Origin of the sequence: Providencia sp. wls1922 (genome assembly GCF_009706505.1) — a bacterium.
In the GTDB taxonomy this organism is placed as follows: Bacteria; Pseudomonadota; Gammaproteobacteria; order Enterobacterales; family Enterobacteriaceae; genus Providencia; species Providencia lanzhouensis.
On the sequence record NZ_WLUG01000049.1, the window covers coordinates 1 to 42993 of the forward strand.

Consider the following 42993-nt stretch of genomic DNA (forward strand, 5'->3'; position numbering starts at 1 on the left):
TCGTGACAACGGATGCGCATTATAGGGAGCTCGAAAAATCTCGCAAGTGTTTTTTTTAAAATAATTTCCAATTGCTGATTTATCACCCAAAATGGTTACTTTGTGATGCTTTTTAAGGCTTTTGGCAGGTCTGCAAGACTATTAATCACCAAATCTGCACTCGCAATAGCGTCATCTGTAACAGGTTCGCCACTTTTTACTAACACATTTGTACCCACAAGAGCCGCTTTACCCGCTTGCATATCTGCAAGTTTGTCGCCAACCATAATAGAAGAAGTCATATCAATGTTTAAAAATTGCTGGGCATCTAAAAGCATTCCCGGTTTTGGTTTGCGGCAATTACATTCTTGCTTATATTCTTCTACTGTTGCATCTGGGTGATGAGGACAGAAGTAGATACCATCTAAATCAACACCGCGGTCAGCTAGAGACCAATCCATCCACTCAGTCAGTGTCATAAACTGGTCTTCGGTATAAATACCACGACCGATACCAGATTGATTAGTCACGACAACTAATGCATATCCCATCTTTTTGAGTTCAATCATGGCTTCAATTGAGCCTTCGATAAATTCGAAGTCATCAATTTGATGTACATAACCATGGTCGATATTAATTGTGCCATCTCTATCTAGAAAGATTGCTGGAATGCCTTTGCTCACTGCTTTACTCCTCAAACTGAAATGGTTTTTAGTATCTCATGAAAAGAAATGAAATGAGAATAGAATAAATCCATCAAACTTTATTGACTTAGACGTCTAGACGCCTTAACATCCAATACAAGTTAGATACAGTATCTTGAATATAATTCGTCAGAGAATAGAAGATAGAATGATAAAGCTCTCAAATATTAATAAAGTGTTCCAGCAAGGAAACCGCAATATACAGGCGCTGACTGATATCAGCCTGCATGTTCCTGCTGGTCAAATATATGGTGTCATTGGTGCATCCGGCGCAGGTAAAAGTACCTTAATTCGTTGTGTGAATATGCTGGAGCGTCCAACATCAGGGCAAGTCATTGTTGATGGACAAGATTTAACGTCTCTGCCTGAGAAAGAAGTCACAAAAGCACGCCGTAGAATTGGCATGATCTTTCAGCACTTCAACTTATTATCTTCACGCACTGTGTTTGATAACGTGTCGTTGCCATTAGAATTAGACAATACACCGAAAGAGACCATTAAACAGCGCGTTGATGAATTATTAGAGTTAGTCGGTTTATCTGAAAAGAAAGATGCTTATCCAGCAAACCTTTCTGGTGGTCAAAAACAGCGTGTGGCTATTGCCCGTGCCTTAGCAAACTCACCAAAAGTATTACTGTGTGATGAAGCAACAAGTGCATTAGATCCAGCAACGACGCGCTCTATTTTAGAATTATTGAAAGATATCAACCGTCGCTTAGGTTTAACCATCTTATTGATCACCCATGAGATGGATGTCGTGAAACGTATTTGTGACCAAGTGGCAGTGATCAGTGGCGGTCAGCTTATTGAGCAAGATAAAGTGAGTGAAGTTTTCTCTCACCCTAAAACGCCAGTTGCTCAAGCATTTATTAAGTCAACGTTAGTTATTGATATTCCTGATGACTATAAAGAACGTTTGCAGCCAGAGTCGGGTAAAGATCTCTCTCCGTTATTGAAACTGGAATTCACAGGGCAATCGGTGGATGCGCCATTAATCTCAATGGCCGTACGTAAATTTGATATCGATATTAATATCTTAAGCTCTCAGATTGATTATGCCGGTGGCGTTAAATTCGGTGTAATGCTGGCTGAATTACACGGCTTAGAAAATGGCATTGAGTCCACTATTACATTTTTGAAAGAGCACCATGTGAAAGTTGAGGTTTTAGGTTATGTCTGAGGGAATGATTTCACTGCTTATTTCAGGAACGATTGATACCATTATCATGACTTTCGTTTCTGCAATTTTAGGTTTTATTTTAGGTATCCCGACAGGCGTCCTACTTTATGTCACTCGTCGTGGGCAAGTCATGGAAAATACCGTTCTGTATAGCGTTATTTCTGCTGTCGTGAACATATTCCGTTCAATACCGTTTATTATTTTATTAGTCTGGATCAGCCCTTTTACCAAATTCATTGTAGGTTCTGCGATTGGTATTGAAGGTGCGATTGTTCCATTAACTGTTGGCGCAATTCCGTTTATTGCTCGCATGGTTGAAAACGCATTATTAGAAGTGCCGAATGGTTTAATTGAAGCATCACGCGCTATGGGTGCAACTCCGTTACAGATTATTCGCAAAGTATTACTGCCAGAATCTTTACCGGGGTTAATTAACGCAGCAACCATTACATTAATTATGTTAGTCGGTTATTCCGCAATGGGCGGTGCAGTGGGTTCCGGTGGATTAGGACAAATTGCAATGCAATATGGGTACTATACTTATAATCCATTAGTTATGAATACCGTTCTGGTTCTATTGATTGTCTTAGTATTCATCATTCAGTTCACGGGTGAATATCTAATGAAAAAAGTGTCGCATAAATAGTCCGTAATCTAGATAGTCAGAAACAATAGCAGCGCCAAAAAACGCTACACAGTAGTTAAGGTGCTATAAATAGTGTCTAAAGGGGTAAATTATGTCTATTAAGTTAAAATCAATTGCAGTAGTTGGCGCGCTGTTAGGAACATTAGCTCTCGCTGGCTGTGGTGAAAAACAAAAAGATCCAAATAGCATCAAAGTCGGTGTGATCATGGGCAAAGAGTTTGAAGTTGCTGAAGTTGCACAAAAAGTTGCTAAAGAAAAATATGGTCTGAATGTTGAATTAGTTTCTTTCAATGACTTCGTACTACCAAACGAAGCATTAAGCAAAGGTGATATTGATGCTAACGCATTCCAGCATAAACCTTATTTGGATCAGCAAATTAAAGACCGTAACTACAAATTAGTTCCTGTTGGAAATACCTTCATTTATCCAATTGCAGGATATTCTAAACAAATTAAATCCATTGATGAATTGGCTGACGGTTCACAAGTAGCGCTGCCAAATGACCCAACTAACTTAGGTCGTTCATTACTGTTACTGCAAAAACAAGGTTTGATTAAGTTAAAAGATGGCACAGGTTTAATGCCTACCGTGTTGGATGTTGTTGAAAATCCAAAAGGCTTAAAATTTGTTGAATTAGAAGCGCCACAGTTACCACGTGCTCTGGATGATCAAAAAATTGCATTGGCTATCATCAACACAACTTGGGCTAGCAGTGCAACACCAAAACTGACTCCAGCAAAAGATGGTCTGTTTGTTGAAGATAAAGATTCTCCATATGTGAACATTATTGTGGCTCGTGAAGATAATAAAGATAGCGAGAATGTGAAGAAGTTTATTCAAGCATATCAATCTAATGAAGTGGCAGAAAAGGCCAACGAAGTTTTCGATGGTGGAGCAGTTAAAGGCTGGTAAGCTTTTCTCTTAAAAAAAATGTGTATAAAATGCTAGGTGACTTTATGTCACCTAGTTTTTTTGTATCATACCGACAAGCATTAAACCGATTTGTTTCAAATAAATTAGCTTTAAACCGATTACATAATTAATGCGCTAGCGCAGATAATAAAAAGGTAATATTTATGAGATTGTTTTTGCTCGCCCTCGCTACATTTGTTTTAGCTGGGTGCGGAATTAATCAATACACCAGTCCAAGCATGAATAAAGGGTTTTCGAGCATGAAATTATCGAAACCTTTACCTGTCGAAACTGAAGAAGATGTCAGCGCAGAAAACATTAAATTAATGAACAGCCCTGAAGAATTATTAGGAATGCCATTTCGTGACTTAGGTATTGTATCTGGTGAGTCATGCAGAAAAAATGCAAAGAGTCCCCCGATTAACCTTGATTCAGCTAAAAACAGTATGTTGACGCAAGCCGCTTATATCGCTGCAGATGCAGTGTTATTACATCAGTGCCAAACCAAATCAGCACCGGGTTGTTACCAAGCAACGGTATGTGAAGGTAGCGCACTTAAAATTGTTGAATAATCAACTTATGCAATCTTTTCAATTTAATGTTATCGGGCATATCGAATCCCCTTATAAAGAAAAGTTTGCTATTCCTCGCCAGCCTGGGCTGGTTCAAAACGGCTTTGGGCGTTTGCATTTACATCCGCCATACAATGACCCCAATGCCGTTAGAGGATTAACTCAATTTAGTCATATTTGGGTGTTGTTTGTTTTTCACCAAACGATAGAAGGTGGCTGGAAATCGCTAGTACGCCCTCCCCGCTTAGGTGGTAACGATAAAATGGGTGTGTTTGCCACTCGTTCAACATTTCGACCAAACCCGATTGGGATGTCGTTAGTTGAATTAAAAGATGTGACTATCGAAAACAACCAAGTCATCCTTGAACTCGGTAGCCTAGATTTAGTTGATGGCACACCAGTGATAGATATCAAACCGTATCTACCTTTTGCTGAAGCTATCACAACCGCCAAAGCAGGTTATGCTCAAGAAGCACCCTCAGAAGATATGCAGGTTATATTTAGCACACAAGCTCAGCTTGAATGTGATAAATACCAATCTCACTATCCTGGATTAGCGTCTTTTATTGAGCAAGTATTAAAGCAGGACCCACGTCCTGCCTATAAGAAACAATCCAATGAAGCCCGTGATTATGCGGTTCATTTATTAGATTTCAATGTACGCTGGCGAGTGACTAATAATATCACTGAAGTGTTTGCCATCGAACGTAATGAAAAATCGCGTTAACCTCTTTTGACAAAGCATCGTCACTGGTAGACTAGCTGTTTATTCCGCTGCTTAGCAGCTTTAAATTATTGGGTAGGCATAAGCCCTACCATAATTTGTTGTTCTAATGGAACCTATACAATGCGTACTAGCAAATATCTGCTCTCAACTCTAAAAGAGACCCCTGCGGATGCAGAAGTTATCAGCCACAAGCTGATGCTGCGTGCAGGGATGATCCGTAAACTTGCTTCTGGTCTGTATGACTGGTTACCCACAGGCGTGCGTGTTCTGCGTAAAGTAGAAAACATCGTTCGTGAAGAAATGGAAAATGCAGGCGCTATCGAGGTATCTTTACCCGTCGTTCAACCTGCTGACTTATGGCAAGAAAGTGGACGTTGGGAACAATATGGCCCTGAGTTACTGCGCTTTGTAGATCGTGGTGAACGTCCTTTTGTTTTAGGTCCAACCCACGAAGAAGTTATCACTGATTTAGTGCGTAACGAGATCACTTCATACAAACAATTACCATTGAATTTATTCCAAATTCAAACCAAATTCCGTGATGAAGTTCGTCCTCGCTTCGGTGTAATGCGTTCTCGTGAATTTATCATGAAAGATGCATACTCGTTCCACACAAGCCAAGAGTCATTGCAAGAAACTTACGATGCAATGTACCAAGCTTATAGCAAAATTTTCACCCGTATTGGCTTTGATTTCCGTGCAGTACAGGCAGACACCGGTTCTATCGGTGGTAACGCTTCTCACGAATTCCAAGTCTTAGCACAAAGCGGCGAAGATGATGTTGTCTTCTCCACTGAATCTGATTTTGCAGCCAATATCGAATTTGCTGAAGCGGTTGCGCCAAGTGTTCAACGTGCAGCGCCAAGCCAAGAGATGCATTTAGTTGATACACCAAATGCAAAAACGATTGCTGAATTAGTTGAACAGTTCAATCTGCCAATCGAGAAAACAGTTAAGACTCTGATTGTCCATGCCGAGAAAGACTCTGGTCATACTTTAGTTGCTCTGTTAATTCGTGGCGACCATGAACTTAATGAAATTAAAGCAGAAAAACACCCATTAGTGGCAAGCCCACTGCAATTTGCATCAGAAGAAGAGATCCGTAAAGCTGTTAACGCAGGTCCTGGCTCTTTAGGTCCTGTGAAAATGCCAATGCCAATCGTCATTGACCGCAGCGTTGCGGTGATGAGTGACTTTGGTGCAGGTGCTAATATTGATGGTAAACACTACTTTGGCATCAACTGGGAACGTGATCTCCCACTGCCGGAAGTTTACGACCTGCGTAATGTGGTAGCGGGTGACCCAAGTCCAGATGGTAAAGGTACCCTGTTAATCAAACGCGGTATCGAAGTGGGCCATATCTTCCAGTTAGGCACAAAATATTCTGAAGCAATGAAAGCCTCTGTGCAGAATGAAGAAGGTCATAACCAAATCGTGACAATGGGTTGCTATGGTATTGGTGTAACACGTATTGTTGCAGCTGCGATTGAGCAAAGCCACGATGAGCGCGGTATTGTATGGCCTGACGCTATCGCACCGTTCCACGTTGCTATCCTGCCAATGAACATGCATAAGTCTTATCGCGTTAAAGAAGTTGCTGAAAAACTGTATGCAGACCTGAAAGCACAAGGCATCGATGTTATTTTTGATGACCGTAAAGAGCGTCCGGGTGTGATGTTTGCCGATATGGAACTGATTGGTGTTCCGTACACTATCGTCATTGGTGATCGTAATTTAGATACTAACCAAGTTGAATATAAATCACGCCGCAGTGATGACAAACAACTAGTTGGTTTAGATAACGTCGTTAGCTTCCTAAAAGAAAAATTAGCTAAATAACCGTTACGTTAGCCTAAATAAAAAGCTCAGAGTTCAGTTTTACTGTCTCTGAGCTTTTTTATTACCACTAAGCCTTTTTACAATATAACCAAAACGAATTCAGGTTATTTGCAGGAGCGGGTTTTATCAAACTGAATATTCCCTGTAGGAATAAATGCAGAATCAAATTGACCGTCTTCCATTGATGGGCGAATTGAATAGAAACCATCCACTTCTAAATACACTGGCGTACCGCCATCCACATCGGTATCACTATAGGCTTTCTCTAGCTCAATACCTGACGTTGCATATTTACGCCCAGAACCACATTCAGTAAATACAGCAGCATCCGCCATATAACGATATTCGCCACGCTTTTTACTTGGAGTGACCTGTTTTAAGGTATGGTTCATTGAGCTCTCAATCGCCTTGCCTTCTAAATCTAGCAGTGTGATTGACTGGTTATCAGGAGATTGTGCAAAGTATGTACGTTCTGCTTTTGAGTTAGTTAATGTTAATACATTTTCCGTGCTAGACCAGTTCCCTGTTTCATGGAACATTTGGTTTCCTTCACGGGTTTCTAAATAAAGCAGTTGCTCAACATAGCTACCATCTGGATTAACTAATAGTGTTGCTTCAATTCCCGAACAATCCGCACAAGGAAGTACACCACTATAAACATGGTCTACAGGCGCAAAATTTGCTTCATTGACACTACTTTGACAGCCGGATAATGCCACAGCACCCGCTGAAATAAGAGCTAATAAAAGTACTTTCTTCATTATAATTCCCTTCAGATCATTCAATTATCACTGTTTCGCTTATTAAGACATCATAACATCTCAACCAATAAAAAAATAAGGTATGCAAAAGTTTACAATCGGATAAATAACCAGCTAAAGATATCAGTTTAGTGAATAAGAATTTTCCTTTTCCCACGTCACTGATTATAGTTATTAAATTACTATGCTATTATCGAGCCAAGCACTTTTGATTTAGCTTTTTATTTCATCGGTAAATGCTTAGCCGATAATGCTTAGTCGATAAATGCTAGAGTTTTTAGATAATACAAACATGTTCAAGGCGGCAATAACCGCCACTAACACAGTGGTGAGGGAATATGTCTACAGATAATGAATATCAACCAATCAATTGTGATGATTACGAATATCTAGAAATCGCATGCCAGCGTCAATTAAAGCTGCAAATTAAGCTTAATGACGGCGAGAATATTGAAGGGCAAGCCAGTGATTTGCTCCTACGAAAAAAAATTGAGTACCTCGTCCTGATCACACAGGAAGGCACTAAGGAGCTAAGACTGGATATTATCTCATCCTTCAGTCATCCTGAAATCGGCACTATCGTTGTCGACCACTCCCACTAATACTCGTTTTTCTGAGTTTCTTCTATGCCCCTTATGATAGTCACAGTCATAAGGGGTTTCTACTTTTTGGGTAGTCTATGCAGCTTATTCGCAGGAAAACTCATTGGTATTTATCCAATGTTCGGAATTTTGCCAATCAATAGCAATCCCAACAGTGTCTTCTCCCACAAATCCATCAGGAGTAATAAAACATCCCACGGCACAAATTAGTGTTTCGTTATAGTAAATCAGCGGGGTTCTTTCTCGCATCCATGGAGCAACACCCAATTCTTGCCAAATCTTTTTACTACTGCGTGAATGATGGCGACCAACAATATTTAGTGAGCCTTGCAATCCAAAGCGAATTGTCACTTTTTCCGTTTCTTGTGGTGGGCGGATCTGCCCTTCTCCATCCATCACAACCAGTGTTCCCAGTGATTCAGGTAAGAGATAAGCCTCTGGATAATTCCACTGATACTGTTTTCCCATCAGGCTATTAATGCGCTTAACCACCCACAGAGCCCCTTGATAACGGCGAATTTCCACATCACCCAAGCGACAGATAGGTTCTGCATCCTGCCGGGCAAGTGCCACTTCCTGCCAAATTCGTTCTAATTGATTAAATGGCGGCATAGCAAGTTGGTGAAGACCAATCCATCTGCGGATCAAGGCGTTACGCTTGGCTACTGAACAATGGATAAGCCCATCGATGTATAATCCACCGCGATAATCAATAATGTCATCAAGGGAATCTTGTAGCAGTTCATCCAGTAATGCTTCTTGTTCTGCGCATAATAATGCGCTTCGGGAAACTGCATTCGCAAAATGAGGCCAGCGTTCAGATAATCTTGGCATAATATTCAAACGCAAGAAGTTACGATCATATCGGTCATCTTGATTACTATCATCTTCAACCCAAGGAAGTTGATGTTCCGTTCGATAGTTTTCTAATTCATGGCGAGAAATAGAAAGCAAAGGACGTAATAGAACTGTTTTTCCACTTTTTGCTTGAAAAGAAAGTGATTCCGGCATCGCGGAAAGCCCTGCGGGGCCGCTTCCGCGTTTAAGTGCCAGCATAAAGGTTTCTGCTTGGTCATCAAGATGCTGAGCCGTCACCAAAATTTCATCTTCGAGTAGCTCATCACGATATGCCTGATAACGTTCAGTTCTTGCAGCCGCTTCAACACCAATCTGAGCGCTATCTACAGTTACATGCTGGCAAATAAACGGAATATCCCATTGTTGGCATAATGAAGCGCAGTGAGCTTCCCATTTGTCCGCTTGAATATTTAAACCATGATGAATATGAATTGCGCGGATTTGGAGTAAAGGATTTATGCTATTTTTGATTTGATAAAGGGCATGCAACAGTACGGTAGAATCAATGCCACCACTGAATCCAACCAGAATTTTTTGATAGTTTTTTATTTTACTGTAAACGTGCTCAACAATAATTGCTGATTTTTCGGCCATTAACCTGCCCTTCCCCATTATTTTTACGATTTTTCTAGCGCTAGAACATAATATACCGAACATAATCACAAGAAAAATCTGCATCAATATTTAAGGATATTCAGATGTAAATGGGGTGCAAGGGAAAAGATATCGAGTTAGCAAGAAAAACCCCGCCTAAGCGGGGAAGAAAAAATTAACGGTACCACTACAATGCAATATTACCGCTTTAGTTCTATGTCAGCCGATGTACCTCTTACCGAGTTTCCGTTTTCGAACTGAATGACAATAGTCATATAAATGGTGTCTCCAATACTGCTAACTGCATTAGTCCCAAACTTAATCGAACTGCCATCATCAGTTACTGGTGAATTAATTTCAGTCTTACCACCAATAGAATAATGCATTGATTTCTTTCTATAACCACTTCTTTTTAGGTATTCATGAGTGCTTATTGACCTAGGCTGGCCATAACCAAGGTGTGCATAGTCTATCTCCATATTGTATCCATATCCGGAACGATCCCCTATCTGGTTGCCGTTAAATATCCGTATTTTGGATGACTCCAGTATTTTTTCTACTGTGACTTTATTCGATTGAGCTTCAATCCCCGTATTCGGCGTACCACTTAGTGCGCGAGGGGTGACGTTAAAAGAAATTGTGCACCCTACATCGACGTCTTTTATGGTATACGTTTTGGTCGTCGTCAGATTTTGAATATAGCACTTTGGATAATTAAGGTTCTGAACATTGATTAATAAAAATGAAAACTAAAGTATGAGCCATAAAAAACGGGAGCTGGCTAAACCGACTCCCGTTTCAAAATAGGCTGGATTACACTTAATAGGTTAGCTAATTAGCAGTAACCATATCCCATCAGACGTTGATAACGACGATTTTTCAATGCTTCTTCATCCAGAGTTTCTAACTCATTCAAGTCTTGCGTGATTTGTGCTTTCAGAGATTCCGCAATTTCATCGTAATTACGATGAGCGCCGCCCAGAGGTTCAGGGATCACGCTATCAATCAGCTTCAGCTCTTTCAAGCGAGGCGCCGTAATACCCATCGCGTCAGCCGCTAATGGTGCTTTATCAGCACTTTTCCACAGAATAGATGCACAACCTTCTGGTGAGATAACGGAATAAGTGCTGTATTGCAGCATATTCACTTTATCACCCACACCAATCGCTAACGCACCACCTGAACCGCCTTCACCGATCACGGTACAGATCACCGGAACGGATAAGCGAGACATTTCACGTAAGTTACGCGCAATCGCTTCGGATTGACCGCGCTCTTCTGCACCAACACCCGGATATGCACCCGGTGTATCGATAAACGTAATAATTGGCAGGTTAAAACGCTCAGCCATTTCCATCAGACGCAGTGCTTTACGGTAGCCTTCTGGTGCTGGCATACCAAAGTTACGGCGAATTTTCTCTTTCGTTTCACGACCTTTTTGATGACCAATAACCATCACAGGGCGCCCATCTAAACGAGCTAAACCACCAATAATCGCTTTGTCATCGGCATACGCACGATCACCCGCTAATTCTTGGTAATCTGTAAAAATGCGAGAAATGTAATCCAAAGAGTATGGACGACGAGGGTGACGAGCGAGTTTAGCAATTTGCCAAGCCCCCAGATCAGAGAAAATCTTACGTGTCAGTTCAACACTTTTTTCACGTAAACGAGCAACCTCTTCATCCAGGTTGACTTCTAAGTTGTTATCTTGACGGCTAACTGCAGTTAGGGAATCGATTTTCGCCTCTAATTCAGCAATCGGCTGTTCAAAATCAAGAAAGTCCAGACTCATAATATTCCTATTTTAGTCAAATTCTAATTCTACCTGCTCACTACCCAGCAGAGTTCGAAGGTCGTTCAGAAGGGGATCCACGGGTGTTACACGCCAAACAACGCCAAACTTAAGCTTAGCTCTGGCATCATCCTTCTGATAATACAAGTGAACCGGTATCGTGCCTGAACGGTGAGGTTCAAGCGCATTACGAAGCCGATTCAGTAATTGATCGTTAATCTGTTTATCGGACAGTGAAATTGCAAGGCCGCGCACATACTTTTCCCTTGCTTCTCCGATATCCATCAATTCGCGCACTGTCATTTTATTACCACCATTGAAATCATCAAAGCTGACCTGACCGGTGGCAATTAAAATATTGTCTTTTTCCAACATATGTTGGTATTTATCCAGCGCATCTGAAAATAACATAATATCCAGACGACCGGAACGATCATCGAGTGTGCAAATCCCAATTCGGTTTCCACGTTTGGTTGTGATCACTTTGGCAGAGAGCACTAAACCTACCACAGTTGTCACTTGACCACGAGGGGTTGGGTTCACATCTTTCAATCTCAAACCATTTGTATAACGCTCTATCTCACTTAAGTATCGCGTTATTGGGTGACCTGTCAAATAGAGCCCCAAAGTTTCGCGCTCACCTTCTAGCACAACTTGCTCAGGCCACTTCGGCACACTCGCATAAGAACTTTCAACCTGCTCAGGGGCTTCTGCAAGCACCCCAAACATATCCCCTTGCCCGATAGCTTCTGCTTTCGCATGCTGATCTGCCGCTTTTAATGCGTCTTCAAGGGATGACATCAACGCCGCTCGGTGAGGACCTAAATGATCGAATGCCCCTGCCATGATCAGCTTTTCCATCACTCGGCGGTTAATCTTTTTAATATCCACTCGAGCACAAAGATCGAAAATTTCTTTAAAGATCCCGCCTTGTTGGCGAGCTTCAATAATCGCTTCGATTGGGCCTTCTCCAACGCCTTTAATTGCGCCGATGCCGTAAACTATCTCACCTTCATCATTCACATGGAAGTGATATAACCCACTATTGATATCTGGTGGCAATACTTTCAAGTCCATACGCCAACATTCATCAACCAGTCCGACTACTTTTTCCGTGTTATCCATATCCGCAGTCATTACTGCAGCCATAAATTCAGCCGGATAGTGGGCTTTTAGCCATAATGTTTGGTACGAAACCAGCGCATAGGCAGCGGAGTGTGATTTGTTAAATCCATAACCGGCGAATTTTTCCACCAAGTCAAAGATTTTCATCGACAACTCACCATCTACCCCGTTTTTGATGGAACCTTCCTCAAAAACGGAGCGCTGTTTTGCCATTTCTTCAGGTTTCTTTTTACCCATCGCACGACGCAACATATCCGCGCCACCGAGGGTATAACCGGCTAAAACCTGAGCAATCTGCATAACCTGTTCTTGGTATAGGATAATACCATAAGTTGGCTCTAGAACAGGTTTTAATGATTCGTGCTGCCAATTTACATCAGGATATGAGATCTCTTCACGACCATGTTTACGGTCGATAAAGTTATCTACCATCCCCGATTGCAGCGGACCTGGGCGGAATAACGCCACCAGAGCGATCATATCTTCAAAACAGTCCGGTTGCAGGCGTTTAATCAGATCCTTCATTCCTCGGGATTCTAATTGGAATACCGCCGTGGTTTCTGAACGCTGCAACATGTCGAAGCTTTTCTTATCCTGTAAAGGAATAGCTGCAATATCAATCGGCTCTAAATTTTTCTTGGCTCGACGGGCATTGATCATCTCCAATGCCCAGTTAATAATGGTCAGCGTACGCAGACCTAGGAAGTCGAATTTTACCAAGCCAGCATATTCGACATCGTTTTTATCGAATTGTGTAACGGGGTTATTGCCTTCAGCATCGCAATAGAGCGGTGCAAAATCCGTAATTTTAGTTGGTGCAATAACTACCCCACCGGCGTGCTTACCGGCGTTACGCGTTACCCCTTCAAGCTTACGCGCCATATCGATTAGCGCTTTAACCTCTTCATCTGCTTCATAAATTTCAGGCAGCTGCGGTTCTGCTTCAAAGGCTTTTTCAAGGGTCATTCCCGGATCAGGGGGAACGAGTTTAGAAATTCGGTCAACGAAACCATAAGGGTGCCCCAGCACCCGTCCCACGTCACGAATAACAGCTTTTGCTGCCATCGTACCAAAGGTAATAATCTGGGATACCGCGTCTCGCCCATACATTTGAGCAACGTGATCAATAACTTGGTCACGTTTTTCCATACAGAAGTCAACGTCAAAGTCTGGCATTGATACCCGCTCAGGGTTCAAGAAACGCTCAAACAGCAGGTCAAGTTCAAGTGGGTCTAAGTCAGTGATTTTTAGTGCATAAGCCACTAAAGAGCCCGCACCTGAGCCTCGCCCTGGACCAACAGGAACACCGTTATCTTTCGACCACTGAATAAACTCCATTACGATCAAGAAGTAGCCAGGGAATCCCATTTGGTTGATAACGTTGAGTTCGATTTCTAAACGTTCATCATATTCAGGGCGTCTTTCTGCTCGGACTTTTTCATCTGGGAATAAGAATTTAAGGCGCTCTTCCAGACCTTCTTTTGAACGCATAACCAGAAAGTCTTCCGTTTCCATATCCCCTGTCGGGAATTTCGGTAGGAAATATTCACCAAGACGAATAGTGACGTTACAGCGCTTAGCAATCTCTACACTATTTTCTAATGCTTCAGGGATGTCGGCAAACAGCTCGCACATCTCTTCTTCAGTACGTAAGTATTGCTGAGGACTATAATTTTTTGGACGCTTCGGATCGGCTAACGTGAATCCATCATGAATAGCGACACGAATTTCATGGGCATCAAAATCGCTGCTTTCAATGAAACAGACATCGTTGGTAGCCACTACAGGCAGACCACGCTGAGTTGCTAATTCGACAGCAGCATGTAGGTAGCTCTCTTCATCAGGTCGCCCAGTACGAATAAGCTCAAGATAGTAAGCATCAGGAAAGTGGGTTTGGTAGAACGCTAAACTTTCATCCACTAGTGCTTGGTTACCGCGGAGTAAAAACTGCCCCACATCCCCTTTTCGACCGCCTGATAGCAGGAGCAAACCCTCTTTATGTTTGACGAGCCAGTCACGATGAATCGTGGGACCAATTGCGCCATAACCTTTTTGGTAAGCTTCGGAGATGAGTAAGGTGAGGTTTTGATAGCCTTCGTTGTTGCGAGCCAGAACCGTTAAGTGAGCAACCTCATCACCAAGTTGCTCACTTTCCATATAAAAATCAGCCCCAATGATCGGCTTGATACCTGCACCATGAGCCGCACCATAAAACTTCACTAACCCACAAAGGTTAGTAAAATCCGTGATGGCAAATGCAGGCATGCCCATGGCGGCGACTTTTTTCACTAATGGAGCGGTTTTCGCCAGCCCATCAATCATGGAGTAGTCACTGTGAACACGTAGATGAATAAAACGAGGAGAAGCCATTAACTTTATACCTATTTTTCTTATGCCGACTATTTAATGTCTAACGCACGTCTTACAGGCGCGAAGCTTTTACGGTGAAATTCGGTAGCGCCAAACTCAGCTAATTTTTCTAAATGATACGCTGTAGGGTAGCCTTTGTGTTTCGCAAAACCATATTCAGGGAAAGCTTTATCAAGCTCGACCATTTCTCTATCTCGAATCACTTTAGCCAGAATTGATGCAGCGCTGATCTCTTGGACTAAACTATCACCTTTGACAACAGCCTGTGATGGCATGGTCAATTTAGGGCAGCGGTTGCCATCCACTAAGACGAATTCTGGTTGAATTGAAAGGCCTTCTACCGCTCTTTGCATTGCCAACATAGTCGCATGCAATATGTTGAGTTGGTCAATTTCCTCAGGTTCTGCACGGCCAATGCACCAACACAGTGCTTTTTCTTTGATCTCATCGAACAACTTTTCACGCTTTTTTTCGCTAAGTTTTTTCGAGTCAGCAAGTCCTGCTATTGGGTTATTAGGATCTAAAATAACCGCTGCAGTCACTACAGCGCCCACTAAAGGTCCACGCCCCACTTCATCAACGCCAGCAATTAAGTTGGCTTTCGGGTATATAAATTCCATTATTTTCTAACCAAATCTAATACAGCATCAGCGGCTTGTTGGTCTGCATCACAACGAATCAGTTGATGCAATTGTAAGAAAGTTTCCTTCAGCGCGTCTACTTGCTCTCCGCCTTCCAACAATGGAAGTAACTGGTCTGCAAGCTGCTGTGGCTGGCACTCTTCTTGGAGTAATTCTTTCACGATTTCTTTCCCTGCCAATAAATTTGGCAAAGAAACATAAGGCGTTTTGACTAAGCGCTTGGCAAGCCAGAATGTGAAAGGCTTCATGCGATAACCCACTACCATTGGGCATTTGGTTAGCATACATTCTAAGGCCGCGGTGCCAGAAGCAAGTAATGTCGCATCTGCTGCGGTCATTGCATCGCGAGCCTGTCCGTCCAAAATATGGACATTCAACTCTGGAGCAACCTGTTGTTTTATTTCATCGAATTGCTGGCGGCGTTTCTGATTTACCAGAGGCACGACAATATGTAGATCGGCAAAGTGGCTACTTAATAGTGTAGCGGTTTTTAAGAAATCAGCGCTAAGCATTTCGACTTCAGAATGGCGACTTCCCGGTAACAATGCTAAACATTTTGCAGTTACGGGGATATTTAAACGTTCACGCGCAGCCTGTTTATCAGGGTTTAAGGGGATTGAATCCGCCATGGTGTGCCCAATAAAACGGCAAGGGACATCAAAACGGTCATAAAATGCTTTCTCAAATGGGAGAAATGCTAAGACTAAATTTGTGGAACGACCAATTTTGAATACGCGCTTTTGGCGCCATGCCCAAACAGATGGGCTGACATAATGAATGGTTTTAATGCCTTTGGATTTTAAGCGACCTTCAAGGGTGATATTGAAATCAGGCGCATCAATGCCAACAAACACATCAGGTTGTAACTCAGTAAAACGCTGAGTTAAATCTTTACGGATGGATAATAAACGAGGTAAACGACCAAGGACTTCAACAATCCCCATGACGGCGAGCTCTTCCATTTCATACCAAGCTTCACAACCTTCTGCTTGCATGAGAGGACCTGCAACACCGACAAAACGGGCATTGGGGACTTGTTGTTTTAAGGCGCGGATAAGTCCTGCGCCTAAGATATCACCAGAGGTTTCTCCGGCAACAAGGCCAATAGTAAGTGGGCGGTTGCTATTCACCAAAATTCGCTCCTTATTAAAGGCCTTTTCTTGTATTCATCTGCAGCAGCAAAAATTAACGAATAATTCCGCGCTTAGATTGTGCTGAGTCTTCTAAGAAATCACTAAATACTTTGACGTGTTCGTCAGTTTTTGCCATTTCAGCAATTTCTTCACGTGCTTCTTCCAAAGACTTCCCTGAGCGGTATAACGTTTTGTAGGCGTTACGAATAGCGTGCAGAGATTCTTTTTCAAAACCACGGCGTTTTAAACCTTCAAGGTTTAAACCAAATGGAGTTGCATGGTTGCCCTGTGCAATAACGTATGGAGGTACGTCTTGTGCAACACCAGAGCATCCACCGACCATTACGTGCGCACCAATCTGACAGAATTGATGCACCGCAGTCATGCCACCAATAATAGCGAAATCACCAAGAGTGACGTGACCACCTAACGTTCCGTTATTCGCGATAATACAGCGGTTACCAATGATGCAGTCATGCGCAATATGGACGTTAACCATCAGTAAGTTATCATTACCAATTTTAGTTAGGTCACCGCCTTGTGTGGTTCCACGGTGGATAGTCACACTTTCACGGATGCGGTTACGGTCGCCAATCTCAACGCGAGTTGGCTCACCTTGGTATTTCAGGTCTTGGTTAATTTCACCAATCGAAGCAAATTGAAAAATAACGTTGTCACGACCAATTTTCGTGTGTCCGTTTACAACAACGTGAGATTTCAGCTCAGTACCTTCACCAATTTCAACATTAGCGCCGATATAGCAAAAAGGACCAATGCGTACATTGGCACCAATAACAGCTCCATCTTCTACAATAGATGAGGGATGAACATAGGCAGTTTTGTCAATCATATCAGACCTCACGACGACGGGCGCACATCATTTCTGCTTCGCAGGCCACTTCTCCATCAACTTTTGCTACACCTTTAAAACGTGCAACACCGCGACGTTCTTTGATAAATTCAACTTCCAGGATCATTTGATCTCCTGGCAGAACTGGACGTTTAAAGCGTGCGTTATCAATCGCTGCAAAATAATACAGCTCGCCAGGTTCAAGTTTGCCTACGCTTTTAAATGCAAGGATACCCGTAGCCTGAGCCATTGCTTCTAAAATTAAAACACCTGGGAAAATTGGTTTGCTCGGGAAATGTCCCTGAAAGAATGGCTCGTTAAAAGAGACGTTCTTTACCGCGCGCAAAGATTTACCTTCTTCAAAATCCAATACACGGTCAACCAAAAGGAATGGGTAACGGTGCGGAAGTAGTTCTAAGATTTCTTCTATATTCAGAGTATGATTATCACTCATCGAAATACTCTTCCTGTCTATTAATACTATTTAATTAATGAATCGGCCCGCTTTAACTCAATAGCGAGTTAACAGGCAGGCCGGAAAAAATGTAACTCAAGAAACTATTTTAGCTTGAATTACCAAATAATTACTGATTTTTTTGATTTTGGCTATCTAATTCACGTTCAAGTGTTTTTAGACGCTTATTCATCTCATTGATGCTTAAGACTAAAGCTGCGGTTTTACGCCATGCTTTATTCGGCTGTAAAGGAATACCGGAAGAGTAAACTCCTGGCTCAGTAATTGGTCGCATGACCATTCCCATACCTGTTACGGTAACCTTGTCACAGATTTCCATATGACCATTGATAACACTGGCTCCGCCAATCATACAATAGCGACCGATTTTTAAACTACCAGCCATAATGACGCCACCCGCAACTGCGGTATTATCGCCTATTGTTACATTGTGCGCAATTTGGCATTGGTTATCGATGATAACGCCATTGCCAATGACTGTGTTATCTAATGCGCCACGGTCAATTGTTGTACACGCACCGATCTCAACACGAGATCCGATGATCACGGTACCTAATTGTGGGATCTTGATCCAATTACCACGATCATTGGCATAACCAAAGCCATCAGAACCGATCACTGTGCCTGACTGGATTAAGCAACTTTCCCCAATCTCAACATGATGGTAAACACTGACATTCGCCCATAAACGGGTGCCTGCACCAATGCGGGTATTTTTACCAATAAAACAACCTGCACCAATCACAACGTTATCGCCTAGCACAACGCCACTTTCGATAACGGCATTCGCGCCAATTGCGACATTCTGACCAAGCTGGGCATCATCAGCAATGACCGCTGACGCATGGATATTCTCAGCAGGGGCTGGAGTGGTATCCATAATTTGCGCCATGTGCGCATAAGCAAGGTAAGGATTATCTACAACCAGTGCAGCAACCTTACAAGCACTCAGATCTTTTTCAGTTAATACCACAGCAGCAGCTTGGCAATCTGCCAACTTATCGCTGTAACGGCTATCAGATAAAAAAGTAATCTGCTGATTATTCGCTGAATACATCGGTGCAATACCGGTGATGACGATATCGCCATCACCGTGTAACTGTGCATTCAACTGCTGAGCAAGGTCAGCTAATCGAATTGAAGACATCTATTATTTAACCTGTTTTTGAACCTGACTGGTGATATCGATACCATCTTTTGCATACGCAACTGCGTTTGCATCGATAACAACATCATAGCCTTCTTTCGCTGCAACAGATTTAATAGAATCTTGGATACGGCTCAGGATTTTATTACGCTCTTCAGCTTGACGACGACGATTGTCTTCTTCAAATTTCTGAGCTTTCTCAGCGAACTGGTCACGTTTAGTGATTAATTCTTTTTCCTGCTTTTCACGATCGCTAGTGCTCATAGTCGCGCCGTCACGACGCAGTTTTTCTACGCGTGATTGCAGATCTTTTTCCAGATTCTGCAGTTCAGTAGCACGGCTTTTGAATTCACTCTCAAGCTGTTTAGCAACGGCTTCACGAGCAGGCATGTTCTGGAAAACTTCGCCAACATTAACGATAGCGATTTTTTCAGCATACGCACCCGCAGACATTGCTAAAGCAATACTTACACCCGCTGCACACAACAATTTTTTCACACTAAACTCCTTAACCCATTCTTATGGCTGGAAATTTTGGTAGCCCTCATTATTTTATGAGGGCTGATTTCGATAGAGACTGAATTATTACCAAGTTCTACCAATATTAAATTGGAACTGTTCTGATTTGTCGCCTTCGTAATCCTTGATAGGTTGCGCATAGGAGAAGACCAGAGGCCCAAGTGGCGAAATCCACTGTAAAGCAATACCCGTAGAAACACGGACGTTAGTTGCTGTACCGTAGTCAGGCATACCTGCACGCCATGCTGGGTTAATACTGTTCCAGTTGGTATCCCATACGGTTCCCGCATCTACAAACAGAGATGTACGGATCGTATTCGCATATTTTTCGTCGATAAATGGCGTTGGTGTAATCAGCTCAAATGAACCTGCATACATCGCGTTGCCACCAACCGCATCGCTGGATGGGCTACCTGGCTCAGGACCATCTTTGCCATCTACATTCTTCAGATATACAGCTTTCGGACCGATGTTATTTGAACGGAAACCACGGATAGTGCTAGAACCCCCTGCATAGAAGTTCTCATAGAATGGCATTTGTTTGCTACCAATACCATCACCATAACCCGCCTGCGCGCGACCTAACACAACCCATGTTTCATCATCATTCAATGGGAGATATTGGGCAGTATCAAAACGCAGTTTGTAGTATTCGTTATCAGAACCTGGGACAGTAATTTTGCCTGAAACACTGGTTTTGTTACCCGATGTTGGGAAGAAACCACGGTTTAAGGAGTTATATGTCCAACCTAAGTTTAGCGTAAAGTCATCAGCTCTGAAGCTTTCTTTGTTACGACCATCTTTAGTCACCGGTGGGTTTTCACCCATAGATTGTAGATAGTCCCACATTGCAGCTTGCGCACGCATGTCAGACAGGTCGTTATGAACATAACCCGCACCAATACGGAAGGAGTTATTTTCATTGAATGGGAAGCTTAATGTGCTATCTAAACCATACGTTTTGTTGTTATAGCCAGATAAGTCCGCATCTTTCGCACTAAAGTCGTTATAGAAAATACGTCCACCCAGACTCACACCGTTTACAGTGAAGTAAGGGTCTGTCATTGAAAACTCTACGTTTGTTGAGTAGTCATTTCGGCTCGCGTTAATACCAACCGCATTACCTGTACCCAACCAGTTATCCTGAGTTACACCAACTTGGAAGCTAACGCCACTTTCAGTACCGAAACCAACACCAAAGTTCATTGAACCAGTGTTACGTTCTTTAACCTTATAGATAACATCAACTTGGTCTGGGCTACCCGGAATGCGCTGAGTTTCAACATCAACAGTTTCGAAGAAACCAGTACGGTTCAGACGCTCTTTACCTAATTCAACTAAATCGTTACCTAACCAAGCACCTTCCATTTGGCGCATTTCACGGCGTAAAACGGAATCTTTACTGGTATCATTGCCTTGGAAACGAATTTGGCGAACATAGAAACGGTTACCTGCATCAACGTTAACATGCAGCTTAACTGTCTTATCAGCGTCATTAATTTCAGGCTGAGTCATTACGCGCGGATAAGCGTAACCATAACGACCAAACAGGTCTTTAATTTGGTTTTCCATCTGAGTCACTTGCGCACCATTGTATAACTCACCTGGTGTAATAGTGATCAGCTCTTGGATATCCGCTAAATGCTCTGCCGTATTACCATTAACGTCAACGCCAGAAATCTTATATTGATCTCCTTCAGTGACATTAATCGTAATGTAGATATCTTTCTTGTCCGGTGTCAGACTCACTTGCGTTGAGTCGATATTGAAACGTGCATAACCACGATCAAGGTAGAAACTGCGCAGGGTTTCTAAGTCACCCGCCAATTTTTGTTTTTGATATTTTTGGTCAGCCGCCAGGTTCCACCATGGCACATCGTCACGTAATTGGAGCTTATTCACCAATTCCGCTGTTGAGTAGTTTTTATTACCCACAATGTTGATCTGCTGGATTTTTGCAGACACGCCTTCAGAGAACACAAATTTTAAATCCACGCGGTTACGTGGTAATGGAGTGACCACCGCTTTTACTGTCGCGTTGTATTTACCAACACTGTAATAAAAGTCCTCTAAACCTTTTTCAATATTCGCAATTTTAGTGCGGTCTAATGCTTCACCCACACGGACATTGGATGCTTCCAAGTTCTGCTTTAGCATGTCATCTTTTACAGATTTGTTACCTGTAAAAGTGATACTCGCGATGGTTGGTCGTTCTTTAACTTGAACGATCAGCGTATTTCCATCACGCAGGACCCTAACATCTTCGAAGTTACCTGTAGAGAATAGCGAACGAATCGAACGACTGATATCTTCGTTATCGATTGAATCCCCGACCCTGACAGGCATGTTCAATAATGCTGCACCAACGGCGACGCGTTGTAGACCTTCGAAACGAATGTCTTTAACTACGAATCCGTCTGAACCGTATGCAGTGGCGCTACCTAAAAGCAGCGACGCTATGAGCAACTTTTTCATCGCCATCGTTGTTATGCGTATTCCTTACTGGTCCCAAGCTTACAAAATTAGAAGCGAGAGAAATCATTAAAAAGTGCAAGTCCCATTAACAGAATCAATGCCATTGCACCAATTCGAAAACTAAAGTCTTGTACTCGCTCAGACACTGGACTCCCTTTAATTTTTTCAATTAATAAGAAGAGTAAGTGCCCCCCATCTAACACAGGCAATGGAAATAGATTGATGATGCCTAAGTTCACGCTAATCAGCGCAATAAACATCAGATAATATACCAAGCCTGACTCCGCCGAAACCCCCGCACCTTTTGCGATAGATACCGGCCCGCTCAAGTTATTGAGTTTGACATCCCCAACAACCAGTTTACCCATCATATTGACTGTCAGTTTCATCAACTGCCAAGTCTTGTCGCTAGCTTGAAACAGTGCAGATACAGGGTTGTATTGCTGCACCATTTTATATTCATCAGCTAACGGTAATACAGTTAGTTCGACACCTGCAACGCCAAAACGCTCACCTTTTTTACCTTCCTGAACATCAGGAACCAAGGTTAAATCAATCAATGTCGAATCACGTTGCACGGCTAATTTTAATGGTGTCCCCGGATTATTTCGGATTATTCTCGTCACTGGATTCCAAGTATCCAGTAGCTCTCCGTTGACACTAATAATTCTATCTCCCGGTTTTAAACCGGCACGCTCGCCCGCTAAGCCTTCCGTCACTTTATGGATGACAGGGTCAACCTTCGCAGACACTGGCATAATCCCTATTGATAAAATAGGATCCTGCTTTTCAGGGTCAAACTGCCATGCGCTTAAATCCACTGTTTTAGAAACCGGTTCATTATATCCTTGAGGTAAAACTTGTGCAGTAAATTCCCTATCACCAATTTTACTCACTAGCGCTAAACGAACTGAATTCCAATCAGGTGTTTCGATACCGTCTATCGATTTTAGTTCCATCTGAGGCTCAAAATTTGCCTCAGCAGCAATAGAATTTGGCTTAATGCTATCAATGACTGGGCGAACAGATGGAATCCCAATCATAAAGACAATCCAGTAGACAACAATAGCAAGCAAAAAGTTCGCAAGAGGCCCCGCGCTAATAATGGCGGCACGTTGTCCAACAGTCTTATTATTGAAAGCTAAATGACGGCGTTCTGGGCTTACTTCACCAACACGCTCATCGAGCATTTTGACGTAGCCACCAAGCGGGATCAGCGCTAAAACAAACTCTGTCCCATGTTTATCGACTTTACGCCATAGCGTTTTACCAAACCCTATAGAGAACTTTTCAACGTAAACACCGCAACGGCGCGCGACCCAATAATGCCCAAATTCGTGCACCGTAATCAGCACACCAATCGCAATAATAAACGCCGCTAAGCTCCAAATAAATCCCATTAATCTTCCTAAAGACCAAAACCGTTAAAAACTAACAAATTCAGCCCTGCAAATACAGGGATTGCCGCAGTTAGGCTATCAATTCTATCGAGTATTCCACCGTGACCTGGAATTAAATGACTACTGTCTTTAATACCGGATTGGCGCTTAAACATACTCTCCGTTAAGTCACCAAACACAGATACTACAACAACAATAATTGAAGTCACTAGTAAATAATCTGGCATTGCTGGGATTGGCGCATATAAGCTAAATAACCATGAGATAATTCCAGCGGTAATTAAACCACCGATTAACCCTTCCCATGTTTTACCTGGAGAAACTTTTGGTGCCATTTTATTGCGACCAATAGTACGTCCAAACGCATAAGCACCGGAGTCTGCACCCCATACCAATAACATAACGTAGAGCAGCCACCATGCCCCTACAGAGGTATCTGCTTGGTAACCAATGGTTCTTAATACCATCATGCCGCTATAGAAAGGCACGATAGTTAATACACCAAACAGTAAGCGAATGATGACCGATTTACCCCATGAGGCAGAGGCTGGGTATGTCACAACCAATAAAATGGCGGCAATCCACCAGATTAAACCCGCCCATAGGCTATATAAAATAAACGGAGAACTTGAAAGAGCGGTCATGTCTGGTAAAGAAAATTGAATTGCGAGTAATACCGCCGCAAATACAACCGCTAAACCGATGCGTTTAGTTTGTGAATGCCATCCAGCAAATTGAGCCCATTCCCATGCGCCCAACGCACAGACAGCTATCACTACTAAACCGAAATTTGCTGGGGACAGTAAAAAAAGTGCAGCAATAACAATTGGAATTAAAATCACCGCAGTGAGTAAACGATACTTCAGCACATCCATCCCCTTTTATTTGACGAGTTCGTCATCTGATTCTGCTCCACCATAGCGCCGTTCTCGCTTGCTAAAAGCATCGACTGCATCCTGAAACACCATTTCATCAAAATCTGGCCATAAAACGTTGGTGAAATAAAATTCCGCATAAGCAACCTGCCATAACAAGAAATTACTAATGCGATGTTCTCCACCTGTACGGATCACCAAATCAACACACTCTTGGTCATGCATACAAACATGGTCGCTAATCGTACTTTCAGTTACGTCATCAATAGATAACTCACCACGACTCACTTTTTCATAAACTTGTTTAACGCTATTTACAATATCCCAGCGTCCACCGTAGTTAGCGGCAATATTCAGCTGTAAACCGGTATTACCTGCTGTTAATGCTTCCGCTTTATCAATTCTTTTTCTTAAGGTTTCACTAAAGCGACTAACATCACCAATAATTTTCAGTTTTACGTTATTTTTATGCAGGTTTTTGACTTCATTATCTAATGCAAAAACAAACAGATCCATCAACGAACTGACTTCTTTTTCTGGTCTTTTCCAATTTTCACTGCTGAATGCGTAAAGTGTCAGGGAACGAATATTATTCTTTACTGCAAAACGCACAGAACTACGTACAGATTCAACACCTGCTCGATGACCAGTAATTCTGAATTTTCCTCTCTGTTTTGCCCATCGCCCATTACCATCCATAATGATGGCAACATGCTTAGGCATCATAGAATCAGAGAGATTTTCACCACTAGAGTTCATTAAATGTTAATCCTTGTCTGTACTACTTGGGAAATCCGGCTCAATCATAACTCTTATGATTATAATTGCTGATAAGACACATCCTTAATATGCTTATTGTTGATAAGCTTTCTATTCTCAACACGCCACATATTAAAGATATATTATAGTTATCAGCAACTAAATAAATCACATATCAAGATTAAAATTCTTGAGCAATTAGCTGAGCTGCTTCACGACGAGCACAAGCATCGATTTCTAAGACCTCATCAATAGACGTGGGTTCCGAAAAATCTAATTTATCCATAATCTTGTGATTGATTTTTGCAATATCCGTAAAGCGAATTTTCTCTTCTAAGAATGCACCGACAGTGATTTCATTCGCACCATTTAATACAGTCGTCGCCGCTTGCCCTTGGTGACATGCATCGATAGCCAGTTTCAGGCAAGGATAACGTTGGTAATCAGGCTCCACAAAAGTCAGCGAAGATAACGTAGTGAAATCCAATGGCTTAGCACCCGACATAATACGCTGAGGATAGGCCATGCTGTACGAAATTGGTGTACGCATGTCCGGTGTTCCTAACTGGGCGATAACACTCCCATCACGGTAACGAACCATAGAGTGGATCACAGATTGAGGGTGAATAATCACTTCCATCTGCTTTTCGTTCGCATTAAAGAAATAGCAGGCCTCGATATATTCTAGACCTTTATTCATCATAGTCGCGGAATCTACTGAGATTTTGCGACCCATTGACCAGTTAGGATGATTACATGCCTCATCAGGTGTCACTTGGTCAAAATAAGATAAAGGTGTATCTCTAAATGGTCCGCCAGACCCTGTTAATACGATGCTGGAAATCCCTGAGGCCATCAGGTCGGCAAAGCCTAAATTCAATTGAATCTCTTCAGGTAAGCTTTGGAAAATCGCATTATGCTCGCTATCGATCGGGAAAACTGTCGCTTGGTGCTCTCGAATCGCATTAAAGAATAAACGGCCACTGGTGATCAAAGACTCTTTATTCGCTAATAATATTCTTTTCCCTTTGCGGATTGCTGACAACGTTGGGAGTAGCCCCGCCACGCCAGTAATAGCAGACATCACTTGATCCGCATCATCTAATCCAGCAAGTTCAATAGCGGATTCTGTACCAGATAAAACTTCTGTTTTGCAGTTATTTTCCGTCAAAATAGTACGTAATGCTTTCGCTGCGCTTTCGTCAGCCATTGAGACATATTTAGGATTAAATTCAAGGCACTGACTTGCCATCTCAGTCACGTTTTTACCTGCGACTAATGCAAGAATTTGGAATTTATCAGGATTTTGACGAACAACAGAAAGTGTACTTGTACCGATTGAACCTGTAGAACCCAGGATAGTAAGACGTTTCATAGTGATCAGATACTCTGTATTAATTCAATACTGAGATTATATCAGCTTAGCGATAAGAAAGGATTGTTTAATAGAAATGATAAATAATAAAGCCATGCTAAAGCACACTTTTAAAAAATGTGTTCAGATGGCTTTATTATCAAGATGGATTAAAACTCCATCAGCTCCGCTTCTTTCTGAGCTAATGCTTCATCCACTTTTTTGATGAAGTTATCAGTCAGCTTTTGGATGTCATCCTGTGAACGGCGCTCGTCATCTTCACTGATTTCTTTGTCTTTCAGTAAAGCTTTAACTTTATCGTTCGCGTCACGGCGGACGTTACGAATTGCGATACGACCTTGCTCAGCATCACCACGAACCACTTTGATTAAGTCTTTACGACGCTCTTCCGTTAATGGAGGAAGTGGAACGCGGATAACAGTACCTGCTGAAGATGGGTTCAGACCTAAGTCAGACGCCATGATCGCTTTTTCAATTGCAGGTGACATGCTACGGTCAAAAACAGAAATTGCTAATGTACGTGAATCTTCAACAGTCACGTTAGCTAATTGACGCAGAGGCGTTGCTGAACCGTAATATTCAACAGAGATGCCGTCTAACAGGCTTGGAGAAGCGCGGCCAGTACGAACTTTGCTGATTTGACTTTTTAGTGCTTCAAGGCTCTTTTCCATACGGTCTTGAGCATCTTTTTGGATTTCGTTAATCACGTTATCAACCCTTAAGAACTTGTTATTAAAGGCCGCAAAGCAGCCTCGCTTAAATTGTCTGAATTTATGTTAGATAATACATTCAAACTCAGGTCATGTCTCTGAGTATTAATTGTGAGAAATCAGAGTTCCTTCGTTTTCACCCATCACAACACGGCGTAATGCACCTGGCTTATTCATGTTGAAAACACGAATTGGCAGGTTGTGATCGCGTGCTAGCGTAAATGCAGCTAAATCCATAACTTTCAATTCACGCTCAAGAACTTCTTGATAATTCAGGTTTTCATACAGAACGGCATCAGGATCTTTGGCAGGATCTGACGAGTAAACGCCATCAACTTTTGTGGCTTTCAGTACAACATCAGCTTCAATTTCAATACCGCGTAAGCAAGCTGCTGAGTCCGTTGTGAAGAATGGATTTCCTGTTCCCGCAGAGAAGATAACCACACGGCCGTGACGCAGTAAGCTGATAGCTTCAGCCCAGCTGTAGTTGTCACACACACCATTGAGTGGAATTGCAGACATCAGTCTTGCGTTTACGTATGCACGGTGCAGCGCATCACGCATTGCCAGACCATTCATCACGGTTGCCAGCATACCCATATGGTCACCAACAACGCGGTTCATGCCTGCTTGTGCCAGACCGGCACCACGGAACAAGTTACCACCACCAATAACCACACCGACCTGTATACCCAGTTCTATAAGTTCTTTGATTTCCTGAGCCATACGATCTAAAACGCTAGCATCGATACCAAAACCTTCTGCACCTTGTAGAGCCTCGCCACTTAGTTTAAGCAGAATACGCTGATAAACGGGTTTTGCATTGGTTGCCATGAGTTGTGTCCTAACAGGTCATTATTGGAGTCATACATATAGAATCTCGCTCTATATGCCGAAAAATGTATTTGATACAGAATGCTGCACAAAAATAGTTCAAGTTGCAGGAAGTTGAGTCGCTACACCAAAGGAGGCGAATGCATGCAGCTTGAAATATGCAGTGTATTAAAGAAAGGCCGCCAATCGGCGGCCCTTTTCGTTGATTACTTGCTCATTGCAGCAACTTCTGCTGCGAAGTCAGTTTCAACTTTCTCGATACCTTCACCAACTTCAAAGCGGATGAAGTTAGTTACGTTAGCACCTTTTTCTTTCAGTAAGTCACCAACAGATTTGCTTGGATCCATTACGAAAGGCTGGCCAGTCAGAGAGATTTCGCCAGTGAATTTGTTCATGCGACCGATAACCATTTTTTCAGCGATTTCGCGTGGTTTACCAGATTGCATAGCGATGTCTAACTGAATTTGGTGCTCGTGAGCAACAACGTCAGCTGGAACGTTTTCTGGAGTCACATATTCTGGCTTGCTTGCAGCAATGTGCATAGCGATGTGTTTCAGCAGTTCTTCATCTGCGCCTTCGCCAGCAACCAGAACACCGATACGAGCGCCGTGCAGGTAGCTACCTACTTGTGCGCCTTCCAGAATAGCAACGCGACGGATATTGATGTTTTCACCAATTTTCGCAACTAAAGCTGTACGAGCTTCTTCGAATTTTGCTTTCAGAGCGTCGATGTCAGCGTTTTTATCAGCAACAACAGAAGCTAAAACTTCTTTACCGAATGCTAAGAAACCAGCATCTTTAGCAACGAAGTCAGTTTCGCAGTTCAGTTCGATCAGCGCACCAGTTTTACCGTCGTTGAAAACTTCAGTCAGGATAACGCCTTCAGCAGCAACACGGCCTGCTTTTTTAGCTGCTTTCGCTTGACCTGATTTACGCATGTTGTCGATTGCTAATTCGATGTCGCCGTTAGCTTCAACTAATGCTTTTTTACATTCCATCATACCTGCGCCAGTACGTTCGCGCAGTTCTTTTACCAATGCAGCGGTAATTCCAGACATGTGATTTATTCCTCGATATGCCTCACGGGACTTTCCCACAAGGATAATTCTGATTCACAGAGACAAAAGGGGCCTAAGTAGGCCCCTTCTAACCAATATATAGCAATACCTGGTTAATAAGGGCTTTTGCCTTATTATTCAGCTTCTACTAAGCTTTCTTCTGCTTGAACAGCCAGATCTTGTGAACGACCTTCACGAACGGTGTTTGCAACAGCGCCCAGATACAGTTTGATTGCACGGATTGCATCGTCGTTACCAGGGATAACGAAGTCGATACCGTCTGGATCAGAGTTAGTATCAACGATAGCGAATACTGGGATACCCAGGTTGTTAGCTTCTTTGATAGCAATGTGTTCGTGGTCTGCATCGATAACGAACAGAGCGTCTGGTAAACCGCCCATATCTTTGATACCGCCTAAGCTGTTTTCTAACTTACCAAGTTCACGAGTACGCATCAGCGCTTCTTTCTTGGTCAGTTTGTCGAAAGTACCGTCTTGTGACTGAACTTCCAGATCTTTCAGACGTTTGATTGACTGACGAACAGTTTTCCAGTTAGTCAGCATCCCACCTAACCAACGGTGGTTTACGAAATATTGATCACAGCTTCCAGCAGCTTCTTGAACGGCTTCGCTTGCAGCACGTTTAGTACCAACAAACAGAATCTTGCCTTTACGAGAAGCAATTTTAGTCAACTCAGCCAGAGCTTCGTTGAACATTGGAACAGTCTTTTCCAAGTTGATGATATGAACTTTGTTACGAGCGCCGAAAATGAAAGGTTTCATTTTAGGGTTCCAGTAACGAGTCTGGTGACCAAAGTGAACGCCCGCTTGTAACATATCGCGCATGGAAACAGTTGCCATTTTATACCTCTGTATATAAGTAATTGGGGTTATGCCTCCACGAATCCCATGCTACCGACTCTATAGCTGCGTCTAAACGCATAAGAGCACCCCGGCGCACGTGCCGATTCGTGTGTGTTATTACACAATTGAGTTTTAATTTACGCACATCCAATCGATGCCTTTAAGATTCACTCACTAATCCAAATTAGATTAAAAAATGAGATAAAGAGAAAAATATGGATTGCCGGCGCGCTTTATACCATAAAATGCAGTTGTAATCCAATAATTGTTGTTTTTTTCGCTGATAAAAACTAAGTGTACTATTCAAATATCAATGAATTTTGCCCGTCACAAAAGAGCCTCCGTGCAAATATGGAGCAACAACAAAGCGATAGCGAAAAATGGTCAAGACAAAAAATTCACCATCAAAAATCGACTGGCATTTTTGACAATTTGTGCTCTAGAAAGCTCAATTTGAACAAACCACGCCTAAGGCTTGGCTTACCCTGTGCTCCATTATCTGTTTTTAATCGAATTGTGGGCATCTAAACATATCGCCTACTAGTTGGCAGAAAATGCGGTGACTGTTACCATACTCAGCATCAACGGTAAAAATGTCGCAACAATTGCCCATTTCCAAACCCTTTTTTTAACATGTCGCAAATTCCTTGCTGACATATATGGACTGAACTCATGGCTATTATTATCAAAACTGAAGAAGATATTCAGAAAATGCGTGTTGCTGGTCGCCTAGCAGCTGAAGTGTTAGAAATGATCGCACCGCATGTTGTGCCGGGAGTCAGTACAGGTGAATTGGATCGCCTTTGCCACAAACACATTGTTGAGCAACAACAAGCGATCCCAGCCTGCCTTGACTACCATGGTTTCCCTAAGTCTGTTTGTATTTCTGTGAATGATGTTATCTGCCACGGTATTCCAAGCGACGATAAAATTCTGAAAGATGGTGATGTGGTTAACATCGACGTCACTGTCATCAAAAATGGCTTCCACGGCGATACTTCTAAAATGTTCATCGTCGGTAAACCAACTATCCAAGGTGAGCGCCTGTGCCAAGTGACTCAAGAGAGTCTGTATCTGGCAATCCGCATGGTTAAACCAGGTATCCGTTTACGCACTATCGGTAAAGCCATTCAAGAGTTTGTTGAGAAACAAGACCTGTCAGTAGTTCGCGAATATTGCGGTCACGGCATCGGTGAAGGTTTCCACGAGGAGCCACAAGTGCTGCATTATGATGCAGATGACAGCGGCGTTGTGCTGCAAAAAGGCATGACCTTCACTATCGAACCAATGGTAAATACCGGTGATTTCCGTATTCGTACCATGAAAGACGGCTGGACAGTCAAAACTAAAGACCGTGGTTGGTCTGCACAGTACGAGCACACCTTAGCGGTGACTGACAACGGCTGTGAAATTTTAACTCTGCGTAAAGAAGAAGAGCCATTTATTTCTGCGGTTCTGATCAACGAATAATCGTATTTCAAGCTCCTCCTTGGGGGAGCTTAGTTTTTCTGTTCATCCCCCCTAAAAAAACGTAAGCTGATCATAATTTCTGTATGGCTCTCAACACGGACAGATGATGATGACGGCACCTTCAAACAGCTATTTATCTCCCACTCAATTCCAGCCTTCCGATCTTGAACTCTCAACGCTTCGGCAACACGTTGATCAATTTGATGCTTGGTTAGAATCTGCATTTCACCAAGGGCAAAATGTCGTGGATTTACTCCGCGCCCGCAGTGACTATCTTGATGCCTTACTCACCAAGCTTTGGCAGAGTTACCATTTTGACCAATGTTCAGAGATGTCGTTGATTGCCGTCGGAGGCTATGGTCGTCATGAGCTACACCCGCTATCAGACATTGACATTTTAATTCTCAGCCAGCAACCGCTTCCTGAAGAGATTGCCACTAAAGTCGGTCAGTTCATTACCTTACTGTGGGATTTGCGTTTTGATATCGGGCACAGTGTTCGCTCATTGGAAGAGTGCATTCAAGCAGGAAAACAAGACTTAACCACGGCGACCAATCTGATTGAGTCGCGCTTAATATGTGGTGACATCGCCCTATTCTTAAGCTTACAGAAAACTATTTTTAGTGATGACTTTTGGCCATCCGCGACCTTTTTTGCCGCGAAACTAACCGAACAACAAGAACGCCATCAGCGTTATCACAGCACTAGCTACAACTTAGAGCCAGATATTAAAAGCAGCCCCGGCGGATTACGGGATATTCATACCTTACTGTGGGTAGGCCGCCGTCATTTTGGTGCGACAACCGTCGATGAAATGGTTGGCTTTGGTTTCCTCACCGAAGAAGAACGCCAAGAGCTTAAAGAGTGTTTATCATTTTTATGGAAAATCCGCTTTGCCTTGCATTTAGTGGTCAAGCGCTATGACAACCGTCTACTGTTTGACCGTCAATTTAGTGTTGCACAATCATTAGGTTACACCGGCGAACGGAACCAACCTGTCGAGCGCATGATGAAAGATTTCTATCGCGTCACTCGCCGAGTCAGGGAATTAAATCAAATGCTGCTGCAACTGTTTGATGAAGCTATCTTGGCATTAAATCCTAATGAAAAACCGCGCCCTATTGATGAATATTTTCAACTGCGTGGCAACTTAATCGATGTGATTGACGAAATGCTGTTTATTAAGCAGCCAGACGCTATTTTGAAAATGTTTTATCAAATGGCTCGCAACCCCAATATTGAAGGGATCTACTCCACCACATTACGTCAATTACGCTTTGCACGGCGCGATCTGAAAGTCCCCTTATGCGAAATTCCTGAAGCTCGCCGCATGTTTGTCAAAATTTTGCGCCATCCAAGAGCTATCAAAGGGGCTTTTGTCCCGATGCACTTACACAGTGTTCTCAGCGCCTATACGCCATTTTGGAGCAATATTGTCGGGCAAATGCAGTTCGACCTGTTCCACGCCTATACCGTAGATGAACATACCATTCGCGTTCTGCAAAAAATCGACAGTTTCACTCAGGAAGAGAACCGCCGAGAGCACCCGCTATGTGTCAGTGTTTATCCTAAGATTTTACAGCCAGAGCTGTTACGCTTAGCGGCGATGTTTCATGATATTGCCAAAGGGCGCTCAGGGGATCACTCCGATCTCGGTGCTGAATTTGTCTATGAATTTGCTCTTCAACATGATTTTACAACCAAAGATGCCGAGCTTGTCGCATGGCTGGTGAAAAATCACTTATTGATGTCCGTGACCGCCCAGCGCCGAGATATTCAAGACCCGGATGTGATCAAACAGTTTGCCGGGGAAGTTAAATCGACAGCGCGCTTGAATTACCTGATGTGCCTAACCGTTGCCGATATTTGTGCCACCAACAGCACGTTATGGAATAGCTGGAAGCAAAGTTTGATCCGTGAGCTTTATCTTTCTACCGAACATCAACTCAACCAAGGCATGCAAAGCACGCCCGATCTTCGTGAACGCATTCGTCATCATCGTTACCAAGCGCTATCGCTACTTCGACAATCGCACATCGATGAAGAGCAGCTCAACACTCTGTGGTCACGCTGCCATGCGGATTATTTCTTGCGCCACACGCCGACTCAACTGGCTTGGCACGCCAATCACCTGCTCAAACATGATTTAACCCAGCCTTTGGTGTTAATCAGTACTCAACCGAAACATGGCGGAACAGAAATTTTTATCTGGTGCCACGACAAAGCGCATTTATTTGCAGCCGTTGCCAGTGAGCTGGATAGACGCAACCTCAGCATTCATAGCGCTCAAATTTTTACTAATAAAGATAATATGGCGATGGATACTTTCGTGGTACTCGAACCTAATGGCTCGCCACTTTCGAAAGATAGATATGAACACATTCGTAAGGCGCTGTTACTGGCAGTTCAACAACCTGAAATTCCATTACCAAAACCGCGAACTCTCCCTGCGAAGCTACGTCATTTCAGCGTACCAACCAAAGTGAATTTTCTACACTCCAATAATGACCGTCGTACCTATATGGAGTTATTCGCGCTTGACCAACCCGGATTGCTCGCCAAAGTGGGGCACATTTTCGCTCAAATGGAGATTTCTTTATATGGCGCCCGCATCACGACTATTGGCGAAAAAGTAGAAGACTTTTTTGTATTGGCAGATAGAGAACACAAAGCGTTAGATAAAAATATGCAACAAGAGTTATCAGAAAGGTTGACAGAAGCCCTTAAATCGAAGGATAAAATATAGTGCCAGTCTAATTTATGGCATGTTACCTGACTGAGAACCATTGAAGGAGAAACAGCATTAATGCAACAATTACAAACAATTATTGAGCAAGCATTCGAAGATCGCGCATCCATTACCCCGAATACTGTCACGCCAGCAGTCAAACAAGCCGTGATGGAAACCATCGCTTTATTAGATAGCGGTAAACTGCGTGTTGCAGAAAAAATTGCGGGTGTTTGGGTCACTCACCAGTGGCTGAAAAAAGCAGTTTTATTATCTTTCCGTATTCATGATAACCAAGTCATCGAAGGCGCTGAAAGCCGCTATTTTGATAAAGTTCCAATGAAATTTGCAGATTACGACAAAGCTCGCTTTGAACGTGAAGGCTTCCGTGTTGTTCCACCAGCAGCCGTACGCCAAGGGGCTTATATCGCCAAAAACAGTGTATTGATGCCATCTTACGTCAACATCGGTGCGTATGTTGATGAAGGAACAATGGTTGATACATGGGCAACAGTCGGTTCTTGTGCCCAAATTGGTAAAAACGTTCACCTTTCTGGTGGCGTCGGCATCGGTGGTGTTCTGGAGCCATTACAAGCAAACCCAACAATTATCGAAGATAACTGCTTTATCGGCGCACGTTCTGAAGTGGTTGAAGGCGTGATTGTTGAAGAAGGTTCCGTGATTTCTATGGGCGTTTATCTGGGTCAAAGCACCAAGATCTATGACCGTGAAACGGGTGAAATCTTCTATGGTCGCGTACCTGCGGGCTCCGTTGTTGTTTCTGGCAACTTACCGTCCAAAGATGGTAGCTACAGCCTGTACTGCGCCGTGATCGTGAAAAAAGTCGATGAAAAAACCCGCGGTAAAGTCGGTATCAATGAGTTATTAAGAAGTATTGATGAGTAAGTATAGATCAGTGACTTACTTGTAAGTTACCGAATCAATTACTAATCAAATTCTAAACTCTCTCACCTCCCCTTATAGTTTAAGGGTTGTAAGGTGTAAAACGCGAAGCTACCCCGAAGCGCATGTCCATCAGCGAATCGGGTAGCCGAGTGTCCCATTGAGTCATTGCTCCGCTGATCTATTGATTCACAATGGAAAATCCTGCACCTCAAGCATAAATCTCTCGTTAAGTCAGCAGAAGCCTCTGGGTTATAGATAGATAACGCAAATAATAAAGCAGATTCTATTACAAACAGAGGTTGGTCAAACTGGATTAATCGCGCATAATATGACCGAGAATTTACAGCCCTTGGTCAATTAGCTGCTATTATTAGATGGTTGTTTTGTAACTCATCATTTTATAAGCAATTAGGGCTCAGTAAATGGTTATAAAAAGAGACTGCCTTGTTTATAGCCCTTATTTATAACCCTAAAAGTCATCGACACAGTCCCTTACGATTAAGCGAGCTAACATGTACGATAATTTGAAAAGTTTAGGTATCAGCAATCCGCAAGATATCGACCGCTATTCCCTGCGCCAAGAAGCTAATAACGATATTTTAAAAATTTACTTTCGCAAAGATAAAGGCGAGTTTTTCGCTAAAAGCGTGAAATTTAAGTACCCACGCCAGCGTAAAACTGTTGCAGCAACTGATGGCAGCAACAACTTCAAAGAAATTAACGAAATCAATACTAACTTACGTTATGTGATTGAAGAACTAGACCAAATTTGTCAAAACGACCAAACAGATGTTGATTTAAAACACAAAATTTTGGATGACCTGCGTCATTTAGAACACGTTGTGTCCAATAAAATCGCAGAAATTGAAGCGGATCTCGAGAAACTTACTCGTAAATAGTCCAATTCCTCACTGCACTGTAAGCCGACCTGTTTACAGTGCAGATGCATAAGGCTCGCGATTTACAGCAAATCCGCCCAAGATTGTAACCACACTTTGGCGAACTCTTCCGGCTCTTCCACTTCAGTGGCATCAATAAACAACACATCGCCAATACGGCTGCCAGATTGCTCAGCTAATAACTCATCAAACTGTTTACCCGCTCCGCAGAAGTTCTCATAGCTGCTATCACCTAAGGCAATCACGCCATATTTCAATTCAGGTTGATAGCCGACAACATCTTTAATTTCATAAAAAAGAGGCGCAATGGTATCGGGAATATCACCTTGTCCGGTAGTGGAAGTGATCACCAGAGCAACGCCTTCCCCCGCATTATAGACTTGCCAATCCGCTAGCGTTGGCTCCTCAAACACTGCCACTTCATGACCTTGCTGTTCGAAGAGCTCTTGCGCCACTTCCGCAACCGCTAATGCGTTGCCATACACTGTTCCGACAAAAATTCCGATTTTGGACACTACGTCCTCCTTATAAAAGTCTATCAAACAGGATAATCAATCACATTAATATCGAGCTTTGAGACAGTATCACCCCATCCAAATTGTTCAACTAATGATAGCCATTGTGCATCCCATGCCGCGACTAACGATATTTTTTCTTCTGTTATAGGGTGAATAAATATTAGCTGGCTAGCGTGCAGCATCAAGCGAGAGACTGAAAAATGCTCACTCACACCGCGGTTTTGACGTAAATCTCCATGTTTACTATCCCCAATAATGGGATGACGTAAATGGGACATATGACGTCTTAATTGGTGTTTGCGTCCAGTTTCAGGCTTAAGCTCAACAAGGCTAAAACGCGCTGTATCATAACGCCCAATTGCCACTGAACACTCGACTGTCGCCAAGGGTTTATAATGGGTGACACACTCTTGTAACCGAGGCTCTTTAGTGGCGTGTTTATCCGCAATTTTGTCGAGTTCCTCAAGTAACGGATAATCTAATCTATCCCCTTCTGTAACGTAGCCCCGCACAATCGCATGGTACACTTTTTCCATGGTATGCTGCTCAAACTGCTCGGCGAGTGACCTTGCTACTTCACTGGATAATGCAAACAACAACACACCCGATGTTGGTCTATCAAGACGGTGGATTGGGAACACATGCTGCCCAATTTGGTCACGCAGTGTTTGCATCACAAACACCGTCTCTTTGCTGTCGAGCCAACTGCGATGCACCAACATGCCTGCTGGTTTATTAACAGCAACCACATACTCATCTTGGTAGATAATATCCAGCATCCGTTATTCGCCCATCACAGTGAATTGAAAGTAGCTATCTAACTCACGCAAATGATCGAGGAATGCAATAAAGCGCCCTTCTTCATCGTCTTTGTAGATCTCTTCAAAATACGGTGCGATAGCAAAATTGCTCGGCAACATGGCACCTTGATCAATCATTGCTGTCAGTCGAGGGATTAAAATCCACTGAAGCCATTGGGCGGCTTCCATCGTATCGATGGCAAAAGGTTCCACACTCTCAAACGCGTCTGGACTTGGAGGAACTTCTTCCCATAAGGATTTGGCTCTCATCTCTATTTCAAGATGACTGAGTTTCTCAAGGATGCGCTGCTCAATATTCATACTAAAACCTATTCAAAGATAATAATTCAAAATATACCGTATTTTTGGACACAGTGTTGTCGCAAACATGGGGATGAGACAAGCAAAAAGCAATCATGCGTCTCCAAATTATGTATCTACGTCCATTTATTCACATTGACTAAAACAATTAATAATTGTTTATCATTTGTTGTATATTCTGCCTTTATTATTGAATGTTTTTATGCACAGTTTGCTTTTTTCATTATTAACATAAAGATGGTTTATCTATGGGACTATTAAAACAGTGGCGCCAACAAAACAAGACATGGAAATCTTTCACTAACAAATATGTACAGCTAAAAAGAAAGCTCCGCATTGCTAAGTTGCCTTCACAACAATATCAGCAATATCAATCGATGTGCGATACATACCAAAGCGCCCTGCTATCAGCGACCATCGATGGCGTACCTCAATTTATTGAGCGACCGATTAACAAATACCTGCATAAAACGTGGAGTGGTAAACAGAAATTATCCACTGCAAGCTATACGTTAGATTTAATTGAAAAAACCTTTACGCCTGAAGCTATCACCGCCATGTTTTCGGATAAACGAGACGGCTTAACGGTTGCGAATATTGAGCTAAAATCCGGTGATTTTGCCCAATTAAAAATGATCTATTCTCAATATCCACGTGAAGGGGATCTCTCCATCCATTTACTCAATGAAACGGGTGATGAAATCTATTTGATGAGCTTTTCATTTGGTGAACAAGGTCAGCTTTATGTCTGTTCCCTACAAGGACCATCGACAGAACAGAGCGTAGAGCAAGTGAAATCCATTACGAAACAGATGCATGCAATGAGGCCTAAAAATCTTTTAATGTCTGCTATTTATGCGGTAGCTGCTTATTTCCAAATCAAATCTATTCTCGGGATTTCAAATAATAGCCATATCAAAAGCCAGCATTTAAAATCTAGCTACGATACTTTTTGGGAAGAGTGTGGCGGCGTTTTAAATGCCGAAGGTTGGTATCAATTACCACTTCAAGAGCCAATGCGTGATATCGAATCAGTGAAAAGCCAGAGACGTTCCGAATTCCGTAAGCGCGAAGCACTGAGAGAAGCCATGTCGCAAAGTATTATTGAGTCCCTCACCCAATACTCAAACTCAGCTCAGAAATAAAAAAAGTAGCCAGTTAAAACTAACTGGCTACTTATCTATCAATTGACTTGCATCCTGCAATGCGACTTCCTGCCGCCTAACATCCTGTTAGATAAAAATTTAGCAGACCAACCGCTCTGCCAGGTTATCCATTTCCTTGTTTTTTATATGTAAAAAAGCTAAACAACTACCCTGTCCAGCCCGATAAGAATGTATTAAATCCATTAAGCAAACAACCTAGTGTTCTACATTCAGATGATTCAAAAAATGATAAAAAACTTAAAATGGATAGTAACGCTATGAAATTAAAAGTTAAATAGTTCTCATTTCGATAATGTGAAAAATTATTAAGATATGGCTTAACCAAATTGTAGGCAATAACCTACAGCACCATGCTATAAATCACTTACCCCTGAGATGATATAACGGGCTTCAGTTGTTGAATAAAGCTCGCAAGATTTTCTGCAATAACTTGTCGTTGCTTGCTTCCAAACGTTTCAACAATAATTTCCCCTGTTAAATTACACATAGAAATCATTTCTAATTCAGAGTCTAATGTGGCAATAAACAGCGTTGGCGGTAACTTTAAGCGCTTTTGAGTCACCAAATGCCCAATCAAGTTTTCCTGTAAGCGAATAAAGTCCTCTTCGCTCCACACTTGCACCAAATTCAATGATAAATCACCCAACGTCGCGCTCATATCTCCAGCTAACTGAGTGGTATAAAAAGCGTGAATATCGTCCTGTAATTGGAGATCTAGCGCATTCGCGACATTATTTAAACTTTTCTCTTCTAATGGAAACGGCTTAGGCTCCCAATAAACCACATCATCACCAGTACGAACGATGCAAGGAGAAGGTACCCCATACAGCTCAGCAGACACCGGTGGAAGTCCCGTAGCTTCTTGCCACTTAGCCACATACTGGCTGGTAAAATTTTTAATTAAATCAGAGATTATTGTATTCATCGTTTTTCAATTGTGAGAAATAACATTATTAAAACCAATTCAAATTGGCAGGCTCAATATTATGGATAAGTGGTATTATGACAGAAGTTAACAAACGAATAAAATGCACTCAGTTTGCCAATGTTCAGCACTGACACGCCGAAAAGATAAGGATCACTATGTCTCACTATCAAAATAACCCCGCTCTCGATAATTTAACTCTCGGGAAAAAGACGGCTTATCATGACCAATATGATGCCGCTTTATTGCAAGCGGTGCCGCGTAGCCTTAATCGCGATCCTTTGGATATTCATGCTGATACACTGCCATTCCACGGCGCCGATATTTGGACACTGTATGAACTCTCTTGGCTAAATACCCGTGGTGTTCCTCAAGTAGCGATAGGCTCCGTCAGTGTAGATGCCACAAGTGAAAACTTGGTGGAATCAAAAAGCTTCAAGCTTTATCTCAATAGTTTCAATCAGACTCGCTTCGAAACGTGGGAAAATGTGCGAAGCGTTTTGCAAAATGACCTAAGCCGCTGTGCTAATGGCGAGGTTAAGGTTACACTTTATAAACTTGATGACTTTACTCAGCAAGCCATTCACCAATTCCAAGGTGTCTGTATTGATGAGCAAGAGATTGACATCGATAACTATGAATTTAATCGCGACTATTTGGTCAATTGCACCCAACCAGAGGTTGTCGAAGAAACCCTCGTCAGCCACCTGTTGAAATCAAATTGTTTGATAACCAACCAACCTGATTGGGGCTCAGTACAAATTCATTATCGTGGTCCAAAAATTGACCGTGAAGCGTTATTACGTTACCTCGTCTCATTTCGTCATCATAATGAATTCCACGAACAGTGTGTGGAGCGCATTTTCAACGACATAACAATACTGTGCAAACCAGAGAAATTATCTGTGTATGCACGCTATACTCGCCGAGGTGGGCTTGATATCAACCCATGGCGCAGTAATGAACAATTCGAGCCTGACACGGGTCGTTTGGCACGGCAATAAGTACCTACTAAATTGAAAATCAGTGTAATTTAAGAGAATGCTATTTAAATCATTTTCAATGTAATTCACGCGTCAAGAGCCCAATTGGGCAAAGGAGTGTTACTTGATTACTCATATCAGTCCATTAGGATCTATGGATCTATTGTCTCAGCTTGAAGTCGATATGCTGAAACGTACGGCGAGCAGCCATTTGTATCAGCTATATCGAAACTGCTCCTTAGCGGTATTACATTCAGGAAGCTTAACTGACAGCAGTAAAGAACTTTTAGAAAAAAGTGCAGGTTTTGATATCAACATTTTACGTCGTGAACGTGGTATCAAATTAGAGCTTATTAACCCACCAGAAAAAGCGTTCGTTGACGGTAAAATCATTCGTTCATTACAAGCGAACTTGTTTGCCGTACTGCGCGATATTCTGTTTGTTCACGCTCAAATAACTAATGCCAAACAGCAGTTCCATCTCGATTTAGAAAATAGCACTCACCTCACTAATATGATCTTTTCCATCTTACGTAACGCCCGTGCGCTACATATTGGTGAAGATCCTAATATGATCGTGTGCTGGGGTGGACACTCCATTAATGAAAATGAATACCTGTATGGTCGTAAAGTCGGTAATGAACTAGGCTTGCGTGAACTGAACATCTGCACAGGTTGTGGACCGGGAGCTATGGAAGCGCCAATGAAAGGTGCCGCGGTAGGTCATGCTCAACAGCGTTATAAAGACAGCCGTTTTATCGGGTTAACTGAGCCATCCATCATCGCGGCTGAGCCACCTAACCCATTAGTTAATGAACTGATCATCATGCCAGACATTGAAAAACGTCTTGAGGCATTTGTCCGTTTAGCCCACGGGATCATTATTTTCCCTGGTGGCGTGGGAACCGCAGAAGAGCTCCTTTATCTGTTGGGTATTATGATGGATCCTGAAAATACCGAGCAAGTGCTGCCATTAGTCCTGACTGGACCAAAAGAAAGCGCGGAATACTTCTCTGTTCTTGATGATTTTATTCGCCATACTCTGGGAGATGAAGCGAGCAAACATTACCAAATCATTATCGACAACCCGCAAGAAGTGGCACGCGTGATGAAAAAAGGCATGTCTGCAGTGAAAGAGAGCCGTCGTAATACGGGTGACGCATACAGCTTCAACTGGTCGATTAAAATCGCCCCTGAGCTACAGCATCCGTTTGAGCCGACTCACGAAAATATGGCGTCACTGAACCTGCATCCGGGTCAATCCCCAGAAAAACTGGCTTCCGATTTACGCCGTGCTTTCTCTGGAATTGTCGCGGGTAACGTAAAAGAAGTCGGCATGAAAGCGATTGAAAAACATGGTCCTTTCAAAATTCATGGGGATAGCGATATCATGAAACGCATGGACATTTTACTCCAAGGTTTCGTGAAACAGCATCGTATGAAGTTGCCGGGTGGCACCGCTTACGAACCTTGCTATGAAATTGTGAAATAATCACCTACGTGCCAAGGAAGGCGCGTTTAACGACCAAACGGCTTATGATCCATTTATTAATTATTGATGCTTTAAACTTAATTCGACGTATCCACGCGGTTCAGGGGAGCCCATGTGGAGAAACCTGTTTATCCGCTATTTCTCAATTGATTAACCATACTAATGCCACCCATATTGTGGCAGTATTTGATGAAGAAGGTCGCCACCATAGTTGGCGTCATGAAAAACTGCCTGACTATAAAGCAGGGCGTCAGCCTATGCCTGAAAACTTACAAGCTGAGTTACCTCAACTCGTTGCTCAGTTTGAAGAAAATGGTATTCATTGCTGGCAATCTGAAGGTGATGAAGCCGATGATTTAGCCGCCACTCTCGCTAAACGTATTGCCGATTCTGGGCATACCGTCACCATCGTCTCTACCGATAAAGGTTACTGCCAGCTACTCTCTCCAAACCTGCGTATCCGTGACTACTTTCAAAAACGTTGGTTGGACGTACCTTTCATCGAGAATGAATTTGGAGTCAAGCCTGAACAACTACCTGATTACTGGGGTTTAGCGGGGATCAGTAGCAGTAAAGTTCCTGGAGTTGCAGGGATTGGCACCAAAAGTGCCACTGAGTTACTTCAGCGATTCCACACTATTGAAAATTTGTACGCCAACTTTGATGTTCTTGAAGAAAAATGGCAGAAAAAACTAATTAACCAACAAGAAATTGCGCTTATCTGTCGCGATATTGCCACATTAAAAACAGATATTACCTTGAAAGGTAATCTGAATCAGTTACGCTACGAAGCTAGATAGCAAACACAAAAAAAGGTCACTTCAAAGTGACCTTTTTGCTATTCAAACCAACCCAGCTTTGACTTAATAATATTCACGCGCCATTGGGTTTGCAGACCAAACACGTTGTACATGCACAGTAACTTCTTCACGGTCATGGTAAAGCTGTTTCGCTTGGATCAGAACATTGATACCATTCTCTTTCAGCTGAGCTTTCATTTTTTCCA

40 protein-coding genes and 1 pseudogene are annotated in these 42993 nt (G+C 42.6%); 15 read left to right on the top strand and 26 right to left on the bottom strand.

From position 1 onward, the window contains the following. Nucleotides 1–95: 95 nt before the first annotated feature. Complete coding sequence (gene gmhB, locus GKR71_RS03715; protein ID WP_036956395.1) at nucleotides 96–662, bottom strand: D-glycero-beta-D-manno-heptose 1,7-bisphosphate 7-phosphatase; 567 nt, start codon at nucleotides 660–662, stop codon at nucleotides 96–98. 169 nt (nucleotides 663–831) lie between these two features. On the opposite strand from gmhB, the gene metN reads away from it, so the two are divergent. The 6 genes from metN to proS all read left to right on the top strand — a co-directional run bounded on the left by metN (nucleotide 832) and on the right by proS (nucleotide 6560). Beyond that, the gene (gene metN, locus GKR71_RS03720) at nucleotides 832–1863 is read left to right on the top strand and encodes a methionine ABC transporter ATP-binding protein MetN (protein WP_036956393.1); all 1032 of its coding nucleotides are present in this window, start codon (nucleotides 832–834) and stop codon (nucleotides 1861–1863) included. Further along, nucleotides 1856–2509 carry a methionine ABC transporter permease MetI gene (metI, locus tag GKR71_RS03725; protein ID WP_036956392.1) on the top strand — a complete coding sequence of 218 codons (654 nt, stop codon included), beginning with the start codon at nucleotides 1856–1858 and terminating at the stop codon, nucleotides 2507–2509. Before metN ends, metI begins: the two co-directional genes overlap by 8 nt. A gap of 91 nt (nucleotides 2510–2600) precedes the next feature. Next, on the top strand, nucleotides 2601–3422 hold the full coding sequence (locus GKR71_RS03730) for a MetQ/NlpA family lipoprotein (RefSeq protein WP_036956390.1): 822 nt from the start codon (nucleotides 2601–2603) through the stop codon (nucleotides 3420–3422). A 260-nt stretch (nucleotides 3423–3682) separates the two neighbouring features. Next, on the top strand, nucleotides 3683–3994 hold the full coding sequence (gene rcsF, locus GKR71_RS03735) for an Rcs stress response system protein RcsF (RefSeq protein WP_230082465.1): 312 nt from the start codon (nucleotides 3683–3685) through the stop codon (nucleotides 3992–3994). 7 nt (nucleotides 3995–4001) lie between these two features. Then, the gene (tsaA, locus tag GKR71_RS03740; protein ID WP_154599815.1) at nucleotides 4002–4721 is read left to right on the top strand and encodes a tRNA (N6-threonylcarbamoyladenosine(37)-N6)-methyltransferase TrmO; all 720 of its coding nucleotides are present in this window, start codon (nucleotides 4002–4004) and stop codon (nucleotides 4719–4721) included. Nucleotides 4722–4841: 120 nt separating this feature from the next. Then, nucleotides 4842–6560, top strand: a complete 1719-nt coding sequence (proS, locus tag GKR71_RS03745) for a proline--tRNA ligase (protein ID WP_036956385.1) — start codon at nucleotides 4842–4844, stop codon at nucleotides 6558–6560. 104 nt (nucleotides 6561–6664) lie between these two features. Here the strand turns inward: proS and GKR71_RS03750 are convergent, their stop codons facing one another. Continuing rightward, entirely contained in the window at nucleotides 6665–7321 is a 657-nt protein-coding gene (locus tag GKR71_RS03750) for a copper resistance protein NlpE N-terminal domain-containing protein (protein WP_036956383.1), read from the bottom strand. 338 nt (nucleotides 7322–7659) lie between these two features. Between GKR71_RS03750 and rof the strand changes: the two genes are divergently transcribed. Next, nucleotides 7660–7923, top strand: a complete 264-nt coding sequence (gene rof / locus GKR71_RS03755) for a Rho-binding antiterminator (protein ID WP_006658392.1) — start codon at nucleotides 7660–7662, stop codon at nucleotides 7921–7923. Between the two features lie 84 nt (nucleotides 7924–8007). On the opposite strand, the gene tilS is transcribed toward rof, so the two are convergent. The 19 genes from tilS to rpsB form a co-directional block, all read right to left on the bottom strand. Continuing rightward, nucleotides 8008–9375: a tRNA lysidine(34) synthetase TilS gene (gene tilS / locus GKR71_RS03760; protein WP_036956381.1), complete on the bottom strand. Its 1368-nt coding sequence runs from the start codon at nucleotides 9373–9375 to the stop codon at nucleotides 8008–8010. A 200-nt stretch (nucleotides 9376–9575) separates the two neighbouring features. Next, entirely contained in the window at nucleotides 9576–9854 is a 279-nt protein-coding gene (locus GKR71_RS03765; protein WP_036956380.1) for a hypothetical protein, read from the bottom strand. 356 nt (nucleotides 9855–10210) lie between these two features. Beyond that, the gene (gene accA, locus GKR71_RS03770; RefSeq protein ID WP_036956378.1) at nucleotides 10211–11170 is read right to left on the bottom strand and encodes an acetyl-CoA carboxylase carboxyl transferase subunit alpha; all 960 of its coding nucleotides are present in this window, start codon (nucleotides 11168–11170) and stop codon (nucleotides 10211–10213) included. A gap of 12 nt (nucleotides 11171–11182) precedes the next feature. After that, the gene (gene dnaE, locus GKR71_RS03775) at nucleotides 11183–14665 is read right to left on the bottom strand and encodes a DNA polymerase III subunit alpha (protein ID WP_154633957.1); all 3483 of its coding nucleotides are present in this window, start codon (nucleotides 14663–14665) and stop codon (nucleotides 11183–11185) included. Nucleotides 14666–14694: 29 nt separating this feature from the next. Next, on the bottom strand, nucleotides 14695–15285 hold the full coding sequence (gene rnhB / locus GKR71_RS03780) for a ribonuclease HII (protein WP_036956374.1): 591 nt from the start codon (nucleotides 15283–15285) through the stop codon (nucleotides 14695–14697). Then, nucleotides 15285–16439 carry a lipid-A-disaccharide synthase gene (gene lpxB, locus GKR71_RS03785; RefSeq protein WP_036956372.1) on the bottom strand — a complete coding sequence of 385 codons (1155 nt, stop codon included), beginning with the start codon at nucleotides 16437–16439 and terminating at the stop codon, nucleotides 15285–15287. Before lpxB ends, rnhB begins: the two co-directional genes overlap by 1 nt. 52 nt (nucleotides 16440–16491) lie before the next feature. After that, a complete protein-coding gene (gene lpxA, locus GKR71_RS03790; protein WP_108478503.1) occupies nucleotides 16492–17289 on the bottom strand; it encodes an acyl-ACP--UDP-N-acetylglucosamine O-acyltransferase in 798 nt (265 codons plus the stop codon). Between the two features lies 1 nt (nucleotide 17290). Beyond that, nucleotides 17291–17743 (bottom strand): 3-hydroxyacyl-ACP dehydratase FabZ, encoded by a 453-nt coding sequence (fabZ, locus tag GKR71_RS03795; RefSeq protein WP_006658399.1) that lies wholly within the window; start codon nucleotides 17741–17743, stop codon nucleotides 17291–17293. Nucleotides 17744–17873: 130 nt separating this feature from the next. Further along, complete coding sequence (gene lpxD / locus GKR71_RS03800; protein WP_108478502.1) at nucleotides 17874–18911, bottom strand: UDP-3-O-(3-hydroxymyristoyl)glucosamine N-acyltransferase; 1038 nt, start codon at nucleotides 18909–18911, stop codon at nucleotides 17874–17876. A gap of 3 nt (nucleotides 18912–18914) precedes the next feature. Continuing rightward, nucleotides 18915–19409, bottom strand: coding sequence for a molecular chaperone Skp (gene skp, locus GKR71_RS03805; protein ID WP_036956365.1), 495 nt, complete (start codon nucleotides 19407–19409; stop codon nucleotides 18915–18917). Nucleotides 19410–19496: 87 nt separating this feature from the next. Continuing rightward, complete coding sequence (bamA, locus tag GKR71_RS03810; protein ID WP_036956363.1) at nucleotides 19497–21911, bottom strand: outer membrane protein assembly factor BamA; 2415 nt, start codon at nucleotides 21909–21911, stop codon at nucleotides 19497–19499. Nucleotides 21912–21952: 41 nt separating this feature from the next. Further along, nucleotides 21953–23305 (bottom strand): sigma E protease regulator RseP, encoded by a 1353-nt coding sequence (gene rseP / locus GKR71_RS03815; protein WP_108478500.1) that lies wholly within the window; start codon nucleotides 23303–23305, stop codon nucleotides 21953–21955. An 8-nt stretch (nucleotides 23306–23313) separates the two neighbouring features. Beyond that, on the bottom strand, nucleotides 23314–24180 hold the full coding sequence (gene cdsA, locus GKR71_RS03820) for a phosphatidate cytidylyltransferase (RefSeq protein ID WP_154599812.1): 867 nt from the start codon (nucleotides 24178–24180) through the stop codon (nucleotides 23314–23316). Nucleotides 24181–24186: 6 nt separating this feature from the next. Next, nucleotides 24187–24939, bottom strand: coding sequence for a polyprenyl diphosphate synthase (gene uppS / locus GKR71_RS03825; protein ID WP_036956360.1), 753 nt, complete (start codon nucleotides 24937–24939; stop codon nucleotides 24187–24189). A 181-nt stretch (nucleotides 24940–25120) separates the two neighbouring features. Further along, nucleotides 25121–26314 carry a 1-deoxy-D-xylulose-5-phosphate reductoisomerase gene (ispC, locus tag GKR71_RS03830; RefSeq protein WP_132496504.1) on the bottom strand — a complete coding sequence of 398 codons (1194 nt, stop codon included), beginning with the start codon at nucleotides 26312–26314 and terminating at the stop codon, nucleotides 25121–25123. Between the two features lie 149 nt (nucleotides 26315–26463). After that, the gene (gene frr / locus GKR71_RS03835; RefSeq protein WP_036956356.1) at nucleotides 26464–27021 is read right to left on the bottom strand and encodes a ribosome recycling factor; all 558 of its coding nucleotides are present in this window, start codon (nucleotides 27019–27021) and stop codon (nucleotides 26464–26466) included. Nucleotides 27022–27129: 108 nt separating this feature from the next. Next, complete coding sequence (gene pyrH / locus GKR71_RS03840; protein WP_006814045.1) at nucleotides 27130–27858, bottom strand: UMP kinase; 729 nt, start codon at nucleotides 27856–27858, stop codon at nucleotides 27130–27132. 206 nt (nucleotides 27859–28064) lie between these two features. Further along, nucleotides 28065–28916 (bottom strand): translation elongation factor Ts, encoded by an 852-nt coding sequence (gene tsf, locus GKR71_RS03845; RefSeq protein ID WP_036956353.1) that lies wholly within the window; start codon nucleotides 28914–28916, stop codon nucleotides 28065–28067. Between the two features lie 134 nt (nucleotides 28917–29050). Then, on the bottom strand, nucleotides 29051–29776 hold the full coding sequence (rpsB, locus tag GKR71_RS03850) for a 30S ribosomal protein S2 (protein WP_036956352.1): 726 nt from the start codon (nucleotides 29774–29776) through the stop codon (nucleotides 29051–29053). A 675-nt stretch (nucleotides 29777–30451) separates the two neighbouring features. On the opposite strand from rpsB, the gene map reads away from it, so the two are divergent. The 4 genes from map to GKR71_RS03870 all read left to right on the top strand — a co-directional run bounded on the left by map (nucleotide 30452) and on the right by GKR71_RS03870 (nucleotide 35782). Further along, complete coding sequence (gene map, locus GKR71_RS03855; RefSeq protein WP_036956350.1) at nucleotides 30452–31249, top strand: type I methionyl aminopeptidase; 798 nt, start codon at nucleotides 30452–30454, stop codon at nucleotides 31247–31249. A 106-nt stretch (nucleotides 31250–31355) separates the two neighbouring features. Further along, a complete protein-coding gene (gene glnD / locus GKR71_RS03860; RefSeq protein ID WP_108478498.1) occupies nucleotides 31356–33995 on the top strand; it encodes a bifunctional uridylyltransferase/uridylyl-removing protein GlnD in 2640 nt (879 codons plus the stop codon). Between the two features lie 60 nt (nucleotides 33996–34055). Then, complete coding sequence (gene dapD / locus GKR71_RS03865) at nucleotides 34056–34883, top strand: 2,3,4,5-tetrahydropyridine-2,6-dicarboxylate N-succinyltransferase (RefSeq protein WP_132496506.1); 828 nt, start codon at nucleotides 34056–34058, stop codon at nucleotides 34881–34883. Between the two features lie 512 nt (nucleotides 34884–35395). After that, nucleotides 35396–35782 (top strand): DUF3461 family protein, encoded by a 387-nt coding sequence (locus GKR71_RS03870; RefSeq protein WP_036956344.1) that lies wholly within the window; start codon nucleotides 35396–35398, stop codon nucleotides 35780–35782. A gap of 62 nt (nucleotides 35783–35844) precedes the next feature. On the opposite strand, the gene GKR71_RS03875 is transcribed toward GKR71_RS03870, so the two are convergent. Genes GKR71_RS03875 through GKR71_RS03885 form a run of 3 tightly spaced genes read right to left on the bottom strand, consistent with a single transcriptional unit; the run spans nucleotide 35845 to nucleotide 37421 of the window. After that, on the bottom strand, nucleotides 35845–36297 hold the full coding sequence (locus GKR71_RS03875; protein WP_230085020.1) for a flavodoxin: 453 nt from the start codon (nucleotides 36295–36297) through the stop codon (nucleotides 35845–35847). Between the two features lie 23 nt (nucleotides 36298–36320). Then, complete coding sequence (gene truC / locus GKR71_RS03880; protein ID WP_036956341.1) at nucleotides 36321–37079, bottom strand: tRNA pseudouridine(65) synthase TruC; 759 nt, start codon at nucleotides 37077–37079, stop codon at nucleotides 36321–36323. A gap of 3 nt (nucleotides 37080–37082) precedes the next feature. Beyond that, nucleotides 37083–37421, bottom strand: coding sequence for a YqcC family protein (locus tag GKR71_RS03885; protein ID WP_036956339.1), 339 nt, complete (start codon nucleotides 37419–37421; stop codon nucleotides 37083–37085). A 248-nt stretch (nucleotides 37422–37669) separates the two neighbouring features. Here GKR71_RS03885 and GKR71_RS03890 point away from each other — a divergent pair, with 248 nt between their 5' ends. Next, nucleotides 37670–38566 carry a VirK/YbjX family protein gene (locus GKR71_RS03890; RefSeq protein WP_036956337.1) on the top strand — a complete coding sequence of 299 codons (897 nt, stop codon included), beginning with the start codon at nucleotides 37670–37672 and terminating at the stop codon, nucleotides 38564–38566. Nucleotides 38567–38951: 385 nt separating this feature from the next. On the opposite strand, the gene syd is transcribed toward GKR71_RS03890, so the two are convergent. Next, complete coding sequence (gene syd / locus GKR71_RS03895) at nucleotides 38952–39512, bottom strand: SecY-interacting protein (RefSeq protein ID WP_036956336.1); 561 nt, start codon at nucleotides 39510–39512, stop codon at nucleotides 38952–38954. A 158-nt stretch (nucleotides 39513–39670) separates the two neighbouring features. Here syd and queF point away from each other — a divergent pair, with 158 nt between their 5' ends. From queF to xni, 3 genes are all read left to right on the top strand, one after another. Next, complete coding sequence (gene queF / locus GKR71_RS03900; protein WP_154633958.1) at nucleotides 39671–40516, top strand: NADPH-dependent 7-cyano-7-deazaguanine reductase QueF; 846 nt, start codon at nucleotides 39671–39673, stop codon at nucleotides 40514–40516. 103 nt (nucleotides 40517–40619) lie between these two features. Beyond that, on the top strand, nucleotides 40620–41987 hold the full coding sequence (gene ppnN / locus GKR71_RS03905; RefSeq protein WP_036956334.1) for a nucleotide 5'-monophosphate nucleosidase PpnN: 1368 nt from the start codon (nucleotides 40620–40622) through the stop codon (nucleotides 41985–41987). Nucleotides 41988–42031: 44 nt separating this feature from the next. Further along, nucleotides 42032–42787, top strand: coding sequence for a flap endonuclease Xni (gene xni, locus GKR71_RS03910; RefSeq protein WP_036956333.1), 756 nt, complete (start codon nucleotides 42032–42034; stop codon nucleotides 42785–42787). Nucleotides 42788–42850: 63 nt separating this feature from the next. Here the strand turns inward: xni and GKR71_RS03915 are convergent. Then, nucleotides 42851–42993 (bottom strand): annotated as a pseudogene (locus GKR71_RS03915) (23S rRNA (cytidine(2498)-2'-O)-methyltransferase RlmM); the annotation flags it as partial.

Excerpts from the sequence above, each read along its gene's own strand:
- rseP (WP_108478500.1), bottom strand. The coding sequence starts at position 23,305 with ATGGGATTTATTTGGAGCTTAGCGGCGTTTATTATTGCGATTGGTGTG.
- syd (WP_036956336.1), bottom strand. The coding sequence starts at position 39,512 with ATGAATACAATAATCTCTGATTTAATTAAAAATTTTACCAGCCAGTAT.
- lpxA (WP_108478503.1), bottom strand. The coding sequence starts at position 17,289 with ATGATTGACAAAACTGCCTATGTTCATCCCTCATCTATTGTAGAAGAT.
- proS (WP_036956385.1), top strand. The coding sequence starts at position 4,842 with ATGCGTACTAGCAAATATCTGCTCTCAACTCTAAAAGAGACCCCTGCG.
- accA (WP_036956378.1), bottom strand. The coding sequence starts at position 11,170 with ATGAGTCTGGACTTTCTTGATTTTGAACAGCCGATTGCTGAATTAGAG.
- GKR71_RS03870 (WP_036956344.1), top strand. The coding sequence starts at position 35,396 with ATGTACGATAATTTGAAAAGTTTAGGTATCAGCAATCCGCAAGATATC.
- glnD (WP_108478498.1), top strand. The coding sequence starts at position 31,356 with ATGATGACGGCACCTTCAAACAGCTATTTATCTCCCACTCAATTCCAG.
- metN (WP_036956393.1), top strand. The coding sequence starts at position 832 with ATGATAAAGCTCTCAAATATTAATAAAGTGTTCCAGCAAGGAAACCGC.
- metI (WP_036956392.1), top strand. The coding sequence starts at position 1,856 with ATGTCTGAGGGAATGATTTCACTGCTTATTTCAGGAACGATTGATACC.
- uppS (WP_036956360.1), bottom strand. The coding sequence starts at position 24,939 with ATGAACTCTAGTGGTGAAAATCTCTCTGATTCTATGATGCCTAAGCAT.
- truC (WP_036956341.1), bottom strand. The coding sequence starts at position 37,079 with ATGCTGGATATTATCTACCAAGATGAGTATGTGGTTGCTGTTAATAAA.
- lpxD (WP_108478502.1), bottom strand. The coding sequence starts at position 18,911 with ATGTCTTCAATTCGATTAGCTGACCTTGCTCAGCAGTTGAATGCACAG.
- rpsB (WP_036956352.1), bottom strand. The coding sequence starts at position 29,776 with ATGGCAACTGTTTCCATGCGCGATATGTTACAAGCGGGCGTTCACTTT.
- dapD (WP_132496506.1), top strand. The coding sequence starts at position 34,056 with ATGCAACAATTACAAACAATTATTGAGCAAGCATTCGAAGATCGCGCA.
- tsaA (WP_154599815.1), top strand. The coding sequence starts at position 4,002 with ATGCAATCTTTTCAATTTAATGTTATCGGGCATATCGAATCCCCTTAT.
- map (WP_036956350.1), top strand. The coding sequence starts at position 30,452 with ATGGCTATTATTATCAAAACTGAAGAAGATATTCAGAAAATGCGTGTT.
- xni (WP_036956333.1), top strand. The coding sequence starts at position 42,032 with ATGATCCATTTATTAATTATTGATGCTTTAAACTTAATTCGACGTATC.
- GKR71_RS03765 (WP_036956380.1), bottom strand. The coding sequence starts at position 9,854 with ATGGAGATAGACTATGCACACCTTGGTTATGGCCAGCCTAGGTCAATA.
- queF (WP_154633958.1), top strand. The coding sequence starts at position 39,671 with ATGTCTCACTATCAAAATAACCCCGCTCTCGATAATTTAACTCTCGGG.
- ispC (WP_132496504.1), bottom strand. The coding sequence starts at position 26,314 with ATGAAACGTCTTACTATCCTGGGTTCTACAGGTTCAATCGGTACAAGT.
- rof (WP_006658392.1), top strand. The coding sequence starts at position 7,660 with ATGTCTACAGATAATGAATATCAACCAATCAATTGTGATGATTACGAA.
- GKR71_RS03885 (WP_036956339.1), bottom strand. The coding sequence starts at position 37,421 with ATGAATATTGAGCAGCGCATCCTTGAGAAACTCAGTCATCTTGAAATA.
- GKR71_RS03730 (WP_036956390.1), top strand. The coding sequence starts at position 2,601 with ATGTCTATTAAGTTAAAATCAATTGCAGTAGTTGGCGCGCTGTTAGGA.
- rcsF (WP_230082465.1), top strand. The coding sequence starts at position 3,683 with ATGAAATTATCGAAACCTTTACCTGTCGAAACTGAAGAAGATGTCAGC.
- tsf (WP_036956353.1), bottom strand. The coding sequence starts at position 28,916 with ATGTCTGGAATTACCGCTGCATTGGTAAAAGAACTGCGCGAACGTACT.
- tilS (WP_036956381.1), bottom strand. The coding sequence starts at position 9,375 with ATGGCCGAAAAATCAGCAATTATTGTTGAGCACGTTTACAGTAAAATA.
- dnaE (WP_154633957.1), bottom strand. The coding sequence starts at position 14,665 with ATGGCTTCTCCTCGTTTTATTCATCTACGTGTTCACAGTGACTACTCC.
- bamA (WP_036956363.1), bottom strand. The coding sequence starts at position 21,911 with ATGGCGATGAAAAAGTTGCTCATAGCGTCGCTGCTTTTAGGTAGCGCC.
- GKR71_RS03750 (WP_036956383.1), bottom strand. The coding sequence starts at position 7,321 with ATGAAGAAAGTACTTTTATTAGCTCTTATTTCAGCGGGTGCTGTGGCA.
- cdsA (WP_154599812.1), bottom strand. The coding sequence starts at position 24,180 with ATGGATGTGCTGAAGTATCGTTTACTCACTGCGGTGATTTTAATTCCA.
- GKR71_RS03890 (WP_036956337.1), top strand. The coding sequence starts at position 37,670 with ATGGGACTATTAAAACAGTGGCGCCAACAAAACAAGACATGGAAATCT.
- fabZ (WP_006658399.1), bottom strand. The coding sequence starts at position 17,743 with ATGAGTGATAATCATACTCTGAATATAGAAGAAATCTTAGAACTACTT.
- rnhB (WP_036956374.1), bottom strand. The coding sequence starts at position 15,285 with ATGGAATTTATATACCCGAAAGCCAACTTAATTGCTGGCGTTGATGAA.
- pyrH (WP_006814045.1), bottom strand. The coding sequence starts at position 27,858 with ATGGCAACCAATGCAAAACCCGTTTATCAGCGTATTCTGCTTAAACTA.